This is a genomic window from Anoxybacillus sp. MB8 (assembly GCF_011006755.1).
In the GTDB taxonomy this organism is placed as follows: Bacteria; Bacillota; Bacilli; order Bacillales; family Anoxybacillaceae; genus Anoxybacillus; species Anoxybacillus gonensis.
Window position 1 is genome coordinate 57,672 of record NZ_RXXX01000003.1, and the last position, 57,671, is coordinate 115,342.

Genomic DNA, 57,671 nt, shown 5'->3' on the forward strand with positions numbered 1-57,671 from the left:
GCTCGTTTTGTGGCAAAACGCAAGAACAAGTGCGCAAGCTTGTTGCTGGCCCGGGTGTATACATATGCGATGAGTGTATTGAATTGTGTACAGAAATTGTGCAAGAAGAGCTTGGATCGGAAGAAGAAGTAGAGTTCAAAGACGTACCGAAGCCAAAGGAAATTCGTGAAATTTTAGATGAGTACGTCATCGGACAAGACGAAGCGAAAAAAGCGCTTTCTGTAGCGGTATATAACCATTACAAACGCATTAATTCAAACAGCAAAATTGATGAGGTCGAGCTAGCGAAAAGCAATATTTTAATGATCGGGCCGACAGGAAGCGGAAAAACATTACTTGCTCAAACGCTTGCTCGCATTTTAAACGTGCCGTTTGCAATTGCTGATGCGACATCGCTAACAGAAGCGGGATATGTCGGAGAAGACGTTGAAAACATTTTATTAAAGCTTATTCAAGCGGCAGATTACGACATTGAACGTGCAGAAAAAGGAATTATTTATATCGATGAAATCGATAAAATTGCGCGCAAATCAGAAAACCCTTCCATTACGCGCGACGTATCGGGAGAAGGTGTGCAACAAGCGCTATTGAAAATTTTAGAAGGAACAATTGCGAGCGTTCCTCCACAAGGCGGACGGAAACATCCTCATCAAGAGTTCATTCAAATTGATACAACGAACATTTTATTCATTTGTGGTGGGGCGTTTGACGGTTTAGAACCAATTATTAAACGTCGTCTTGGGAAAAAAGTGATCGGCTTTAGCTCAGATGTGCAGGCGGAAGTTGAAGAAAAAGATTTGCTGTCGAAAGTGTTGCCAGAAGACTTATTAAAATTCGGATTAATTCCAGAGTTCGTTGGACGTCTTCCGGTCATTACGAGCTTACAACCACTCGATGAAGATGCGCTTGTTGATATTTTAGTGAAGCCGAAAAATGCCCTTGTCAAGCAATATGAAAAAATGCTCGAACTTGACGATGTCGAACTTGAATTTGAAGAAGAAGCACTTCGAGAAATTGCAAAACGTGCGATTGAACGAAAAACAGGAGCGCGCGGTTTACGCTCTATTATTGAAGGGATTATGCTTGACGTCATGTTTGAATTACAGTCGCGTGAAGATGTGAAAAAATGCGTCATTACGGCAGAGACGGTACGCGGGGAAAAAGCACCGCTTCTCATTTTACACGACGGAACGATCGTCGAGTACGAACGAAAAACATCAGCGTAAATGGAAAAAGATCGATTTTCCGAATCGGAAAGTCGATCTTTTTTTGTTTATTTCCTTGTTTGCTCGGAGATACTATGCGTACAATACATATGCAGGAGGAACGCCATGAATTGGACAAACATTGCGCTACTTATTCAGTTGTTTTTCGGGATTATTATCGGCCTCTACTTTTTAAATTTATTAAAAAGTCAACGCACACAAAAAATTTCAATTGATAAAGAAGCACGAAAAGAGATGGAACAACTTCGCAAAATGCGCTCTATTTCATTAACAGAACCGCTTGCTGAAAAAGTGCGTCCAAAAACGTTTGATGATATTGTCGGCCAAGAAGATGGGATGAAAGCATTAAAAGCGGCATTATGTGGACCGAATCCACAACATGTCATTATTTACGGACCGCCTGGTGTTGGAAAAACAGCAGCTGCCCGCCTCGTATTAGAAGAAGCGAAAAAAAATCCACTATCTCCATTTCGAAAAGATGCTGTATTTATTGAATTAGATGCAACGACGGCTCGATTTGATGAGCGCGGTATTGCTGATCCGCTTATCGGTTCTGTACACGATCCGATTTATCAAGGAGCAGGAGCGATGGGACAAGCCGGTATTCCACAACCGAAACAAGGAGCGGTAACGAATGCTCATGGTGGGGTGTTATTTATTGATGAAATTGGCGAGTTGCATCCGATTCAAATGAATAAGCTGTTAAAAGTGTTAGAAGATCGTAAAGTGTTTTTTGAAAGCGCATATTATAGCGAAGAAAATCCGAATATTCCAAATCATATTCACGACATTTTTCAAAACGGGTTGCCCGCTGATTTTCGACTTGTTGGCGCCACGACACGAACGCCAAATGAAATCCCGCCAGCTATTCGCTCGCGCTGTATGGAAGTATTTTTTAGGGAGTTAGAGCAAGAAGAAATTGCCCAAATTGTGAAAAAGGCCGCAGAAAAAGTAAACCTTCCGATTGAGGAACAAGCAGTTAATGAGCTTGCGATGTATGCTCGGAATGGACGAGAAGCGGTCAATACGCTACAAATCGCAGCGGGAATCGTCATTTCAGAGAAACGATCTAAAATTTTACGACAAGATATCGAATGGGTCATTCAATCAAGCCAACTATCACCGCGATATGAGAAAAAAGTAGGACAAGAAGCAAAAGTCGGATTAGTAAACGGATTAGCGGTTTATGGTCCAAATAGTGGAGCACTATTAGAAATTGAAGTTGCGGTATTGCCGGCAAAAGAAAAGGGAACGATCAATATGACCGGCATTGTCGAAGAGGAGCAAATTGGCGGACAAGGAAAATCCATTCGCCGAAAAAGTATGGCTCGTGGCTCGATAGAAAACGTCATTACTGTTTTACGTACACTTGGTGTTCCTGCCGATCAATATGATATTCACGTCAACTTTCCGGGGGGCGTTCCGATCGATGGTCCTTCGGCTGGTGTTGCGATGGCGATCGGTATTTACTCCGCCATTTATCGTTTACCGATTAATCCAACGGTAGCGATGACTGGGGAAATCGGTGTACATGGAAACGTGAAGCCCGTTGGCGGCATTTTTCCGAAAGTGAAGGCAGCAAAGCAAGCTGGAGCGAAAACAGTCATTATTCCGCGTGGCAATATGCAGTCGATTTTAAGACAAGTGACAGACATTGAGATTGTTCCTGTTGATCATATTAGTGATGTTCTTTCCTTTTTATTTCACGAACATGTTCGTTCTGTTTCGATGCGTCATCATTTACCAAAAACAGAACGAATGTGAAAGCAATCGGCTTCAACGGAGCGTTGAAGTCGATTTTTTACGATGAAAGATTTTACAAACTCTATAATGTACTATACAATAGGGCAATAGAAGTATGATGGAGGTGCGGGGTTGTGGCGAGAAAGAAAAATAAAGTCATTCCACTCTTGCCGTTAAGAGGGTTACTTGTGTTTCCGACGACAGTGTTGCATTTAGACGTTGGGCGGGAAAAATCGGTACAAGCGCTAGAAAAAGCGATGGTTGAAGAAAATCTCGTGTTGTTAACGTCGCAAAAAGACGTACAAATTGATGATCCGGAACTTGAAGATTTATATGATATGGGGACGGTTGCGCGGGTGAAGCAATTATTGAAGTTGCCGAACGGGACATTTCGTGTGCTCGTTGAAGGAATATCGCGCGGAAAAGTATTAAAATGGGTAAGTGAAGATCCTTGCTATGTCGTGCAAATTGAACAGTTTACCGACAATGAAAAGGACGATATGGAACTTGAAGCATTGCGCCGCACAATGCTTGAGTATTTTGAGCAATACATAAAGCTTTCTAAAAAATTGTCCGCTGATATTTATACGTCTGTCATGGACATTCAACAAGCGGGGCGAATGGCGGACATTATCGCTTCTCATTTGCCGTTAAAACTTGAAGAAAAGCAACGGTTGCTTGAAGCGGTTGCTGTGAAAGAACGCGTTCATCAAATCATTCAAATTCTTCATAACGAAAAAGAAATTTTGCATTTAGAAAAACGAATTAGCCAACGCGTGAAACAATCGATGGAGCGGACGCAAAAAGAATATTACTTACGCGAGCAAATGAAGGCCATTCAAAAAGAGCTTGGTGAGAAAGAAGGAAAAGCTGGTGAAATTGAATCGTTGCGCGAGAAAATTGAACAAGTAGGTATGCCGGAACACGTGAAAGCAACTGCATTAAAAGAGCTTGAACGCTATGAAAAAGTGCCGGCCGCTTCTGCAGAAAGTGGAGTTATTCGCAACTATTTAGATTGGTTGCTTGCGTTACCATGGACGAAACAAACAGAAGATATTCACGATATTCATCGCGCTGAAAATATTTTAAACGAAGAACATTACGGGCTCGAAACGGTAAAAGAGCGCGTGTTGGAATATTTAGCTGTCCAACAATTGACGCATTCGTTACGAGGACCGATTCTTTGTTTAGTAGGACCGCCGGGGGTTGGAAAAACATCGCTTGCTCGTTCAATCGCGAAAACGTTAAATCGACGTTTCGTCCGCATTTCGCTTGGTGGTGTGCGCGACGAGTCGGAAATTCGCGGCCATCGCCGTACGTACGTCGGTGCTTTACCAGGTCGTATTATTCAAGGGATGAAAAAAGCTGGAACGATTAACCCTGTATTTTTACTTGATGAAATTGATAAAATGTCGAACGATTTTCGCGGTGATCCGTCTGCGGCGTTACTTGAAGTATTGGACCCGGAACAAAATCATTCATTTAGCGATCATTATATTGAAGAGCCGTATGACTTATCGAAAGTGATGTTTATTGCGACAGCGAATACGCTCGCAACGATTCCTCGTCCGCTGCTAGACCGAATGGAAGTCATTACAATTCCGAGCTATACGGAAATTGAAAAGCTTCATATTGCAAAAGAACATTTATTGCCAAAACAAATGGAAGCGCACGGTTTGCAAAAGCGTATGCTTCATATGCGCGATGAAGCGCTCATGCAAGTCATTCGCTATTATACGCGTGAAGCAGGTGTGCGGAATTTAGAACGCCAACTGGCTTCCATTTGTCGCAAAGCTGCCAAAACAATCGTATCTGAGGGGCGAAAGCGCGTTGTCATAACAGAAAAAAACGTTAGCGAATGGTTAGGAAAGCCGAAATATCATTACGGGCGAGCTGAAAGTGAAGATCAAGTTGGCGTGGCGACAGGGTTGGCGTATACAGCGGCTGGTGGAGATACGTTGGCAATTGAAGTATCGATTGCTCCTGGCAAAGGAAAGCTGACGCTGACGGGTCAACTAGGCGACGTCATGAAAGAATCTGCCCAAGCAGCGTTCACATACATTCGCTCGAAGGCGAAAGAATTCGGAATCGATCCAGAGTTTCATGAAAAGTTAGATATTCACATTCACGTGCCAGAAGGGGCGGTACCAAAGGATGGGCCTTCGGCAGGAATTACGATAGCGACGGCGCTCATTTCGGCGTTGACAGGAAAACGAGTGAGCCGTTTTGTCGGTATGACGGGTGAAATCACATTGCGCGGTCGTGTACTTGCGATTGGCGGGGTAAAGGAGAAAGTATTAAGCGCCCATCGCGCAGGGTTAAAGAAAGTCATTTTGCCGAAAGAAAATGAAAAAGATTTAGAAGACATCCCTGAAGTTGTAAAAAAACAAATGCAGTTTGTTCTCGTTTCACATATTGATGATGTGCTTGAACATGCTTTGGTAGGTGAAGGTCAATGAAAATTACAAACGTAGAAATGGTGATTAGTGCCGTCAAGCAAGAACAATACCCAGCAGGTCAACTCCCCGAGTTTGCGCTTGCTGGGCGCTCAAATGTCGGGAAATCATCATTTATTAACAAAATGATTAACCGAAAAAATTTTGCGCGCACATCATCTAAACCGGGAAAAACACAAACATTAAACTTTTATCGAATTAATGATGCGTTATACTTTGTCGACGTACCGGGATATGGATTTGCGAAAGTATCAAAAACCGAACGTGAAGCGTGGGGAAAAATGATTGAAACGTATTTTACGACGCGCGAACAATTGAAAGCAGCGTTGTTGATCGTTGATTTGCGTCATCCCCCGACGAAAGATGATGTGATGATGTATGAGTTTTTAAAGCATTACAACATTCCAACGCTCGTCATTGCGACGAAAGCGGATAAAATTCCGCGCGGAAAATGGCAACAACATGCGAAGGTCGCCAAAGAAACATTGCGCCTTATTCCAGATGACGAACTCATTATTTTTTCTGCAGAGACAGGTCAAGGGAAAGATGAAGCATGGGGTGCATTACAAAAATGGATGTAAATAAAAAATGTGGGTGAATGACCCACATTTTTGCATATTTACCCCTTTTTTACGAACAATAAGTACAATCCGAGCAAAATGAACGCCATCGGCCAAATGCGGATGAGTGAATCAAATGTCACGGACGTAAACACTTGTTGAAGCCGATGTGAAAATAAAAAAATAATGGATAGCGCAAACAATAAAATGGTAGGAAGCAATGCTTGCTTTGTTTTTACATATTGTAACAACAACCCGAGTGAGATAATGAGCGTCAACACGCTTACATCATCTGGCCACGCTGAAAGGCGTGAAGCGAGATGGAAATGAATGCCGATCCCAGTAAACGCCACACCGGACAAAATAGCGGAGTAGTCTTTTCCGATATACGCTTGGCCTAAAAAAGCGATGCCAATAATAAACAGCAATGTTGGCCACGTATGGAAAGACGGAAAAAGTGAAAATCGCTCTAGTAAAAAGTACGTTCCAAAACCGATCAAAATAATGCCGGAAAAAATACCACGTTTTTTCATTGAAAATCCCCCAATTCCGTGCGACACTTAAAACAGCATCTGTTCACTAGTTTACTAAATGAACAGCATTTAAGAAAGATCGAAAGTTGTCAAATTGTATTCACACTTTATAAGGAAAAAACAAAATAGACGTGCTATAATGAAATGAGATGACTTTAAAATTCGGGGTGATGGGAATGTATGTCGTCGTTGTCAGCGTAAACTATCGTACAGCCCCTGTCGAAATTCGTGAGAAGTTGACGTTTAATCAAACGGAACTTGCTGAAGCGATGAAAGCGCTACAAAAGCAAAAAAGTATGTTAGAAAACGTCATCGTTTCGACATGTAACCGCACGGAAATTTACGCGGTTGTCGATCAGCTGAACACAGGGCGTTATTATATAAAAACATTTTTAGCGGATTGGTTTGGGCTCGATAAAGAACAAATCGTTCCGTATTTGCACATTTATGAAGAGCGTGAAGCGATTGAGCATTTGTTCCGCGTCGCTTGCGGTCTTGATTCCATGATCTTAGGAGAAACGCAAATTCTTGGGCAAGTGCGCACAAGTTTTCTTTTAGCACAGCAAGAAAACACAATAGGCACGGTGTTTAAACAGCTATTTAAACAAGCGATTACGTTAGCGAAGCGCGCACATGCAGAAACAGAAATTGGTGCAAATGCGGTTTCTGTTAGCTATGCAGCTGTCGAGCTTGCGAAAAAAATTTTTGGCGATTTGAAAAATAAACATGTGCTCGTTTTAGGTGCTGGGAAAATGGGAGAATTGGCGTTGCAAAACTTGTACGGAAGCGGCGTCAAACGTGTGACAGTTGTGAATCGCACGTTTGAAAAGGCGCAACAACTTGCAGAACGATTTAATGGGGATGCTAAGCCGTTATCCCAATTGCAATGTGCGCTGTTAGAAGCGGATATTTTAATTAGTTCGACGGGCGCAAAGCAATACGTCATCACAAAAGAAACGATGGCAGTGATTGAAAAAATGCGCAAAGGTCGTCCATTTTTTATGATTGATATTGCTGTACCACGCGATTTAGACCCGGCGCTTGCTGAATTAGATAGCGTCTTTTTATACGACATTGACGACTTGCAAGATATTGTTGAAGCGAACTTGGCGGAGCGAAAAAAGGCAGCGGAGCAAATTGAGCGCATGATTGCTGAGGAAATGGACGAGTTTCAACAATGGCTGCATATGCTTGGTGTCGTTCCTATTATTGCAGCTTTGCGCGAGAAGGCGATGCTCATTCAAGAAGAAACGATGAAAAGTTTAGAACGAAAATTGCCACATTTATCAGAACGAGATAAAAAAGTATTAAACAAACATACAAAAAGCATCGTCAATCAATTGTTGCGCGATCCGATTTTGCGCGCAAAAGAATTGGCTGCAGAGGACAATGCAGAAGAAGCGCTTCAGTTGTTTATGAAAATTTTCAATATTGAACAACAAGTGAAGCAGCAACAAAAAGAGATGAGCTGTGTTCACGAGCGAGCAACAGAACCATCTTTTCAATCGTAAGGAAGATCATATATGTTTGACATGACGAGATGGTACGAACTCTCGCTTCTTTTACATGCATCGTCCGTTTTGTTTTATTTTATTGATTTTCTTCACCACAACCGGAAGGCAAACCGTATTGCTTTCGGGTTGCTTTCTATTGTTTGGGGGATGCAAACATTTTTCTTTTTTGCGAGAATGGTCGAAACAGGAAGATTTCCTGTTTTAACGCTTGCGGAGGGGCTGTCGTTTTATGCGTGGCTACTAATTACGTTATCGCTTGCGATTAACGGATGGCTACGCGTTGATTTCCTCGTCTTTTTTACAAACGTATTAGCGTTTTTTATTCTTTCATTGCATACGTTCGCACCGACGCCGTACACCGTTGGCATTGCTGAACAACTCATGTCAGAGCTATTGTTTATCCATATTACGATGGCCATTTTATCGTACGGAGCATTTTCGATTTCATTTATGTTTTCGCTTTTATATTTGCTTCAATATGAGCTATTAAAGAAAAAAAAATGGGGAAAACGGTTATGGCGACTCGGCGACTTAGCGAAGCTTGACGATCTTTCTTATGTGTTAAACGGCGTCGGTGTGCCAGTTTTATTATTAAGTTTAATTTTAGGTATTGTTTGGGCATACATGAAAGTAGATCATTTCGTTTTATATGACGCAAAAGTGCTCGGTTCGTTTACTGTATTTGCAACATACAGTTTTTATTTATATAAGCGAGCTGTCAAAGGGATACAAGGAAAAGAAATGGCGCTTTGGAATATCGGATCGTTTCTTATTTTGCTTATTAATTTCTTTTTGTTTGGCACGTTATCGCAATTTCACTTTTAACGACTGTTGGAGGAAAGCATGATGAGAAAAATCATTGTTGGTTCGCGCCGAAGCAAGTTAGCGTTAACCCAGACGAATTGGGTCATCGAGCAACTGAAACAGCTCGGTGCGCCATTTGAATTTGAAGTAAAAGAAATTGTCACAAAAGGCGATCAAATTTTACATGTGACGTTATCGAAAGTCGGAGGCAAAGGGCTGTTTGTAAAAGAAATTGAACAGGCGATGCTAGATGGCGAAATTGATTTTGCGGTTCACAGTATGAAAGATATGCCGGCCGTTCTACCTGACGGATTAATGATCGGATGTGTGCCGAAGCGTGAAGATCATCGCGATGTGCTTATTTCGAAAGGGCATATTCCGTTTGAACAATTGCCAAGTGGAGCGATTGTTGGAACGAGCAGTTTACGCCGCTCGGCACAACTGTTATCTGTCCGCCCAGACTTGAAGATTCAATGGATTCGCGGCAACATCGATACTCGTTTAGCAAAGCTACAAACAGATGAGTACGATGCGATTATATTAGCAGCTGCTGGTTTGCATCGCATGGGCTGGGCGAAAGAAGTAGTGACACAATATTTGCCGACTGACATATGTGTTCCAGCTGTTGGACAAGGGGCGTTGGCTATTGAATGTCGAGAAGATGATGCAGAGTTATTGCACTGGTTAAACAAGTTGACTGACGAGCAGACAGAACGCGCTGTTCGTGCAGAGCGCGCATTTTTACAGCGCATTGAAGGCGGTTGCCAAGTTCCTGTGGCTGGGTATGCGTACGTGGATGGGGAGATCGTCGTGCTTACAGCGCTTGTTGCGACGCCGAACGGAACAGAAGTGTTAAAAGAAGTTGTGCGAGGAACAGAACCAGAAGAAGTAGGCATGGAGGCGGCACAGCGATTAATCGAACGAGGAGCGAAACAGCTCATTGAACGTGTGTTAAAGGAGCTGGGGTAAATGCTTCGGGGGAAACGGGTGCTTGTGACGCGCGAGAAAGCGCAAGCAAAAGCGTTATCGCAAACGTTAGAACGATACGGTGCGATTCCTGTGGAACTGCCGTTAATTCGCATCGTACGAGCGGAACAGACGAATCAGGAATTGTTGCATAAGTGGCATACGTTTGATTGGATCGTATTTACGAGTCAAAACGGCGTCAAATACTTTTTCGAGCACATTGGCGAAATGAAGCCGTCAACGTGGCCAAAAGTGGCAGTGGTAGGAGAAAAAACAGCAAAAGCATTGCAAAAACGAAACGTCGTTGTTGATTTGATTCCAAATGAGTTTGTGGCTGAAAGTTTGGCCGAAGCGTTAAAGCCGTTGCTTTCAGCGCATGCGCGCGTTTTGCTTGTGAAAGGAAACTTAGCGCGCGATACGTTGCGCGAGCAATTAAGCAACATAGCGAACGTGACCGATTGGATTGTATACGAAACGACATACAACGAAGAAGCAAAACCACAACTCATTCATTTTCTTCAGCAACGAATGATTGATGCGATCACGTTTACAAGCTCATCGACGGTACATAGTTTTGCACAAGCGATCGCAGGGGAAAACGTTGACTTGTCTTTCGTCACAATCGCATGTATCGGTCCGATTACGAAACAAACTGCACTTCAGCTTGGACTTCCTGTTCACGTTTGTCCACATACATATACAATCGACGAGATGGTTGAACAACTTCATCAATATTTTACAAGGAGTGAATAATATGCAATTTGCACGTCATCGACGTTTGCGCCAAACGGCCAATTTGCGAGCTATGGTACGTGAAACACATCTCCATACGGAAGATTTCATTTATCCGATTTTTGTCATCGAAGGAGAAAAAATAAAAAATGAAGTGCCATCCATGCCTGGTGTGTATCAGCAGTCGCTCGATTATGCGCTTGAAGATGTGAGCGAAGCTGTTGACTTAGGCATTCGTTCCATTATCGTGTTTGGTGTACCAAATGAAAAAAATGACATCGCTTCGCAAGCATATTGTGAGCACGGCATCGTTCAACGTGCTATTCGTGCGATAAAGGATGCGTTTCCTGAACTTGTTGTTATTGCTGATACGTGCTTATGCCATTATACGAGCCATGGCCATTGTGGTATCGTAGAAAACGGGACGATTATTAATGACGATACGCTCGAATTGTTAGCGAAAACAGCAGTAAGTCAAGCGAAAGCCGGAGCGGACATCATCGCACCGTCCAATATGATGGATGGGTTTGTCACAGCGATTCGGCAAGCGTTAGATGAAGAAGGATTTACATATGTCCCGATCATGTCTTATGCGGTCAAATATGCTTCTGCATTTTACGGACCGTTTCGTGATGCCGCGCATAGCGCACCACAATTCGGGGATCGTAAAACGTACCAAATGGATGCTGCTAATCGTCTAGAAGCGTTTCGTGAAGCGCAAGCAGATGTGGACCAAGGAGCCGACTTTTTAATGGTGAAACCGGCACTGTCTTATTTAGACATTATTCGCGACTTGAAAAACCATTTCCATTTGCCGATCGTTGCTTACAACGTGAGCGGGGAATATGCGATGGTGAAAGCAGCGGAACAAAACGGTTGGATCGATGAAAAAGCAGTTGTACTTGAAATGTTAACGAGCATGAAGCGAGCCGGAGCGGACTTAATTTTAACGTATTTTGCGAAAGATGTTGCTCGTTGGTTAAAGGGGGAAAAGTGATGCGTAGCTATGAACGTTCCAAAGCGGCATATGCTGAAGCAGTGAAACTGATGCCTGGTGGGGTAAATAGCCCGGTGCGCGCATTTAAATCGGTGAAAATGGATCCGATTTTTATGGCGCGAGGAAAAGGATCAAAAATTTACGACATTGATGGAAACGAATATATTGATTACGTTTTATCGTGGGGACCGCTTATTTTAGGTCATGCAAACGATCAAGTTGTCGAGGCGTTAAAACGAGTAGCAGAAACGGGAACAAGTTTCGGGGCCCCAACGTTAATCGAAAATGAACTCGCTAAACTTGTGATGGAGCGCATGCCGTCCATTGAAATCATTCGCATGGTTAGCTCAGGAACGGAAGCGACGATGAGCGCTCTTCGCCTAGCGCGCGGTTATACAGGACGAAATAAAATTGTAAAGTTTGAAGGCTGTTATCATGGTCATGGAGATTCACTTTTAATTAAAGCAGGGTCAGGTGTTGCGACGCTCGGTTTGCCGGATAGCCCAGGGGTGCCGGAAACAGTTGCCCAACATACGATTACTGTACCGTACAACGACTTACAAAGTGTGCGATATGCGTTTGAAAAGTTCGGTAAAGATATTGCGGCAGTTATTGTCGAACCTGTTGCAGGAAACATGGGAGTCGTTCCGCCAGAGCCAGGCTTCTTACAAGGTTTACGGGATGTGACGAACGAATACGGTGCGCTTCTTATTTTTGATGAAGTGATGACATGTTTCCGTGTTGACTATTATAGCGGCCAAGGATATTACGGTGTCACCCCTGATTTAACATGTCTTGGAAAAGTCATCGGTGGTGGGCTACCAGTCGGTGCGTATGGTGGTCGGGCTGATATTATGGAGAAAATTGCGCCGAGCGGTCCGATTTATCAAGCGGGTACGTTATCAGGAAATCCGATGGCGATGACAGCAGGGTATGAAACGTTGCGTCAGTTGACGCCAGAAACGTATGAGCAGTTTAAGAAAAAAGCGAATCGCTTAGCGGAAGGATTAAGCGAAGCGGCAAAAGCATATAACATTCCACATACGATTAACCAAGCTGGTTCGATGATCGGCATGTTCTTTACAAATGAGCGTGTCATCAATTACGAAACAGCGAAAACATCCGATTTAGACTTATTTGCTCGTTATTATCAAGAAATGGCGAACGAAGGCATTTTCTTGCCACCGTCGCAGTTTGAAGGCATGTTTTTATCGACTGCACATACCGATGAAGATATCGAAAAGACAATTGAAGCGGCGCGCCGTGCGTTTGCGAAAATTAGCGATTGCCTATAAGGCATCGCTTTTTTTATGCATACTTCTTTTTTCCACTTCATAATCATAGTAATGTGAAATGACTTGGACGTTGAAGGAGAGATGAGCATGTTGCGTTTTTCAATTGAAGAAGCGATTGCCTTTCGGCGTGAACATCACGTTGATCAGTTATTATCGATTTCGCTACAACCAACCATTACGATTGAGGAACAAGAAGATTATGTGTATATTCGCGGGGTGTTGGAACTGTCAGGGGAGTATGCGAAACGGGAAGAAGATGGAGAGGACGATCTATCGGTTGAAGCCGTTCGCTACGTTGAGCATGTCCGTATAAACGATGAACAAGTTGGTGAATTTTTGCATCAATTTCCGATTGACGTCACCGTACCGAAAGAGCGAATTGACGACCTCGAACAAGTATATGTATTGATTGAATCATTTGATTATGATTTAAGGCAACATGAATTACGTCTTATTGCGGAAGTGGCCATTCATGGTATTCAAATGGACGATGATCGCCAAGATGATGAATGGGAGCCATACAATGTAGACGATTTCGAACCGTTTGAAGTGGTCGCAAGAGAAGAAGTATATCAACAGGAAGAAACGGAAGAGGATCAAGGAAGTATCGTCAACGTTCCACCGTTTTATATGTTTCATGAAGAAAGTAATCATGTTGAACAACAGCTATTAGATGATGAGCAACATGAAGATAAACGAGCTGAAGAACAAAAAGAGGAAAAACAATCGTTCCAACTTGAAATGAAAGGGAGAGATACGAACGAAAAACGAAATGAAAACGCCTTGTACTTAACAAAGCTATTCGGCAAAAATGAAGAACAGGCGTTTGCACGTTTGAAAATTTGTATTGTCCAACAAGGTGATTCGTTGGACAAGATTGCCGAGCGATACGATGTCTCTGTCCAACAGTTGTTGCGTACAAACCATTTAGAGAGCGGTGCGGATATACACGAAGGCCAGTTGTTATACATTCCAACGCCAAGCAAAGTGTAAAAGGGTTGCATGGCGATGAAAACGGTGCAAAAACAGAAGAATGTGGAAAAATGGAAAACAATAAAAGGAACATATGCGCTTAAACGAATGAAATCTTTAGCACATTGGCAGGCGATCGATCAAGCTCATCGCTTACGCATCCCGCTTGCCATTCCGATTTACGAAACGAAAAAGCGAGATGGGCAATGGTATTATATGATGCCTTGGTTAAAAGAAAAAACGGATCCAACATCGTCATTTTTTCACGATTTGGCGCGATGGCATAAACATTCGTTAAAAGAAATGCAAACGACAGAAACAGAAATCGAGCGGTATTACGAAGAACGCAAACTTTCCCTTGAGAACGCTAAAAAAACATTGACTCATTATATAGAAACATGTGAAAAACAATGGTATATGTCTCCGTTTCAATTACAATGCTGCACCCATTTTCTTGACGTCATGCGCGCCATTGCATTTTCTGAACATACGTTAAATGAGTGGCGCGAGCGAATGCGGGAGAAAAAGACGGTTCGCATTTGTTATATTCACGGTCGCCCGTCGTTTCAACATTATGTCGAACGAGACGACGGAACATCGTATTTTATTAGCTTTGAACAAGCGCGCTGGGCGCCTCCATTTCATGATTTACTTTTATTTTTCCGACAATATTTGCATACGTATCCGATGATATGTGATGACGCTGTACATTGGCTTTCACAATATGAACAAACATTAGCGCTTGAAGAAGATGAACGACTTTTATTTTTTCATTTACTTGTGGATCCACATCGGTTTGTTCATCTCATTCATCAGTACGAACAACAGCGACATCATCTACAAATGACAACTGCTTGGCAACGAGCGTATTGGCAAATGAAAAACATTGAATATGTCATCGGAAAGTGGGAAGAAAAGGAAACAAATCAAATCCAATCGTAATGTAAAGCGAATGAAAGAAAGATAAAAATAGCGAGTAAAATGACATCGATTGTTGTTGGAAATAAAACGGTACGGATCGCTTGAACAACAGTAATCGGAATGATGCATTGTTCAGCAATTAAGCGAAGTTTTCTAAGCCACGGTGGCCAAGCGTACGGATTGTAACGTTTACGCATATGCTCACATCCTTTTTACATGTTTCGCTCCTTCGAGGAGCTTTTCTTTTTTATCATATGTATAAAGGAGTGAAAATGTGGCAAACCTTATTGACGATTCGTATGATTTTTATATAGTATTATGTATGAATAGAAAAAAGCGAAGATAGGGAAGAGTACGGCGTAACCCGCCTTGCAGAGAGGGGAATCAATAGCTGCGAGATTTCCTAGGTTTGTGGTCGTCGGAAGGTCGCCCTAGAGCTGCTTCTTTGAATGACAGTAGAAGAAGCCGGTGCATCGCCGTTATCGATTTGAGAGCTTAAGCATTGCTTAAGAAAAAAGGTGGTACCGCGAAAGAGTCTCCTTTCGTCCTTTTCGGATGAAGGGAGTTTTTTATTTTAGTGAAGGAGGGATTTTTATGTTACCGCCAAAATATGACCACCGTGCTGTCGAGGCAAACCGTTATGAATGGTGGTTAAAAGGGAAGTTTTTTGAAGCAACAAGCGATGAAACGAAAAAGCCATTTACGATCGTCATTCCACCGCCAAATGTGACAGGAAAACTTCATTTAGGACATGCATGGGATACGACGTTGCAAGACATTATTACACGCATGAAGCGCATGCAAGGGTACGACGTGTTATGGCTTCCGGGCATGGACCATGCGGGAATTGCGACGCAAGCGAAAGTAGAAGAAAAGCTTCGTCATGAAGGAAAAACACGCTACGATTTAGGGCGTGAACGATTTGTAGAAGAAACATGGAAGTGGAAAGAAGAATATGCGGGACATATTCGTTCGCAATGGGCGAAGCTCGGTCTTGGGCTCGATTATACGCGCGAGCGCTTCACGCTTGATGAAGGGCTATCAAAAGCAGTGCGGGAAGTATTCGTTTCGTTATATAAAAAAGGGCTCATTTACCGCGGCGAATATATTATTAACTGGGATCCGGTGACGAAAACAGCGCTATCGGACATTGAAGTAGTATACAAAGATGTGCAAGGTGCGCTATACCATATGCGTTATCCGCTTGCGGACGGTTCTGGCTATATTGAAGTGGCAACGACGCGTCCGGAAACGATGCTTGGCGATACAGCAGTTGCAGTTCATCCGGAAGATGAGCGTTACAAACACCTTATCGGAAAAACAGTCATTTTACCGATCGTTGGTCGCGAAATTCCGATTGTTGGTGATGAATACGTCGATATGTCGTTCGGTTCAGGGGCGGTCAAAATTACACCAGCACACGATCCAAACGACTTTGAAATCGGCAACCGTCACAACTTGCCGCGCATTCTTGTGATGAACGAAGACGGTACAATGAACGACAACGCCCTTCAATATAAGGGACTTGATCGTTTCGAATGCCGTAAACAAATTGTGAAAGATTTACAAGAACAAGGCGTGCTATTTAAAATTGAAGAACATATGCATGCAGTCGGTCATAGTGAGCGTAGCGGTGCAGTCGTTGAACCGTATTTATCGACGCAATGGTTTGTGAAAATGAAGCCGCTTGCTGAAGCTGCCATCGAACTACAAAAAACCGAAGGAAAAGTAAATTTCGTTCCGGAACGATTCGAAAAAACATACTTACATTGGATGGAAAATATTCGTGACTGGTGCATTTCCCGTCAGCTTTGGTGGGGACATCGCATTCCAGCATGGTACCATAAAGAAACGGGCGAAGTGTATGTAGACCACGAGCCACCAGCAGATATCGAAAATTGGGAGCAAGATCCAGATGTATTAGATACGTGGTTCAGCTCTGCGCTTTGGCCGTTTTCGACGATGGGTTGGCCAGATGAAACATCGGCAGATTATCATCGCTATTACCCAACAGATGTGCTCGTGACAGGCTATGACATTATTTTCTTCTGGGTATCGCGCATGATTTTCCAAGCGTTAGAGTTTACTGGAAAACGTCCATTTAAAGATGTACTTATTCACGGATTAGTGCGTGATGCGCAAGGACGAAAAATGAGTAAATCGCTTGGCAATGGCGTCGATCCGATGGATGTGATCGATCAGTACGGTGCGGATTCGCTTCGCTATTTCTTAGCGACAGGAAGCGCGCCGGGGCAAGACTTGCGCTTTAGCACAGAAAAGGTCGAAGCGACATGGAACTTCGTCAATAAAATTTGGAATGCGTCTCGTTTTGCGCTTATGAACATGGAAGGATTCACGTATGATGACATCGATTTAAACGGTGAAAAAACGGTTGCCGATCATTGGATTTTAACGCGCTTAAACGAAACGATCGAGACGGTGACAAAACTTGCAGATAAATACGAGTTTGGCGAAGTCGGCCGCGTGTTATATAACTTTATTTGGGATGATTTATGCGATTGGTATATTGAGATGGCGAAATTACCGTTATACGGTGAAGATGAACAAGCGAAAAAGACGACGCGCTCAGTGCTCGCTTATGTGCTTGATCAAACAATGCGCCTCCTTCATCCGTTTATGCCGTTTGTGACGGAAGAAATTTGGCAACAGCTTCCGCATGAAGGAGAGTCGATTACAGTTGCTCCGTGGCCGCAAGTTCGTCCTGAACTAAGCAATCATGAAGCAGCTGAACAAATGCGTTTGCTTGTTGATATCATTCGCGCGGTGCGTAACATTCGCGCTGAAGTGAACACACCGTTAAGCAAGCCAATTACGTTGCACATTAAAGCGAAAGATGAGCAAATTGCAGCAACGCTTGAGAAAAATCGCTCATATATTGAGCGTTTCTGCAATCCAAGTGAACTTGTGATTGGCACAGCGATTCCAACTGTTGAAAAAGCGATGACAGCTGTTGTGACAGGCGCGGAACTCAGTTTGCCGCTTGAAGGATTAATTAATATTGAAGAAGAAGTGAAACGCCTCGAAAAAGAGTTACAAAAACTCGATCAAGAAGTCGAGCGTGTGCAAAAGAAATTAAGCAATGAAGGCTTTTTAGCGAAAGCGCCAGCGCACGTTATCGAAGAGGAGCGGAAAAAAGAGCGCGACTATATAGAAAAACGTGAAGCTGTTCGCGCCCGTCTTGCACAATTAAAGCAATAGTTTTATGATGAAGACGAATCCACTTTGGGTTCGTCTTTCATTTTGCACAGGAGGGATTTTTCATGGTTGGCACATATAAAGAAGCAATTGATTGGATTCATAGTCGTTTATCATTAGGCGTAAAACCGGGGTTGAAACGAATGGAATGGATGATGGAAAAACTCGGTCATCCACAACGCCGCATAAAAGCAATACATGTTGGTGGAACGAATGGAAAAGGTTCAACCGTTTGTTTTTTACGTCATATATTACAAGAAGCAGGGTATCGTGTCGGAACGTTTACATCGCCTTATGTTGAACAATTTAATGAACGCATTAGCATCAATGGGCAACCGATTTGTGACGTTGATTTAATGAAACTCGTCCAAGTCATTCAGCCTTTGGCAGAAGAGCTAGAACAGACGGAATTAGGTGGTCCGACCGAATTTGAAGTCATTACGGCTATGGCGCTCTATTATTTTGGAAAAATGAACGTACAAGACGTCGTCATTTTTGAAGTAGGACTTGGTGGCCGTTTAGATTCGACGAACGTCATTTATCCGCTCTTATCGGTGATTACAAATGTCGGTTACGATCATATACATATATTAGGGAATACACTTGAACAAATTGCGTTTGAAAAAGCGGGAATTATAAAAGCGGGGATCCCGGTCGTCACCGCCATCGACCAGCCTGAAGCTGTACGGGTTGTAGAGGAAAAAGCAGCATCTGTACGTTCGAAAGTATATGCGCTCGGTCGCGATTTTACCGTTTTCGCTCATGAACCAACGACGAATGGGGAACGGTTTTCATTACAAACACCGTTTACGACATATCATGATGTAACGACGGAGATGTTTGGCGGGCATCAAGTGAAAAACGCAGCACTTGCGCTAATGGCGGCTGATTATTTACGCACGTATTATTCGTTTTTGATTGAGCGAGAACATATGTATAACGGCATTCGGAAAGCCGAGTGGCTCGGACGATTTGAAAAGATGAACGATCGCCCACTTATTATTATTGATGGGGCGCATAACGAAGAAGGAATCGATAGCCTGGTGGCGACAATGAACGCTCATTATCCGAACCATCGTGTGCATGTCCTTTTTACAGCGTTAGGCGATAAACCAGTTGCAGCGATGATTCGAAAGCTACAATCGATTGCCGAAACAATGACGTTTACAACGTTTGACTTTCCACGCGCCCTTTCCGCCAAGCAACTTGCGGAACAGGCGACGCATCCGAACGTGCAATGGACAAATGATTGGAAACAATGGTTAAAAGAGAAACGGAAACAAGTCGCCAAATATGATATTATTTTAATTACAGGTTCACTTTATTTCATCTCAAACGTGCGAAATTTTATAAAAAATAAATACCACTAGGACGAAAATTGCTGGTATAATAGATAAAAAGTATGATTTTTGAAAGGGGGAGAGATAGGTGAAAAGGGCTGTTTCGGTGTTTTTAACGCTTCTTTTACTCGTTCCATTGTTTGTTCCTGCTACTGCTGTGCGTGCGAATGACAATATCACATACAACGTGCTTGAAATTGTCAGCCATGCTAGTCAATTATCCTCATCGCCATTAAAACAAGAATTAGGAAGTACATCGAATATACAAGTGACGACGATGACGATGAAACGTTTTGTTGCTTTGCGTGATGAATTAGACGGTAAATACGATGCCATTGTGATTTCGAGTGGCGATTATAACCCGACAAAACTAGGCATGACAACGAGCAGCAATAGAAGTGCATCGCATAATACGACGAATATTTTAAACGATGTGACAGATTTGAAAGCTGGACAAATCAAACAATTTTATATTGACAAAGGATTGCCTGTTTTTCTTCATGACAGCAGCGTAAAAAAGTATCCGACAAGTAAATTGTATAGTTACTCTCAATCCAATGCATGGAAGTCAAAAACAAACGTCATTTTCTTTACAACGAATACGAACATGAAAAACTATTTTGCGACAAATGGCACGAAACGTCCTCATTTTGTGCTCACAAATGCCCCGTCTTCGACACAGGTGTATACAAAAGGAGATACGTTGTCATTTGTATATCAAATTACGAATTATACACAATTTCAAAATAAATTATTGACTGTCAACTTGTATATCGACTCTGATTTTAACGACAAATATACGAGTGAAGAAATTGTTGCATCAAAGCAAGTGCAAGGAGCAACAGGAACGATTTCGTACACCCTTCCAGCTGGCTATTCTGGACCACGTTATTGGAAAGTAGAAATTGTTGATGAAACAAGCGCGTTAAAAGATTATGAAAAAGGGTTTGTGAAGTTTCAAGACGTTGTTGCAAATATTAAAGTATTACAAATTCGCAAAGGGAACGATGCAAGTTCTTTATTAAATACGAAAAATATGAATCCGAGTTTTTTAAGTCGTACAAATGAATATCATATTAATATTGACGTAACAACATTAGCAGATTTTCAAAAAAGCAAGGTGTACGAACCAAATTATTCACATGAAGTCATTAATGGAAAATATGATATGATTATTTTTGGTTTTGCAGATTGTTATAACGGATGTGGTTCTGTTATTTCTTTAAATCAAAATACCGTTCAATCCGTCAAAAACTTTATTCAATCTGGTCAAAGCGTCATGTTTACACATGATGTGATGTTTGGAGCAAATAACGTATGGGTAAATGAATTCGGTCCGATTGTGCAACAAATTCAACCGCAAACGGATTTAGGAAACGGGGCACCAAATGCATCGACAAGTACAAAACAAGTGAATAGCGGTTTAATGACAAACTATCCATTTGCATTAGGTGATAACATTACAATTGCAACAACGCACAACCAATATTATACACTTAATTTAGAAAATGAGAGTGTAATCCCTTGGTACAATATTGACGGATCTCCTCGTGATGTATATGATAGTTGGAACCATTATTATACGTACTCTAATGGAAACGTCACATATTCAGGAACAGGGCATGTAGGGACAACAGCAGCATTTCCAGAAGATGAACAAAAACTATTCGTCAATACGATGTACCGTGCGTTTTTCGGATCGAATCATGCACCACAATTAACGGTTATCACACCGAAAGAAAACGAAAAAATTCCGAGCAATCAGCCGATTGAACTATCGTATAAAGTAGAAGATTTAGATTTAGTCGACCGAACGTTTTCTACGAAAGTGTGGTTAAACGATCAAGAAGTGTATGCACAAAACAACGTACCAAACGGCACAACGATTATTCAATCGCTTCCGCACAATATGCCAAACGGTGGAACAGCGAAAATAAAAATTGAAGCAACAGACGCACGTGGAGCAAAAGTAACGAAAGAATTTCAAGTGATCATTGAAAGAGTATCGGCAAACATTGAAGTCAGTCGAACAATTTCAAAAACGCTCGCTCCAGTTCATGAGCCGGTGACGATACAATATACACTCACACCAAAACCGTTGTCATTATTAACGAATACGTTGTTAAAAGTAACGAACATGGCGTTTGAAGAAAAATTGCCGGCAGGTATTGAGGTCGTTTCTTTACCGAATGGATTTACAAAACAAGGGACAATCACAGAAGGATATACAATTAAAGGAATGTTGCCAGACATTTCGTTTGTAAAATCAGGAACAACGTATGTAGCTGAACCGCAAACGTTCGCCATTCAAGTAAAGCCAATGACAAAAGGAACGTTTTCACTATCGCAAGCAAAATTGACGTATAAAGATATTAATACGCAAGTCGTCAATTTGTCATTTAATGCTTTGTCGTTTGTTTCTGACTACAAAATTACAGATGTCACGCTACCAAGTACGATGTTTGTAAATCGTGGCGTGCCGAAAAATGCGCGTTTATTATTAAACGTTTTGCCACAAGAAGCAACGATCGCCTCAGTGGAGTGGAGCGAAAACAGTAACGGACAAATCATTTCAATCGATCAAAACGGCGCCATTACCGCAGTACAAGAAGGAACGGCGCAAGTAACAGCGCGGGTAAAAGATGTGTTCGGTAACGTAAAGACAGCAACGATGACAGTGATTGTACGCATCCCGGTTGATTCGATGACAATAAACGATTTTACTGTTCATGTTGGTGAAACGATTCCAATTCCAATAAACGTATCACCTGCAGATGCGAAAAAAGCCGTATCTTATTCACTAGGAAATAGTTTGTATGCTGAAATTAACGGTGCAAACGGCACAATTACCGGATTAAAAGAAGGAGTAACAACGCTAACTATTCAAGCGTTTAACAGAAATGACGAGCTCATTGAAAAGACGATTACTGTCACCGTTCAAGCGATCCCAGTAACTGCCGTTATTGTATCGCCAACAGTTGCGAATATAAATATCGGCGAAACAACTACGCTCACAGCAACAGTTGCACCAAATAATGCGACGTATAAGACGATTACATGGCAGTCATCGAATCCGAATATCGCTTCGGTTGATGAAAATGGCAAGGTTACAGGTGTGAGCACAGGACAAGTGACAATTACCGCGCAAGCGCATAACGGTGTCATTGGAACAGCCGTTATTCATGTTGGCTCACCGTTAACAGGTATTTCGCTTCCATCCACATTAGTTGTACAAAAAGGAAAAACGATCAATGTATTACCGTACATTGTACCAATTCCAGCAAATGCGACAACAAAAATTGTGGATCGTTCTTTTGCTATCGAGAATAGTTATTATGCTTTAGTAGATGATAGCGGAAATGTGACAGGAAAACGTCTCGGTGAAACACCGTTAACGGTAAAATTGACCGATGAAAACGGTAAAACGTGGACGGCATCAACGGTCATTCGCGTCGTTGAACATGCGACAGACCCAACGAAAGGCGGAAATAAAAACGGCTGGTTGTACTAACGAAGGATGTGAACACGTATGAAAAAAGTGATGACGCTATTTGTCATCATCAGCTTGTTAAGTGGGTGCTTTCCGTCGCAAGAAGAAAAACAACAAAAATTTATCCGGGCGATTGAGCAAGGAAACATTCAAGCGGTGCGCGACTATATGGAAAAAGAAAAAAATATTAATTTTAAAATAAAACATGAAACACCGCTTGATGTGGCGATGCGTACCGGTCAGCGCGATATTGCAGCACAACTATTAAAAGTCGGAGGAAAGTCGGCTGTTATGCCGCTTCCTCCCCTACATTTTGCACTTGCTTCATCTTTAGCCCAAGGAAATGAAGAAAATATAGAAATCGTAAAACAAATCGTAAATGAACAAACGGTTCGTGAAAAAGATAAACAACATAATACTCCCTTGCATATTGCGGCAGGGAGCGGGAATCTTGCTCTTGTACAGCTCGTTTGTCAATACGACGTTGACGTCAATGCGGTAAATAAATATGGTGAAACGCCTTTATTGCTTGCGGTGCAGGCGGGAAATGTAGATGTTGTTCGCTTTTTGTATGAACATGGCGCAAATGTAGAGATCGCAAATCAAGTTGGTGAAACCCCGCTATATAAAGCAGTTGAACGAAATTTTATTGATGTAGCCACATATTTATTAGAGAAAAAAGCAAAGGTGGATGCGAAAACAAATATCGGAAAAACGCCATTAATGGTTGCAGCCGAGTATGGTTATGATGAATTAATGACGCTCTTGCTTCGCTACGGAGCTGATGTGCATGTGAGAGACAACACTGGCAACACCGCACTTTCCCTCGCACAATATTGGAAACACGAAAACATTATAAAGCAGCTAAAGGAAAAAGGAGCCAAGTAGCTCCTTTTTTCATTGTACGCGTATTTCATCAACGATAACGGCGAGTTGTTTAACAAGCGGCAATCCGAGACCGCGGTTAATAAACACATCTTTATTATGTTTCACAACAAAACGAGCGTACTGCTTTTGTTCTTCTTCAGATGAAATAGGCATTTGGAACGAAAGATTTGTTCCGCTATCACTCGTTTCACCACGATACGTATTAACGATCAACCCGTTTTCATCTGTGTACGGAATCATGGAGTTGTTGCCACGAGCAAATAGCCCCCCTTCAATATTTATATATGATCCGACAGCATAAATTACTGCGTTGCTGTCTGTATAGAAAAATCCTTTTAAGTTTGGTGTTGTGAATGAAAAATGGTTTGTAAATTCATTGACACGAGCAATTTCTAGCTCGCCTTTTGTGAGTAACACAACTTCTTTCCCATTTAAGCCGCTAATTGTCGTATTGTAAATGGACGTATTTCCATTGACGTATACGGTAGAATCGAACGCCACTTGTCCTGTAATCGTTAAATTGCCGAGCACAATAATATTTCCTTTCATTTGTAAAGGTAAACTCCCTGCATTTTCTAAAGTCAAGTCACCGTTTACAATGAACCATTGCCCGTCATTTAAAGTTAACGACGTAATATCAAAATACGGGACGGTACTTGTATCAAGGAAAATGGATTTTCCACTGGCAATCGCGCCTTCTAATGCGGTTGGTAAATCGATAGGGTCATTAACGACAACAGTCGCAAATGACGATTTTATTTGTTCGACAAGCTCGGATAATGGTAAAGAAATAAGACTTTGATATTGCGCTTGTTTACTCGGATCAAATCCATCAATGCCGGCCGCTGATAGTAGTTTGTCTTTTAATGTCAAATCAAAATTTACGTCAATAAAGTCATCTTGCTCTTTTTGAACGCTCGGTCCTTGATATTGGAACGATAGTGAATGTGCTGTAAAATCATTCATGTTTTTTGTAAATGCAGTTGATATGGTGTAACAACTTCTCGCTCCATTTCCATGATCGCACGCATAGCGGTTGCCTTCAACAAACAATATACTTTTTTCACTCGTCGTTGGGAATGTTGTTTGTACGGAATAAAGCGTCGAGTTGTAAATATAGTTAGCAACGTTTGTGACATATATATCTTTTCCCGTGTATATATTGCCGTCAATATATGCTCCGCCATTTAACGTAACATTTTCACGCGAACCAAGGGCATATTTTAAAAAGCTCGGTGCGTTCGTAATAATGACTTCACGTGTGACCGTTTTGCTTCCATATGGGGCAGATATACGAAAAACGCGTGTAAATAATTTATTACGCACGATTCCTTTTGCATCGGTGATATCTTCAATTGTGACGCTATGGCGTTTTATGAGTTCACTCAAAAAACCAGCTTGTGCATTTCCTAAATCGAGATCCAGCTGCGTTGGGGTTGATAACGTTAACTGTTCGACTTTCGCTTTCAGCTCAGCAACCGTTTCTTCTACGTTTTTGACGGCATCGTGAAGCGATGTGACATCTTCTACGCGTACTTGAGTAAATTTTGCTTGATATATGCTGACGGATAAAATCGTAAATCCAATAATAAAAAAGACAGTGACTGTCAACATAACGAGCACAAGGCTATATCCTTTCTCGTTCACCTCTCTTCCCCCCTTAAAATCCGAATTGTGATTGCAATGTAAACGGTTCAATATATAACGGATCGCCCGGATGGCGATGATCATTGTCTTGAACAGATAAACGAATGGAAATGACACCGCTTTTACATACATTTTGTTGTTCTTGTACGCACGTATAAGTGAACGTTGATTGTTCTGGGACGATGCGTAAATTACTTGATGTGATTTGTTTATCATTTATTTGTAATGTTCCCGTTGCCTCATCTATTTTAATTTGTAACGTTTGTCCTTCTTGTTCTTTTTCTTCGACAAGACCTGTATTTGTATCAATTTCTTTTTTTACGTGATTGACAAACGTCAATGTATGTTCGTTTGATTCATTTTTGTTTAATCCGTCTGGCGCGAGGGCGTATAGTTCGTTAAAAATCGTTGTCATCAATATATCTGCTTCACTTCGCAATTGACTTTCAATGCCAATCCGTTTATACGCCTTCGTTCCGGCTGTAAATACGCCATATGCAGAAGCAGCAATAATCGATGTGATCGCTAAACCGACAAGTAGTTCAATAAGCGTTAGTCCTCGTTCATTAGCGAATACTTTCATTGGCGATCACCCCTTTTAATACGATCACTTCGTTATTTGAACGGACAGTGACATATAAACGAAGTAAATAGTCGCTTACATTTTCTTTTATATCTTTCTCGTTTTGAATCGTTTGTTTTAAAGGGTCAGGAAATTCGCTTGGCGGGTTTGTTTTTATGTTTGACCATATGGCTTGATCGTATGGAATTAACCAAGCTTGTACGTCTTCTTCGTCATATGTTATGTTGTTAACCGTCGGTGCAAAAACAGCTTGACATACGTCTTTATTAGGAAATAATGATGTATTGGAACATGACGAAGCATCGAAGCGTATAAACGGTGTTTGTTCTGTCATATGGTCATGAACATACGTATTGATCGTTTGGAAATCGAGACGTTCCATATAATGAATAACACCACGAGCGATATTAACGGCAACGGTTTTTGATTGGCTATACGCTGTGTATGTCATCGCATTATTGAAAAACATGAACATGCCGCTCACAACAAATGATAAAATAACAATGGATAATAGTACTTCAATTAACGTAAAACCATGTTTATCACAAAAAATATTCATTTTCTTTTTACACATTTTCCTTCCCCTTCTTTTAAAATACATAATTTTATTATACAATATGTCGTAGATTAATTGTTATATTATTTTTTGATGAATAGGAGGTGGAACGAATTGTTATATCTATTTTTTGCGTTTTTTTTCCTCACATTAATTCCTGTTTATATAAGGTTGTCTTTTGGATGGACAAAAAAAGGAGTTGCTTTTTTATTAATTTTTGCTTTTTTATTAAGTATTTTTGGGATGATCGTCGTAAAACAATTTCCGCTTTGGCAGGCGGCATTATTTCTTTTACTTTTAGTGATTGCTAGCACATATTTACTTGAACAAAAGCTCGGTCATTTATTTTATGCACGTATTCATGAGCACGATTTAATTGTAGTGAACGATGTAGAAGATGAGCAAAACGAAGAACCGATATTTATGATCAAAGAAGTGGTAGAAGAAAAGCAGGAAGAAGAACGTGACCCCCAACAAGAACAAACGGAAGAAATGGAATTCGAGTGGCTTGAAAGTAACGGGCCAGAAGAAGTTGAACAACATGTTTCCGTTGAGCCGCTTCGCAATAATGAATACGATCATATCATTGAATCGTTAGCTGAAATGGACGATGTCATTGAGCCGCTACATATAGTGGACAATGACGGTACAGATGTAAATAACGAACATCATGAGATGGACGATGAGCGATGGGTTAATTTGTTAGCTGAAGAAAACGATGAGCTGGTTGAAACAGAAGAAAATGAGTTGCTTAAGATGGACGAGCTTGTTGTTGTTGACGAGATGACAGATCGTTTTGTCGATGAGAAAAATGAAGTGGAGACAGTTATAGAAGATGATGGCATAGTAGATGAAAAGCAAAATGAGATGGAAATGATTCCAGTCATCGGAGGAGATGCTATTGGTGAAAAACAGCAAGATGAAGCGGAAAGCATACCGATTGTCGAAAAAGCCATCGTGTATGTGGACGAAGAACCGTCTGCATATAGTGAAACAATAGCGATAGAAAAAGGTGATGAAGCGATACGTATGCTTCCAAAACCGTTCATGAAAAATTTACTCGCTTCTTTATACACCATGCGTCCGTTGTTATCTGACGAGGAGTATGAACAGTTGATTTATAAACATTTACATCCTCGTTTACATGAACAAGATTATTATGCGTTTGCGAATGTGTTAATGGAGCATTACGTTGCTTCGAAACAATATGAAAAGTTATATGATGTGGCGAAACAATTGTATGGGCAATATGAGTCTTATCCAATCATTCAACAACAATTAGCACACATGATTCATTACGCTGAACAAAAAATGGGGTGGAAAAAATGAAAAGTAGTGCACAAGTTATGGGTCTTCCAGTCATTAGCATTCAAACCGGGGTTCAACTTGGACAAGTGAAGTCGCTTGTCATAAACCCAGAAAAAGGAACAGTCGAATTTTTAATTGTTGACCAAGAAAACTGCGAAATTAGTATGAAGTCGATTCCATTTCGTCATATCATCGGTGTTGGGGAATTTGCTGTAACGGTTGAAGAAGAAAGAGTTGTTCTCGATTTAAATGTCATTCCTATTGCGAATGAGCTTGTCAATAAAAAAATCGCGATTAAACAAGCGAAAGTGATGACGAGAAAAGGACAATTGCTTGGAGAAGCGACAGAATTTTATTTTGATGAAGAAACGGGAGAAATTACAGGTATTGAAGTACAAATTGGCAACGACTCCCGCGTCGTTCGTGCTGATCATGTCATTACATATGGAAAAGATTTATTGATCGTTCATGAAGATGCGCAACAAACGCTTGTTTCCGATGTTGATGCGTTATTGTCGCTAAAGGGAACACAAGTACAACCGCACATAGAACAAATTGCGCCAAAGTCATTTGAAAATGAGCTTGATGAATTACGTCAAAAACAAATCGACATGTTAACAGGAAAGCGAGTATTAAAAGATATTTTTGACACAAATGGTCAAGTGCTCATTTCAAAAGATACGATTTTAACGAAAGAAGACGTCATGCGCGTGCAAGAAGAAGGACCAGATGTTGTCATTGAATTATCTATGAATGTTGAGTAAGGAGGCGTATCCTGTGCGCCAAATGGGTTCATTTAAAATATTTTTTACTCTGCTTATTACCGTTTCATATTTACTTGCTAGTACAAAATTGGCAACGTGGGCGTACGAGTCGTTTGTTAGCGGAGACAAATTTGCTGAAGGAACGATGATCGGACCGATTGACGTATCTCATCGTTCATATGAAGAAGCGCGTGAACTCATGAGTCAAAAAGTGAACGAGTGGAAGCAATCAGCAAAGATGGGGCTTGTACTAGAAGGAAAGAAAGTAACGGTACAAACGAAACATTTTACGTTTCGTATTGAGGAGAGCATGAAACAGGCGGTGAGCGGGAAGCACGCCCCTCTCCTCGTTTCTATTGATGCCAAAGCATTGCAGGATGCCATTTCTTCTATTGGTGCATCAAGCGACTTGATTGATGTGGAAAAGGTAAAAACTCAATTGGAACAAGCAGCTGCCTCACTTACATCTACTCAACTATCGCTTGTTCAATACGTTCGGAAAGACATGCAAAAACAAACAATATTGTCGCAAGCTGTTATTCCTTTACACGAAGAGCTTCGTACAATTCCAGCAACAACAATGGTTATTGAGCCAAAGCAAATATTTTCTGTTTTGGACTTTTTCAAAAAACAAGAAATAAGTTTATCAAAAGAAGCCATGACGTTATTTGCGTCAGTTTTATATGAAGCGATTGTACCGACGAACTTTGAAATTGTTGAACGACATACGAGCACCGTATTACCAAACGGAGTCAAAGCAGGATTTGAAGCGGCTGTTGAACAAGACAAAAAAGATTTTGTTTTCTTCAATCCAAACGATCGGTCATACACTTTTGAATGGGTGATCGGAGGGAATGCCATGAGAGCGTCTTTGATCGGTGCCCCATTTATACATCAATATGTATTAAAAACAGATCCTATTGAGTACTATGATCCGAAAACAATTGTACAATATAGTGCATTGATGAAGCCGAACGAAAAGCGAATAAAAGAAGAAGGAAAAAAAGGAATGCTAATTCGCTTATATAAAGAAGTGTACGATCGCAACCGCATGTTAGTTGAAACGGTTCTCGTTTCGGAAGATTTTTACCCGCCAACTCATCGCGTCGAAGTGCGTGGATTACGTTCTGAGACCAGTGAGACACCAACAACAAATGAATCATCAACACGAAACGAAACACCTTCAACAGAATCAACAGACCAAGAAGATATATGGGGAAATGAAAATGAGCAAATCAAAGGAAATGAGGATGAGACCTCATGAAGAAGCAAGAACGAAAACGATTAGGTGATTTGTTAATTGAAGCAGGGCTCATTACGAAAGAACAGCTTGAAGAAACGTTAAAAGAAAAGGCGCCTGGACAAAAGTTAGGCGACGCGTTGTTGCAACGAGGGTACATTACCGAACAACAATTAATTGAAGTATTAGAGTTTCAACTCGGCATCCCACACGTTAGCTTATATCGGTATCCGATTGATCCAAAATTAACGAACCTTGTACCAAAAGAATTTGCGAAACGCAATATGCTCATTCCTTTAAAGCAAGAAGGAGATCGGCTATTTGTCGCTATGGCAGACCCGATGGATTTTTTTGCGATTGACGATTTGCGTCTATCGACCGGCTTTCATATTGAAGTGGCGATCGCATCAAAAGATGATATTTTACGGGCAATTAATAAATATTACGATATTGATGATTCGGTTGAAGAATTTTTAAACATTGCATCGGTACAAGAGTCCCGCGAACAAGAGAAGCTTGTCGAAGACGACTCACCGATTGTGCGGCTCGTTAATCAAATTTTACAAATGGCTGTAGAACAGCGAGCAAGCGATATTCATATCGACCCCCATGAGACGAAAGTCGTCATTCGTTACCGAATTGACGGGATTTTACGTACAGAACGAGCGTTGCCGAAACATATGCAAGGGATGTTAACAGCACGTATTAAAATTTTAGCAAATATGGATATTACAGAACATCGCGTTCCACAAGATGGGCGCATTAAAATGAATATTGATTTTCATCCGATTGATTTGCGCGTATCGACGTTGCCGACGGTTTACGGTGAAAAAATTGTTATGCGCGTGCTTGATTTAGGTGCGGCATTAAATGATTTAAATAAACTCGGATTTAATAAAGTAAACTTGCAACGGTTTATTCAACTTATTGAGCAGCCGACGGGCATCGTATTAATTACGGGACCGACGGGTTCAGGAAAATCATCGACACTTTATGCAGCTTTAAATCGGTTAAACGGTGAACATGTGAACATTATTACAATTGAAGATCCTGTCGAATATCAGCTTGAGGGGGTTAACCAAATTCAAGTGAATCCAAATGTCGGGATGACATTTGCAGAAGGATTGCGCTCTATTTTACGGCAAGACCCGAACATTATTATGGTCGGGGAGATTCGTGATCGCGAAACAGCGGAGGTAGCAATTCGTGCATCTTTAACGGGGCATCTTGTGTTAAGTACGTTGCATACAAACGATGCATTAAGCACGGTCGCTCGTTTAATTGATATGGGCGTTGAACCGTTTTTAGTTGCGACATCACTTTCAGGAGTGGTTTCACAACGTCTCGTGCGTCGTGTTTGCCGCGATTGTCAAGCAGAACACGAACCGACGAAGAGAGAAATAGATATTTTTGCTCGGCGAGGTTTGAAAATTGAGAAAGTGATGCGCGGTCGAGGCTGTCCGACGTGCAATATGACTGGATATAAAGGACGTATTGCGCTACATGAGTTAATGGTCATGTCTGATGACATGAGAAAAGTTATCTTAAATGGGGAACCGCTTTCGAAATTACGTGAATTAGCAATAAAAAATAAAATGATTTTTTTAATTGATGATGGTCTATTAAAAGTAAAGCAAGGGCTGACGACAACAGAAGAAGTGTTGCGTGTAAGTATTGGCTAAGGTGATGAAGATGAAACAAAAAGTAGATACGATGTTGCGTACTGCATTTGAATTAAAAGCATCTGATATTCATTTGACGGTCGGTATTCCCCCTATTTTTCGCATTAATGGGGATTTGAAGCGATATGGGCAATACGTATTGTCACCAACTGATACGGAACAAATGGCAAAAGCGATCGTTCCTGAAAAGATGTGGTCTTATTTTGAAGAAAACGGGGAGTTAGATTTGTCATATAGCCTCGCAGGCGTTTCGCGTTTTCGTGTTAACGTGTTTAAACAACGAGGCTGCATTTCGCTTGCGATCCGTATTGTGCCGACAAAAATTCCGACGCTTGACGAATTGCAACTACCAGATGTATTGAAAAAGATGGTAACGAAACCTCAAGGACTCATTCTTGTCACAGGACCAACGGGAAGCGGAAAATCGACGACGTTAGCCGCGATGATTGACTATATGAATAAAACGATGCGCAAACATATTATTACGCTTGAAGATCCTATTGAATATGTGCATAAACATGGGGGATGTGTCATCGATCAGCGCGAAGTTGGGACGGATACGAACAATTTCGCAAACGGTTTGCGGGCAGCACTTCGGCAAGATCCGGACGTCATTTTAGTCGGCGAAATGCGCGATTTAGAAACGATTCAAACAGCAATTACCGCCGCAGAAACAGGACATCTCGTATTCGGTACGCTCCATACGTCAAGTGCGCCTGCGACGATTGATCGAATCATTGACGTATTTCAACCAGAACAGCAAGCACAAATTCGTATTCAATTAGCGACCGTTTTAGTTGCGATCATTTCACAACGATTATTTCCACGCGCGCAAAAAAATGGGCGAATTGCGGCGACAGAAATTTTAATCAACAATGCAGCTGTTGCCAATTTAATTCGCAACGGGAAAATTCATCAAATTCCAAGCGTCATGCAAACAAACCGCGCACTTGGCATGCATACGCTTGAGGCGAGCATTAAAGAGCTTGTGCAGCAAGGATTGATCGCAAAAGAATCGGTCGAGCCGTACTTGCAGGAAGGATGATAAATATGGCGCAATTTCGCTATGAAGCACGCGACGTGCGCGGGGGGGTAAAAAAAGGAACGATCGTTGCTTCGTCGCGACGAGATGTCATGATGAGACTGCGCGAACAACGATTAAAAGTCATTGATGTGCGTGAAATCCCCCAGACGTCATTAACAAAAGAAATTACGTTTGGTAATCCCGTCAAACTACAACATTTCGTCATTTATTTGCGTCAATTTGCAACGCTTTTAAAGGCAGGGGTAACGATTGTTGACGCCACTCGTATTTTAGCCGAACAAACAGAAAGCAAAGCGTTAAAAAAAGCACTGATGCATATTGAAGAACAATTAAGAAGCGGTCAACTGTTATCTACAGCGATGACTAATCACCCAAACATTTTTCCTCCGCTTGTCATCAATATGATTCGGGCTGGAGAAGCGAGCGGAAGTATGGAAGAAACGCTTGAGAGGCTTGCGGATCATTTTGAAAAAGTGCATCGGACACGCCAAAAAATTGTTTCCGCTTTGGCATATCCTGTTGTTGTTGGAATCATTGCTGTCATCGTTGTCATCTTTTTGCTCGTTAGTGTCGTACCGACGTTTGTTTCGATGTTTGCGGATTTCGGGGCGGAGTTGCCAGCGATTACGAAGTTTGTGCTACGTGCAAGTGAAGTGATGCAAACGTACTGGTGGGGCGTTATTTTACTCATGTTTAGCCTATACGGATTACTTTTTTTATTAAAAAGACAAAAAGTGACGAAATATTATTTAGATGTCATGGTGTTGCGCATGCCGATTTTTGGGAGCATGATGCAAAAAGCAGTGCTTGCTCGCATGACGCGCACATTAAGTTCCCTCTTTTCAAGTGCTGTCCCTATTTTACAAGCGCTTGCGATCGTTGAAGCGGTCGTTGAAAATGAAGTTGTCGCTCGCGTTATTCGCACATCGCGTAATGCGCTTGAGCGCGGAGAATCGTTAACGGAACCGATGAAGCGACATTGGGTCTTTCCTCCGCTCGTGACGCAAATGATTGCGATTGGAGAACAAACAGGTTCATTAGATGCGATGCTTGCGAAAGTTGCTGACTTTTACGAAGCAGAAGTCGAAGCGGCGACGGATCGGTTAAAATCATTAATCGAGCCGTTGATGATTGTGATGCTTGCTAGCGTCGTTGGGACGATTGTCACATCTATTCTAGTTCCTATGTTCGATATATTTAATCATATTCAACAATAAAAAAATAGTACTTTTCAACTACATTGAAATATTGTAAAATTATTCACGAACATAAAAAATTGAGAAGGAGAGGATTTCAGTTGGTAAAAAAGTTTTTCCGTAATGAAAAAGGCTTAACATTAATTGAATTGCTGGCAGTGATCGTTATTTTGGGGATCATTGCTGCCATTGCGATTCCAAGTATTGGGGGATTAATCGAGAACTCTCGTAAAGATGCCCACATTGCCAATGCACAACAAATGGTAAATGCAGCACGGCTAGCGTATACAGCAGATAGCACAGTAACAGAGTATACTTTGAAATATTTAGAAGAAAAGAAGTACTTAGAATCTGTCAAAAAGCCTGGTGGCGGTCAGTATGATAAAACTGCCTCAAAAGTAGTTTTAGATGACGGTGTGTGGAAAGTGACGCTAGTATCAGATAACAAAAAACACATTGATAATGAAGATCCAGGTAAAGTTAAAAGGGATGATGTAACATTATAATCTTTACATTTGTCCTCGGTCTTCTTCTCGGCTCTTTTTATAATGTTGTTGGGTTAAGGGTGCCGAAAGGGGAGTCGATTGTTGCGCCGCGTTCGCATTGTCCATCTTGTAAGCGAACGTTGACAGCGTTAGAGTTAATTCCGGTCGTTTCGTATATGTTGCAAAAAGGGAAATGTCGCGCGTGTTGTGCGCGCATTTCCTTTGTTTATCCGTTCGTTGAGCTGTCCACGGCTATATTGTTTACGCTCGCTCCATTTCTTGTCGGTTGGTCAGCGGAAGTAGCCGTTAGTTGGACGCTCATTTCTTTATTCGTTATTATTTTCGTTTCTGATGTGCATTATATGATTATTCCAGACCGTGTTTTATTATTTTTTGCGCCACTTCTTTTCATTGAGCGCATATGGCTCGTGCCGCTTACTCCTTGGTGGGATAGTTTGCTCGGTAGTTTTGTTGGATTGATGATGTTGTTTCTTATTGCTCTTGTGAGTAAAGGTGGAATGGGCGGTGGAGATATTAAACTATTTGCAGTGATCGGTTTGGCGCTTGGGGTAAAATTAACGGTTTTAGCGTTCTTTTTATCGACGTTCGTTGGAACGATGTTTGGTCTGATTGGCATGGCAATAGGGCGTGTGAAGCGTGGCGAACCGATGCCATTTGGACCAGCCATTGTTGTTGGTACACTGATCGCCTATTTTTTTGGTGAAGCGATGATTGATATGTATGTAAAGGCTATGATGTAAGGAGAACAAACTATGCGGCTTTTTTCAATGAAAAATAAAGTGGGCAACATTGTCATAAAAGATCACGTCATTCGCTATGTAGAGTTAAAACAACAACAACCGCTCATATGGCATACATGCGAGGAATGGCCGCTTCCAGAAGGGATTGTGCGCGACGGGAAAATTGCTGATGAAGAGCAACTTGCTCACATTATGGAGCAATGTGTCGATATGTGGAACATAAAACGTCGTCGCGTCCGTTTTCTCGTGCCTGATCCGCTTATCGTCATTCGTAAAATTCCGTTACCGAAAGAAATGGAGCATGAGGACATACGCAGTTATTTATTTATGGAAATTGGTGCGACCATTCCACTTCCGTTTGAAGATGCGGTATTTGATTATGCGGTGCTTGAGAAAACGAAAGAAGCGCTCCACGTTTTATTATTTGCAGCTCCAGAAGCAAACGTAATGCAATATGCACAGCTATTTGAAGCAGTCAAATTAAAACCGATTGTGGCAGATATTTCTCCGCTTAGCTTATATCGCTTATTTTACACATTTGATTTAGCGAACGATGTCGATCACTTTTTATTCGTTCAATTTGATTTATCGTCGTTAAACGTCAGCGTATTTTATCAACATCGTCCAATATTCACGCGTCAGTTAGCGTTTGATGCCCAATGGACGTTTTGGGAAAAGACGAATGAAGGATGGATGTGGTTAAAAGAAGGTCAACCTGAACGTCAGCTAGAGGACGTATATAAAGAACTCGAGCGCGTCATGAACTTTTACCGTTTTTCATTACAACAAGGCAAGGCGCAAATTACCCGCATCGTCATTACTGGGGACCATCCGCTCGTTCATACATTTTCCCTTTTGTTACAAGAGCGTCTTGATGTCGCGGTTGAAACGTTGACGCTGCCGCTTTCGGTCGACCCTGCTTATTATTTACCAATTGGACTCGGACTAAAAGAGGGTAATGCATATGCTCGTAGAAATTAACTTACTGCCAAAACGTGAACAAAAATCCCGACTTATTCCACTTTTATCCATTGTGTTTGCTGTTTTATTGATCGTTGGCGCGGCAACGTTTTATGTCATTGTACAGCGCATGGAACAACAAATCGCGCAATTAAAAACGGAGCTCGATCAAACGAAAGCGTTACGAATCGCAGAAGAAGAAAAACAAAAAACAGCTGCGAACACATCTGTCGGAGTCCAGTTGCAAGAAGCGATTCAATGGGCGGAGCAATATCCGATTCATACGGTCGCGCTTTTACATGAATTGATTGAACGTTTGCCAGAGCGCGGGTTTTTAATGAACGTTTCTTATGCGCGAGATGGTGCCATTCAATTGACTGCTCAATTTGATACAACGCGTGAAAGTGCTGCATATTTACAAGCGTTAAAAGATGCCTCGTTTATCGCTGACGTAAAACTGACGAGTTTAACTGCATCAGAAGGAAAGGCGGAAGAAGAAGGAGCAATGCCGCGGTATATCGGACAGTTTACTGTTCAACTGAATATGGAGGAATGGAAAAAACAGCAACAAGGAGGGGAAAAATGAGAAAAGGACTTATCGTGACGGTCTCTCTCTTGTTGCTTACGCTACTATCATTTGCGCTATATATATATGTGTACAAACCGCTCGATGACCGAAAAGAACAACTGGAAACAGAATTGCAGACGGAAAAAAAGTTGCTGCAAACGTTGCAAAGCAAACAACCGTCGGACGATTTGCGTGTTAGTCTTGTCGAGTTACAAAAACGCGTTCCTGTTCAACCGTTTGTTGAGCAATTTTTATTAGACATTGAAAAAGCAGAGGTCGTATCAAATAGTGAAGTATTGTCGCTTACTTTTCAAGAAGGAGAAAACGTTGAAGGACCTCCAACGCCGATTCAAAAATTGACAGTCAATCTATCTGTTCGTTCTCCTTCCTATTTTGCACTCGAACAATTTATTGATGTGTTAGAACGATCAAAGCGCATCGTTTCCGTTGATTCATTATCGTTCACAGGATATGAAGAATGGACGACGGTCATGGATGAAGTGCCACAACTGTCTTATTCTTTAACTGTGTCAACGTTTTACGCACCAGAATTGCGCCAATGGATTGAGCAATTGCCACCGCTTGATTTACCGCAACCGAGCGAAAAGCGAAATCCGTTTCCTTCATTAACGGAACAATAAAGGGGTCGGTTGGATGCAAGATGAACGAGGAATGACGCTAATCGAACTGTTAGCTGTCATTGTCATTTTAAGTATTTTAGTCATGATTGCGACTGTGTCTGTCGTTGAGGTCATTAAAAAGTCACGTGATCGAGCGTTTGTTGCGACAGCGTATACGCTGTATGAAGCGGCGCGGCTTCACGTTGGTGCGCAAAAAGTAGAGTTTTTAACGCCAAATCAAAGTGAGGTATTGACGTACAAACAATTAGCGAATGACGGTGTCATCGAAGTGATCATTGATCCGTATACGTCAAAGCGTTTGCCGCCGAGCGATGATTCGTACGTCATCGTAACAAAACAAAGCGATGGTCACATTCGCTACGCTGTTTGTTTAAGAGGGGAAATGAAGCAAATTTGTAAACAAAACGGTGTGCCTGTCGATCAATTGTCGGTAGATGACATTCAAGATCGATAGTGCGAAATTTGACGAAAACCTTCCGCAACGAGACGACAAATGTCTCGTTTTTTTTTTCTTTTTTTATGTTACGATGGGCGAAGAATGACAGCGGGAGGGAAAAAATGGACAAGCCAGCGAAAAAAGCGATCGTTATTAAAGTGAACGGAAAAGAGCAACCGTACACGTCAGTGACAAATACATTGCCCCAATGGTCGAACGAGGAAAGCAATGAACAAAGTGAAAAACAAGATGAGCTCATACCATTTGAAATGAGTAAACGATATACAAGATCACCTTGGCGCTCCTTTGTATTAGCGATCGCTTTAGCGGTTGTTCTTGGGACAAGCTTCGGCTTACTTGTATTAACAATCATCCCGACAACAGAGAGCAAACCGACTTCAACAACGACGTTACAACAAGAACAAAATGAAGAAGTGCCAACCTCACAACGAACAGAGACGATTTTCGTCGTTCAAGGTGGGGTGTTTCAAGATGAAAAAGCAGCAAATGTATATGTACAAAAAATAAAGGCACAACAACGTCCGAGTGTAATAATTGGAAAACAACCTGTTTATGTATTTTTAGGCATGGCATTAACGAAAGAGGAGGCAAAGAAAATCGCGGGCTTATACGAATCGCTCGGAATTGACACATACGTAAAAGCATGGAACGTATCGGTGGACGAAAAAGAAAATGAGCCGTTTATGACGATCGTTTCCGCGATTAGTTTATTGTTGGATGGGCAACAACTTTCCAATGAACAATGGAATGAGTTACAGTCGTATTCGTTTCATGATGAACAGATGAAAAAAGCGTATGAAGCGCTTTTCGCTTTCCGGCAAACAAACGATCAAGCACAATTATGGGCCGCACAACAACATATATTAAATGTTTTACAATAAGAAGCGCACAGCTTCTTTTTTTCTTTGTCGAACCATTGTATATTGTGTATAAATTTGGTACGATACAAGTGTATCTTCCTTGAAACAAACGCTCATGACAGAAAGGTGATGACGATGCAACTTGTGTTAGCTTCTAGTTCTCCTCGTCGAAAACAACTTCTTCGTATGCTTGGACTTCCGTTTGACATCCTCGTCAGCGATGTCGATGAATTATTCGATGCCGAGTTATCCCCAAGTGAAATTGTACAGCAGCTCGCACATAAAAAAGCAAATGCGGTATGGCAACAAAAAAAAGACGCGTGCGTCATCGGGGCTGATACGATCGTTGTGTGTGAAGGAGAGGTGCTTGGGAAGCCGACGAGCGAACAAGACGCCTTTCGTATGTTAAAACGTTTATCCGGAACGACACATGAAGTATGGACAGGTGTCGCCATTTGTACAGAAAAAGAGTGCGTCACTTTTGCAGAAAAAACGGACGTTACGTTTTGGCCGCTTACAGATGAAGACATTTGGGCGTATATTGCGACAAAAGAACCGCTCGATAAAGCGGGCGCGTACGGCATTCAAGAACGGGGAGCGCTTTTTGTAAAAAAGATTGACGGCGACTATTTTTCCGTTGTTGGTTTGCCGATTGCAAGGCTTGCTCGCGAATTAAAAAAATTCGGATTTTATCCATTTCGTTAAAAAAAGGTTAAAATAGAGGGGGGAACGTATGCTTATTCGTCATGTTCCACCCGATGAACGCCCGCGTGAACGCTTGCTTTCTGAAGGACCGCAAAGTTTATCCAATCAAGAATTGTTAGCCATTTTGCTTCGCACGGGGACGAAACAATATTCCGTTCTTACGCTTGCGCAACATTTACTTACCCATTTTGAAGGACTTCGTCAGTTAAAAGATGCAACGATTGAAGAAATGACAAGCATTAAAGGGATCGGAAAAACAAAAGCGATCCAAATTATTGCAGCGCTTGAGCTTGGCCGACGCGTGCATCAAATTCAATACGATGATCGTTACGTCATTCGTTCTCCGGAAGATGGTGCACGTTACGTCATGGAAGATATGCGTTTTTTAAGCCAAGAACATTTCGTTGTGTTATATTTAAATACGAAAAATCAAGTGATGCATAAAAAGACAGTATTTATCGGCAGTCTAAATGCATCGATCGTCCATCCGCGCGAAGTGTATAAAGAAGCGATTAAACGTTCTGCTGCTTCCATCATTTGTATTCACAATCATCCGTCAGGAGATCCGACGCCGAGCCGCGAAGATATTGAAGTGACGCGCAGGCTCGCAGAATGCGGCCGCCTCGTTGGCATTGAGCTGCTTGACCATTTAATTATTGGTGATAAAACATATGTGAGTTTAAAAGAAAAAGGATATGTGTAAATCGTTCTCTTTTCATTGTAATTGCGTTATAATAAATGTCATGAGTTTTTGAAAGCATTTTGTTTCAGAAAGGAAGATACGAACATGTTTGGAATTGGATCAAGAGATCTCGGAATAGATTTAGGCACTGCCAATACGCTTGTATATGTCAAAGGAAAAGGAATCGTTTTGCGCGAGCCTTCTGTCGTTGCGCTACAAAAAGATACGAAACAAATTGTTGCGGTTGGGAATGAAGCGAAACAAATGATCGGACGTACGCCAGGAAACGTTGTGGCACTTCGCCCGATGAAAGATGGAGTGATCGCTGATTACGAAACGACAGCCATTATGATGAAGTACTACATTAAGCAAGCGACGAAAAATAGCGGACTGTTTGCTGGAAAGCCATACGTGATGGTGTGCGTGCCGTCAGGGATTACGGCGGTCGAGGAGCGTGCCGTCATTGACGCAACGAGACAAGCAGGGGCTCGCGACGCTTATACGATCGAAGAGCCGTTTGCGGCAGCGATCGGTGCGAATTTGCCTGTATGGGAACCGACAGGAAGCATGGTCGTCGACATCGGGGGTGGCACAACGGAAGTCGCTGTCATTTCTTTAGGTGGTATCGTTACGAGCCAGTCAATTCGTGTTGCTGGTGATGAAATGGATGAGGCAATTATCCAATATATTCGCAAAACGTACAATTTAATGATTGGGGAGCGCACAGCGGAAGCGATTAAAGTCGAAATTGGTTCGGCAGGCAATCCGGAAGGGATCGGAAGCATGGAAATTCGCGGTCGCGACTTATTAACAGGCTTGCCAAAAACGATTGAAATTCATGCGGAAGAAATCGCTGAAGCGTTGCGCGATACGGTATATGCCATTGTTGATTCCGTAAAAAATACGCTTGAAAAAACGCCGCCAGAACTTGCTGCAGATATTATGGATCGTGGAATTGTGTTAACGGGTGGAGGAGCGTTGTTGCGCAATTTAGATAAAGTCATTAGCCAAGAGACGAATATGCCAGTCATTATTGCTGAAAATCCGCTCGATTGCGTCGCGATTGGTACAGGAAAAGCGCTCGACCATATTCATTTATTTAAAAATAAAGCGCGAGACCATCGCTAATGTGTAAGAAGGTGTCGTCATGCCGAAATTTTTCTTAAATAAACGGCTAATTATATTGCTTGTTAGCATCATGGTACTCGTGGCTCTCATCGGTTTTTCGTTAAAAGAACGAAGTGAATTAACATGGATGGAAAAATTCGCAAAAGACACCGTTGTTTTTATGCAATCTATCGTGCACAAGCCCGCACAGCTCGTTGCGGGCTTCTTTGAAAATGTGAACGATTTGCGCCGTACATATGAAGAAAACAAACAGTTAAAAGCGCACTTAGAGCAATACGTTCTCTTGCAGTCCGAGGTGGAATCGCTCAAAAAAGAAAACGAACGTTTGCGTGAACTACTTGATAAAAAAGAAAGTTTACGTGATTTTGTCGCCATTCAAGCGACGGTGATCGGGCGCAATCCAGATCGTTGGGAAGAGACGTTAATTGTAAATAAAGGATCCCAACACGGTGTAAAAAAAGATATGGCTGTTATTACACCTCAAGGACTCATCGGCAAAGTGCGTAGCGTCTCACCATTTAGCGCAACGGTGCAACTGCTTAGCGCAAATGATCGACAAAATCGCATCTCTGCGTTTGTTCAAGGAGATGAAAACGTATTCGGTTTAATCGAAGGATACGATGAAGAACGGGAAGCATTGCTGCTGAAACGCCTTCCATATGATGCGAAAATAAACAAAGGACAGCGTGTATTTACATCAGGACTTGGCGGGATTTTTCCAAAAGGACTATTTATCGGAGAAGTGGAAGAAGTCGTTGCGGATGAGTACGGGCTTACACAAATTGCCTATATCAAGCCAGCAGCGAATTTTTATGACATTGATGATGTGATGATCGTGAAACGAAAAATTGAAATGTCGCAAGAGGAGGAAGGACAATGAGACGTTTTTTTCTTCCTTCCCTTGTGACCGTTATGTTTTTATTGGAAAGCATTATCGTACAACTTTTCCCCGATCCGTTATTCGATGTTTATTTGCTCGTTCCGCGCATTTTGCTTATTTTGATCGTGTTTATTACGATTTTTATTGGACAAACAGAAGGAATGACGTATGGATTTATTTTTGGTCTGTTATATGATGTCGCATATACAGAACTATTAGGCGCTTATGCGTTCGCCTTTTCGCTTATCGCTTATTTAATTGCGAAAGCGATGAACGTTTTTCATAAAAATGCATGGACAGCTTCCTTTTTTGCGATTGTTGCCATTGCATGTGTCGAATGGTACGCATATGCCATTCAACTCGTTATTAGCCGGACGACGATGCCTGTTCAAACGTTTTTGCAGTCGCGCTTTTTGCCAACGCTATTTATTCATACAATTGTTATTTTAATCATTGCTTATCCGTTAAAGCAAACGCTGCTTAAGTGGTGTGAGAAGCGGGACGAATCGTCGCCAGTATGAAGGAATACAAGAAAAATGCGGAGAACTATTCATTGAGGTGAAAGTCGTGGCTGGCAAGGAGAAAAGACCATATGTGTCAATGAAAGGGACGAAAGAAGGGCTGACGTTGCATCTTGATGATACGTGTGCCTATGACGAATTGTTAAAACAAGTGGATGAATTATTGACGACAACAACACGCGACGAAGAAGGGCCACTTGTTGCTGTGCACGTTCATGTTGGTAACAGATATTTGACGCGTGAACAAGAAGAACGATTGCGCGATGTGATTCGAGCAAAGAAACATTTAATTGTCCACTCGATTGTAAGCAATGTCATGACGAAGCAAGAAGCGTTGGAATGGAAAAAGAAAAATGAAATTGTATCGGTCGCGAAAATCATTCGTTCTGGACAAGTGCTACACGTCGACGGAGACTTACTTTTAATCGGTGATGTAAATCCTGGTGGGACGGTCATTGCAACAGGAAATATTTTTATATTAGGAGCATTGCGCGGCATTGCGCATGCTGGGTATGAAGGAAACCGTCAAGCCATTATCGCTGCATCAGTGATGAAACCGACACAGTTGCGCATTAGTGATGTGATGAACCGAGCACCAGACTATCGTAGCGATGAAGGAAATGAAATGGAGTGCGCTTATATTGATGAACATGATCAAATTGTTGTCGATCGACTCCAGCTATTGACGCATTTACGTCCGAATTTAACCCGGTTAGAAAGGAGTTTTTGACAGTGGGAGAAGCGATTGTTATTACTTCTGGAAAAGGCGGCGTTGGCAAAACGACAACGACGGCAAATCTCGGAACAGCGCTAGCGCTATTAGGAAAGCGTGTCTGTCTCGTTGACACCGATATCGGTTTGCGCAACCTTGATGTCATTATGGGGCTTGAAAATCGCATTATTTACGATCTTGTCGATGTCGTCGAAGGACGTTGCACGATTCAAAAAGCGCTTGTGAAAGATAAACGATTTGAAGATCGTTTATATTTATTGCCAGCTGCCCAAACGAGTGACAAATCGGCTGTCACACCAGAGCAAATGAAACAGCTCATTGACGATTTAAGACAAGATTATGATTACATTTTAATTGATTGTCCAGCAGGCATTGAACAAGGATATAAAAATGCTGTTGCTGGAGCTGATGAAGCGATCGTTGTGACGACGCCGGACATTTCAGCTGTGCGCGATGCTGATCGAATTATTGGTTTACTTGAAAAAGAAGAGCATATGAAACGACCGCGTTTAATTATTAATCGCATTCGTAGTCATATGTTAAAAAATCATGATATGTTAGATATTGATGAAATTGTGATGCACTTATCGATTGATTTACTTGGGATTATAGTCGATGACGAACATGTCATTAAAGCGTCAAATAACGGTGAACCGATCGTTCTTGATCCGAACAGCAAAGCGTCTTTAGCATATCGCAACATCGCCCGTCGCCTTCTCGGTGAATCCGTACCGCTTATGTCGCTCGATGATGAAGAACAAAAAGGTTTTTTCTCGAAAATAAAAAAGCTATTTAGCGCGCGTTAGCACTTCCGTTTGGAGGTGCTTTTTTTATTCATATCTTCTCCATTTCCCCATACATATAATACAAATCGGACGAGAGGGGTGTGGAGTGTGAGCGATCGAATTGAACATATTCGAAAGCGAATCGCCAAGCGAAAAAAGGAGCGTGAACGTTACGTTCAAACGATGATGACAAACTGGAGTGAAGAAGAAAAATATGGGAATCCAACAGTTGTGACGTACGATGTGGAGCGAGAACCGCCACTTTTTCGGAAAGATATATTTTTATTGAAAAGCTTTTTATCAGCTCTTTTGTTTTTTGGCGTTGCGATTTTATTTCAATACGACTCTCCGAACGTTGAAGGTGCGCGTACATTTGTGAAACAAGCGATGGAAAAAGATTTTCAATTTGCGACAGTTGCACAATGGTACGAAAAAACATTTGGGAAGCCATTAGCATTTTTTAACGTAAAAAAACAACAAGAGACAACAACAGCCGCGTATGCCTTTCCAGCTTCAGCGCGCGTTGTGGAAACGTTTGAACATAATGGACAAGGCATCGTCATTGAAACCGATCAAGCCATTAAAGCAGTCGAAGAAGGAATTGTCGTATTTGCAGGAGTGAAAGAACCGTACGGAAAAACAGTCATTATTCAACATGCGGATGGAAGTGAAACGTGGTACGGAAAGTTATCCGCTATTTCGGTGAAGTTGTATGATTTCATTGAGGCAGGAAAAGAAGTCGGGAGAGCGGAAATGAATAATCATAAAGGCTTGTTTTATTTTGCGGTGAAGCAAGGGGATCATTTTATTGATCCAGTTCAGGTGATTTCCTTTGAATAAATGGTTATCTATTTTTATAAACATTCATATTCATCCGCTTTTTTGGGTTGTTGCGCTTATTGCCATTATGACTGCACAATTTCAGACGCTTCTTTTATTGTTTTGGATTGTGCTTTGGCACGAACTAGGACACGTTGTCGCAGCGCATATGTTTTCATGGCGCGTCAAACGCATTTTACTTTTGCCGTTTGGCGGAGTGGCTGAAATGGATGAACACGGGAACCGACCGTTTCATGAAGAATTGATCGTCACATTAGCAGGGCCGTTTCAGCATATATTTATTTTTTTCATCGCGTATATCGCTCATGAAGCGAACATGTTATCTAATGAATGGTATTATCAACTAATTGAATATAATGTATCTATTTTACTTATTAACTTGTTGCCCATTTGGCCGCTTGATGGAGGGAAGCTCTTTTTTTTGTATCGTACGGCGCGTACATCGTTTCGACGGGCGCACGAACAAACGCTTTATGCTTCCGTCTTTTTTTTAGTCATCTGTTTCGTCGCTTTATTGATCAACGCTCCATTGCACATGAATTTATGGATCATCGCCTGCTTTTTAGCGCATGCCATTTGGATGGAATGGAAGCAACGTCCGTATGTGTGGATGCGTTTTTTGTTGGAACGATATTACGGAAAACGGGTCGAATATCGAGCGTTAAAGCGACTTGTCGTGGATGCGAACGATTCGTTATTTCACGTTCTTCTTTTATTTCATCGCGGGAAAAAACATGCGATTATCGTAAAGAAAAATCAAATGGAAATGGAGCTTGATGAAAACGAATTGTTGTACGCTTATTTTCATGAGAAACGAACGAATGAACCGATCGGCCATTTGCTTTATACGTATTGACAATTGTTTTCTTTTTATGCTATCATCTTCTATGTTGTGTAGCACCCGTGCTACAACCGCTCAGCTAAGGCTATTTAAGCGTTCGCTTGAACCGCCTCACAGCTGGCGAGTCTGAGTCTAATTTAGGAGGTGCAAATATGTACGCGATTATTGAAACTGGTGGAAAACAAATTAAAGTACAAGAAGGCCAAGCGATTTACATCGAAAAAATTGATGCAGCAGAAGGCGAAACAGTAACATTTGACAAAGTGCTATTTGTAGGTGGCGAAAACGTAAAAGTTGGCAATCCTACAGTCGCTGGCGCAACAGTAACGGCGAAAGTTGAAAAACATGGTCGTCAAAAGAAGATCATCGTTTTCAAATATAAGCCAAAGAAAAACTATCGTCGTAAGCAAGGTCATCGCCAACCATACACAAAAGTTGTGATCGAAAAAATTAACGCATAAGGCGTAAGCGATGATTCGTATCACGATTAATCGAACGGTGGAAGGGACGATTCGTTCCTTTACGATTAGCGGACACGCTCAGTTTGCGAAGCGTGGACAAGATATTGTATGTGCAGGTGTATCAGCCATTTCGTTTGGTGCGGTTAACGCAATTGTCGCCTTGACGAATGTGAAACCGATCATTCAACAAGGAAAAGACGGCTATCTTCATTGCGAACTTCCGACAATTGAAGATAAGAAAGCACAAGCCGACGTGCAACTTCTTCTTGAAGGGATGATCGTGTCGCTCCAAACGATTGAGCGTGATTACGGAAAATACGTCAAAATAACGACGAAAACGTTGTAGGAGGTGACACGGCATGTTACGTTTAGATCTTCAGTTTTTCGCATCGAAAAAAGGGGTAGGTTCAACAAAGAACGGTCGTGATTCGATCGCAAAACGTCTTGGCGCGAAACGTGCAGACGGTCAATTCGTTACAGGCGGTTCTATTCTTTACCGTCAACGCGGAACGAAAATTTACCCAGGATTAAACGTGGGACGCGGTGGCGACGACACACTTTACGCGAAAGTTGACGGCATCGTTCGTTTTGAGCGCATGGGTCGCGATCGTAAAAAAGTGAGCGTATATCCTGTTGTGAAAGAAGCATAAGGAAGTGGAAAACTCTAACCGACTTGGTTAGGGTTTTCTTTTTGTTGGCGTATGTTATAATTATAGTCAAACTGTTTATGGGAGAATGAATGATGGAGAAGCGGTGGACGATTGTAGAGGCATTGCGTCATTCCCGACACGATTGGCTCAATAAAATCCAATTAATTAAAGGAAATTTATCTTTACAGCGTATCGATCGCGTCAATGAAATAATTCAACAAATTATCATTGAAGCAGAAAATGAAGCGAAGCTCACGAATTTACAAACAGAACGGTTTGCTGAACTGCTCATGACGTACCATTGGCAAGCACGCCACATTCAACTAGAGTATGAAGTGTTAGGAGAGCCACGTTCATTACATGCATACGATCATATGCTCGCTACGTGGTGTCAACGATTTTTACATATGCTTGAGGAATGTTCTTCTCCACATGTTGAAAACTATGTAACGATTACGATTGACTTAACAGAAAACGATGTGCGGCTCTTTTTTGATTATCGTGGTATGCTTCATGAACTTGAGATGGTAAAACAATGGATTCAAAAGCATAGTCAATATGATGCGTTCACGCTTTGTGAACATGCGATTCATGAACATGAACTAACCATATGTGCAATGATTCATCTTGTTGAGTAAAAGATGAAAAGATCGGAGGAGAAAAACGATGTTTGTTGATCAAGTGAAAATATATGTGAAAGGTGGCGACGGTGGAAACGGAATGGTCGCGTTTCGACGCGAAAAATACGTACCGAAAGGCGGACCTGCTGGAGGAGACGGTGGAAAAGGTGGCGATGTCGTCTTTGTTGTTGATGAAGGGTTGCGCACGTTAATGGATTTTCGCTATCAACGCCATTTTAAAGCGCCGCGCGGCGAACATGGCATGTCAAAAAATCAACACGGGAAAAATGCAGAAGATTTAATTGTAAAAGTGCCACCAGGGACAGTTGTCATTGATGATGAAACGAAAGAAGTGATTGCTGATTTAACAGAGCATGGACAACGATTTGTCGTAGCAAAAGGCGGACGAGGTGGACGTGGAAATACTCGCTTTGCGACTGCATCAAATCCGGCTCCGGAAATTGCTGAAAATGGCGAGCCAGGGCAAGAACGATACGTGACGCTGGAATTAAAATTGCTCGCGGACGTTGGACTTGTCGGCTTTCCGAGCGTTGGCAAATCGACGTTATTATCCGTCGTTTCAGCGGCAAAGCCGAAAATTGCAGACTATCATTTTACAACGATCGTTCCGAATTTAGGTGTCGTTGAAACAGAAGACGGCCGCAGTTTTGTTATGGCTGATTTGCCGGGGCTTATTGAAGGAGCGCATCAAGGTGTCGGGCTTGGGCATCAATTTTTGCGCCATATTGAGCGGACGCGCGTCATCGTTCACGTCATTGACATGGCTGCCATAGAAGGCCGAGATCCGTATGAAGATTATTTAGTCATTAACGAAGAATTAAAACAGTACAATTTGCGTCTAACAGAGCGGCCACAAATTATTGTTGCGAATAAAATGGATATGCCAAACGCGGAACAACATTTGCGTGAATTTAAACAAAAGTTAAAGGACGATGTGCCGATTTTCCCGATTTCAGCAGTGACACGTCAAGGGTTGCGCGAACTATTATTTGCGATTGCTGATCTGCTTGAAACGACACCAGAATTTCCGCTTTATCCACAAGAGGAAGAAGCGATTCATCGCGTCGTTTACAAATTGGAAAAAGAGGAAGCACCGTTTCATATTACGCGTGATGATGATGGAACGTTTATTTTGTCAGGAGAAAAAATTGAAAAGCTGTTTAAAATGACCGATTTTTCAAGAGAAGAGTCGGTGCGTCGCTTTGCACGTCAATTGCGTTCGCTTGGCGTCGATGATGCGCTGCGCGCTCGCGGAGCAAAAGATGGGGATATTGTAAAGCTGTTGAATTACGAATTTGAATTTGTCGACTAATGCGAAAGGGGGAGCTTGTGCGGTGGATAAAAAATTTTATTTAGTGCGGGAAGATGTATTGCCTGAAGCAATGAAAAAAGTGTTGGCGGCAAAAGAATTAATTGAACGAAAAAAAGTCGATTCTGTTGCCGATGCTGTGCAACTTGTCGATGTCAGCCGAAGCGTTTTTTATAAATATCGTGACGCGGTTTTCCCGTTTCATACGATGGTTCGGGAACAAATTATTACGCTTTTTTTCCATTTAGAAGACCGCTCAGGCACCCTTTCGAAGCTATTAAGCGTCGTTGCCTCGGCAAATTGCAACGTTCTTACGATTCACCAAACGATTCCGCTTCAAGGGCGGGCGAATGTCACGTTGTCCGTTAGTACGAGCGAGATGGCGATAACGATCGATGAGTTACTTTCGCAATTAAAACAGTTGCCTTTTGTTGAAAAAGTAGAAATTCTCGGTTCAGGGGCGTAGAGAGGGGAAGGATTGTGAAAATAGGATATTTAGGACCAGAAGGGACGTTTACACATGCGGCTGTTGAAGCGATTTTCCCTCATATACGAAACGTTCCATATCATACGATTCCACAATGTATGGACGCTGTCCGCGATGGAGAAGTCGAGCTAGCCGTTGTCCCACTAGAAAATGCACTAGAAGGTTCTGTAAATTTGACGATCGATTATTTAATTCATGAATGCAATTTACCGATTGTTGGAGAAATTATTGCACCAATTGAGCAACATTTGCTCGTACATCCATCTCAATTGGACGATTGGATGCATGTTGAACGCATTTATTCTCATTCGCATGCGATTGCTCAATGCCATAAGTTTTTACATCGTCATTTAAAGCACGCCACGTATGAATACGTCACATCAACAAGCGCAGCAGCAAAATATGTGAGCGAGCATCCAGAAGAAAAGATCGCGGCGATCGGCAATCGTCTTGCAGCGAAACAATACGGCTTAGCGATTGCGAAAGAAAACATTCATGACTATGACTACAACCATACGCGCTTCATTGTTTTGCATCGCGAGCGCGATTTGTTGCCTGTTACAGATAAAGAAGATGGGTTTAAAACGACGTTAATGGTCATGTTGCCAAAAGATCAGGCAGGAGCGCTTCATCAAGTGTTATCAGCGTTCGCGTGGCGAAAGCTTAACTTGACAAAAATTGAATCCCGCCCAGCGAAAACAGGGTTAGGGAACTACTTTTTTATTATTGATATTGATCAAAAAATGGACGACGTTTTAATTCCAGGAGCGATTGCAGAATTGGAAGCGCTCGGCTGCACGGTGCAAATATTAGGTAGCTATCCATACTATACGGTAAAAAAAACATCCCTCGTGTAAAGGGATGTTTTTTTACTCAATCAAAAACCGTGCTTGTTTTAATGCAGCGCATGCTTCATCAAGTTTTTCTATGGAATCTGCTTCGAGTGTATGCAGATGGACGCCATCGGTCAGTTGAGACAAGTAGGCAGATTTCGTTTCGTTAATTTTTTGAATAAATTCATCAACTTCTAACCGATTGCTAACCATAATGGACGCTGTTAAATCTCCGTATACCGGATGCTCAATTTTCACGTCTTTTACTGTGACGCCATGATCGACGATTGTATATAGTTCGTCTTTCGTCTGTTCTGGCGTGTGGCAACAAGCGATGACGCGCGTATACATATGAGTAGAAGAAGGAGATAAATATAAGTACCCTTGGCTTGTTGCAATAATCGGTTCGTTTTTTGCTTTTAATAGCGAAATATCTTGAACGATCACTTGGCGGCTCACGTTCGTTTTATTAGCCAACTCCGTTCCTGTCATCGGGCGTTTCGTTTCTTTTAACCATTGCAAAATGAGCGTTCGACGTTCTTCCCCTAGTAGTTTTCTCTCTTTTTTCATCGTGACATCCTTTCTTTTTGAAGCTGTTCAAGTGCGGAAACAACGGCTTCGACCTCGCTTTTTGTCGTATGCATGCCAAATGATAGGCGAATGAATTGTTTTGCTTCGTCTTCTTCTTTGCCGATGGCGATCATCGTTTTTGATGGTGCTTGCTTGCCGATTTGACATGCGCTTCCGGTAGAAATCGCAATCCCGTGACGATTGCAATGCAACATCACATATTGTCCTTCAAAGCCGTGAACGAGACAGCCAACAATATTCGGTAGTTGATCTGTCGGATGTTCGAAAACAGTGATTGGCAATTGTTTTTTCACGATTTGTTCAACAAAATAACGACGCAATTCGGTTATGTTTTGTTGAACCGTTTCTCGTTTTTTTTCCGCTTCAAGCGCTGCGGTTGTGAACGAAGCGATGCCAGGGACGTTCACCGTTCCGGGACGAAATCCGCTTTCATGTGTTGTGTTTGGCAGCCACATATGCCAACGTACGCTCGGATTCACATACACAGCCCCGACCCCTTTTGGACCATAAATTTTATGGCTAGCAATCGATATGCTATCGAGGTGAAGTTGTTTCACATCTATCGGTATTTTACCAAAAGTTTGTACACAATCGCTATGAAAGACAATTTGTTTTTCTTTTAATAATTCACCGATTTGTTGCAACGGTTGAATCGTACCAATTTCAGAATTGGCATGTTGAACAGAGACGAGAATCGTTTCGTCCGTTAATGCCTGTTCAAGCGCTTCGATATCCACTTGTCCGAAGCGGTCGACTGGCACATACGTCACGGTAAATCCTTCTTGTTCGAGTTGTGCGCATACAGCGTGAACGGAAGCGTGCTCGACGCTTGATGTAATGATGTGTTTCCCTTTATGGCGATGGGCGTAAGCGAGCGAACGAATAGCGAGAACGTTCGCTTCTGTTCCTCCGCTTGTAAAATATATTCCTTTTTCCTCGCCACGAATGAGTTGAGCGAGTTGTTTGCGACAAATCGTAAGCAATTCGTTTGCAGCTGTTCCGACATCATGGAGGCTGCTTGCATTTCCAAAATATGTTCTCGCACTTTGTACATAAACTGCTAAAGCTTCTTCACTCATTGGTGTTGTTGCGGCGTAATCTAAATAAATCATCTCGTTCACCACTTCCAAAAACAAAAGTCTTGTCATCAGTTTAAATATATGTCAATATAGGTGTCAAGACAGTATGAAATGGAGGAACATCCATGCGTGAAGCGGATGTGATTATCATCGGGAGCGGCCTTGCAGCGTTAATGGTTGCCTACCATTTATGCGAGCATAAAAATGTGATTATTTTCACGAAGTTGAAAAAAGAAACGAGCAACTCTTGGCTTGCTCAAGGGGGCGTCGCGGCTGCCATTCATCCTGACGATCATTGGTTAACTCATTATACGGATACGATAATTGCCGGATGTGAGCATAATGACGAGGAAGCGGTACGCATTTTAGTTCAAGAAGGACGCGAGGTCATTCAACAGTTTATGAACCTCGGTTTTTCATTTGATGTTGATGAGCATGGCCAATTGCTTTTCGGGCAAGAAGGGGCGCACCGTATGAGACGCATTTTACATGCGGGGGGCGACGCGACAGGAAAAAACATGGTTTCATTTTTATTTGAAAAGCTTTCTAGCCGTGTGACGTTTATTGAAAACGATCCGGTCATTGATTTGCTCGTTTCCGATGGACGTTGCGTAGGTGTACAAACGAAAAATGGAACGTATACAGCGAACGCGATCGTGATTGCGACAGGCGGGATTGGACAGTTATATACGTTTACATCAAACGCAGAAACGGCAACGGGCGATGGCATTGCGATGGCATATCGGGCTGGTGCCGCTGTGTCGGATATGGAATTTGTCCAATTTCATCCAACGATGCTTTATGTGGACGGAAAAGCTGTCGGTCTCATTTCGGAAGCGGTTCGTGGAGAAGGAGCGATTTTATTGACCGATGACGGTCGGCGCGTCATGGACGGAGTGCATCCACAAAAAGATTTAGCGCCGCGCGACGTCGTGTCTCGGGCCATTGAGCGCGAAATGAAAAACGGTCATTTTGTTTTTTTAGATATCTCGATGATTCCGCATTTTTCATCCCGTTTTCCGACGATTACATCGCTTTGTGAGCGCTATCAAGTCGATTGGCGCAACGGTTTCCTTCCTGTTGTCCCAGGTGCTCACTTTTTAATGGGTGGCATCGTTGTGAATGTCGATGGTGAAACGACATTACCGGGACTGTATGCCGTTGGGGAAGCAGCATGTACAGGTGTGCACGGAGCGAACCGTTTAGCAAGCAACTCACTGCTTGAGGCGCTCGTCTTTAGTCGACGTGTTGCTTTCCATCTGTTGAACAAAACGGAGCAACGTTTGATGTTAAAGAAAAGCGAAAGAAAAGAAAATAACGTACATATTGCGTTACCGACAAAAGAGGACATTCAGCATATCATGACGCAATATGTCGGCATTGTGCGCGATTATGATCAACTGTTTTACGCGAAACAATGGTTTGAACAATATTCGATTGATGAGCTTGTCAACATGTCACCAGAGTATGATGACGAGGAGCGGACGATTATATACATGTTGATTGTTGGCTGGCTTGTGACGACTTCAGCTTTGCAAAGAAGAGAAAGCCGAGGGGCTCATTATCGAAGTGACGAGCCATTTGAAAGAACGTATTGGGAAAAGCGGCGCATCGTCCGCACGAAAGAAGAACATCTCATGAAGGAGGGATTCCGTTGAATGAGCTAAAGCTAAAAGAGTTGCTTAAGCAGTTTTTTTTAGAAGATATCGGAGAACGCGATATAACAAGCGAAATGATCTTTTCTCGTGAGGATGAAGGAAGAGCGATATTTGTTGCCAAAGAAGATGGAATTATCGCAGGGGTATCGATTATTGATATCGGATATAAGCTATTGCACCCATCGATCACATGTCAATTATATAAAAGAGACGGGGAAAGCGTAAAAAAAGGAGAGGTTATCGCCGTCGTTTCAGGTCCGACCATCCCGATTTTATCAGGTGAGCGCGTCATTTTAAATATACTCCAGCGCATGAGCGGGATTGCTACGTTGACAAATCGAGCTGTTCGAGCGTTAAACAGCAACCATACACGCATTTGTGATACGCGAAAAACGACGCCGGGCCTGCGGATGTTAGAGAAATATGCGGTAACGTGTGGCGGTGGATACAACCATCGTTTCGGTTTATATGATGGAGTGATGATTAAGGATAATCATATTGCGTTTTGTGGTTCCATTACAAAAGCAGTCGAACGCGTCCGCTCGCAGCTTGGTCATATGGTAAAAATTGAAGTGGAAACAGAGACGAAACAACAAGTGATGGAAGCGGTTGAGGCAGGGGCGGATGTCATTATGTTTGATAATCGTACGCCTGAAGAAATTCGTGAATTTGTTCAACTCGTCCCACCATCGATCATTACGGAAGCTTCCGGCGGAATTACTCTTGAAAATATTGCACAGTATCGGGATACAGGTGTGGACTATATTTCGTTAGGCATGTTGACGCATTCAGCGAAAGCGTTAGATATTAGTTTAAACGTGCAGTAGGAGGAATGAGCGATGAACGTATTACAACTCATGCAACAACAAGATGCGATGCCAGAGACGTATAAACAGTTGTCGGTCGAGGAAATGGAACAGCGCGTTGCTCGTGTCAAACGAGAGCTTGGTACGCGTTTATTTATTCCAGGACATCATTATCAAAAAGATGAAGTCATCCAATTTGCAGATGCGACAGGTGATTCATTGCAGCTTGCACAAGTAGCAGCGAAAAATAAAGAAGCTGAATATATTGTATTTTGCGGCGTGCATTTTATGGCGGAAACAGCTGATATTTTAACAAGCGATGAACAAGTCGTCATTTTGCCAGATATGCGTGCCGGATGTTCGATGGCAGATATGGCGGAAATTGAACAAGTGGAGCGAGCATGGCCAATATTACAACAAATGTTTGGAGATACGATTTTACCGTTAACGTATGTTAACTCGACCGCTGCGATTAAAGCGTTTGTCGGCTTACACGGCGGGGCGACGGTGACATCATCAAACGCGAAAAAAATGGTCGCTTGGGCGTTTACACAAAAGGAACGCATTTTCTTTTTGCCTGATCAACATTTAGGAAGAAATACAGCTTACGATCTTGGCGTTCCACTTGAACAAATGGCTGTATGGGATCCAGCGACAAATACACTTCAATACGACGGTGACGTTCAGCAAATTAAAGTGATTTTATGGAAAGGACATTGTTCTGTCCATGAAAATTTTACAGTAAAACATATTGAACATATTCGAAAAACAAAGCCGGATATGAAAATTATTGTTCATCCAGAATGTAGCTGGGAAGTTGTTCAACAAGCAGATGATGCAGGTTCGACAAAATATATTATTGAAACGATCGCTCAAGCACCGTCAGGAAGTAAATGGGCAATCGGAACAGAAATGAATTTAGTTAATCGGATTATTCAGCAACATCCAGATAAAGAAATTGTGTCGTTAAACCCGTATATGTGTCCATGTTTAACGATGAATCGCATTGATTTACCACATTTGCTTTGGGCGCTTGAATCATTGCTTGAAGGGAAAGTTGTCAATCGCATTACTGTTCCGAAAGATGTAGCTGAAGGAGCGATGTTAGCGCTTGAGCGCATGTTAGCGCGAGCATAAACGGATCGGCATTTTTTTGCCGGTCTTTTTTATTTTTATCATAAAAAAAGCTTTCCGTTCATAAGTTATGTTGAAGCCTAGTAGCGACAAGCTGAACATGACATACACGTCACGTCTGAGTATAGGAGGGGGAAACACGTGAAAATCCATATCGTTCAAAAAGGAGATACCCTTTGGAAAATTGCGCAAAAATATGGAGTTGATTTTGAAGAGTTAAAAAAAATGAATGCTCATTTAAGTGATCCAAACTACATTATGCCAGGTATGAAAATTAAAGTACCGACGCCAGTAGCTCCTGTAAAACCTGTCAAAAAAGAAACGCAAAATATTTCTGTTGATGTGGACATTCACGTAAACAAAAAGGAGCAACCGTTGCAACAGCCGGTGAACGTTGAGCCAATTGCAAAAGAAATTCCAATGGCAAAAGAACAAGAGAAAAAAGAACAACCGAAACAAGATATGCCGCTTTTACCGCCAAAACCACCAAATATTATGCCAAATATGATGGAACCTGAAGAAGAGATACCAATGCCGCCGTTTCCAGACATTCCACCGATTCCAACGACACAGGCACCAATTATGGAAGAACAACCGCAACAACCGATGCAGCCACAGCCTGTTCCAATGCCTATGCCGATGCCAATGCCGTGCATACCTGTTTCACCGATTATGCCGGGATACGGTTTTTACCCATGGTTTCCACCGATGTATCCTGTTATGCCATGGACGTATCCACAAGGGGCTATGAATAACGATGATTGCGGATGCGGTGAGCAGTTACAACCGACACCATACATGCCACAAATGTCAGCAGGTGAATATGCTCAACAGTCGCAACCGATGATGCCGCAAATGCCAACAGGTGCAGGGGAGTATTCACAACAACCGCAACAAGCACCGTATCCACAACAAATGTATGGTGAAAACGTGCCGATGATGCCACAACCAATGTATATGCCACAGCCAGCTATGCCGTATAGTCCGTACGGATGGCAACAAGGGTGGCAGGGGCAACCGTATGGGATGAATCCGTATTTTTCGGTTCCTTATCGTGAGGAAGAAGAGGGGCAATAATGTCGCCTCTTTTTCTTTTTGCTTTTTGTGTGATAAAATGAACATGATGATGTAAAAAGAAAGGGATGTACATATATGGAACAAAAAATTGAAAAATTAATTACATGGCTTCGTGAACGAGTACAAGAAGCTGGAATGAATGGAGCGATCGTCGGTATTAGTGGCGGCATTGATTCTGCGGTCGTTGCCCATTTAATTAAGCGGGCATTTCCTAACAACTCGTTAGGACTAATTATGCCATGTAAAAGCAATCCGAAAGATAAAGAAGATGCATTAAAAGTTGTTCAAAGCTGTGGGATTGATTACCATGTCATTGACTTAACAGAAACGCATCGCGTACTATTTGGCGAAATTGAAAAGCAATTAAAAGAAAAAGGGCAATGGAACGAGCAAGCTGCTCGCCTTGGCGATGCAAATACACGTGCTCGTTTGCGCATGACGACGTTGTATGCTGTGGCGAATAATTACGGTTATCTCGTTGTCGGAACAGATAATGCGGCAGAATGGCATACAGGATATTTTACTAAATACGGTGATGGTGGCGTCGATTTAGTGCCGCTCGTTCATTTCACGAAAGGCGAAGTGCGCGAAATGGCACGCATTCTCGGTGTACCTGAAGAAATTATTACAAAAGCGCCAAGTGCTGGTCTTTGGGAAGGACAAACAGACGAAAATGAAATGGGTACAACGTATGATATGATTGATAAATATTTGAAAGGTGAGCCGATTCCAGAACGCGACCGCGAAATTATTGAGCGGCTTCATGAACGTTCACACCATAAACGGCAGTTAGCGATCGCTCCGCCAAAATTTTAACAGCAATAAAACCCCTTTTTTGCATCAAGCTAATGATGTAGGCGCATCGTCTACAAAAGCAAAAAGGGGGTTTTTCCTTTGCGGAAACGAATGATCGCTCTCGGTGCAGTCATTGCGCTCAGTGGATTGGCAGCTTGTAATAACCAAGCGTTTGATACACGTTATACCGATCGTACACGTCCGATCGGATATTACTCAAATGAAAATGATATGACCGGTTTTCAATACGGTCGTTACGGAACAGAACGTTTAAACGGAAACGTTCGTCCAGTGCGGGATAACGACGGACCGATTACAGAAATGCTTGATCGCGGCATGGATCGAACGACGCGAACACCGCAAGTCGATCGCAATTTTAGCCGTGCTGATCGCAACTATCATGGACATTTAAATGCGATGGATGAACGAACACGCCCATCGTATTACCGCAACTATAACGGGGCGTTAGCTGAGAAAATTGCGAAACGTGCAGCGAACGTTGCGAACGTAAAAGATGCACGCGCCGTTGTCTCAGGAGATCGTGTCGTCGTTGCTATATCGACGACAGAGAAAAATACAACGCGCATAGAGCGTCTCGTTCGGCAGGCCATCGCTCCGTATACAGCGGG

Annotated in this window: 58 protein-coding genes and 2 other annotated features (2 of these 60 cut by a window edge); of the genes, 51 read left to right on the top strand and 7 right to left on the bottom strand. The window is 42.1% G+C overall.

All coding sequences use genetic code 11. From position 1 onward, the window contains the following. The 4 genes from clpX to yihA all read left to right on the top strand — a co-directional run. Nucleotides 1–1,226, top strand: the 3' portion of a protein-coding gene (gene clpX, locus EKC99_RS01990; protein WP_163150241.1) for an ATP-dependent protease ATP-binding subunit ClpX. The gene continues 37 nt to the left of window position 1, outside the view; only the last 1,226 of its 1,263 coding nucleotides appear in the window; the start codon falls outside the window, past its left edge; the stop codon is at nt 1,224–1,226. Nucleotides 1,227–1,331: 105 nt separating this feature from the next. Further along, nucleotides 1,332–2,990, top strand: coding sequence for an ATP-dependent protease LonB (lonB, locus tag EKC99_RS01995; RefSeq protein WP_042534110.1), 1,659 nt, complete (start codon nt 1,332–1,334; stop codon nt 2,988–2,990). Between the two features lie 113 nt (nt 2,991–3,103). After that, entirely contained in the window at nt 3,104–5,428 is a 2,325-nt protein-coding gene (gene lon / locus EKC99_RS02000) for an endopeptidase La (RefSeq protein ID WP_163150243.1), read from the top strand. Then, nucleotides 5,425–6,006 carry a ribosome biogenesis GTP-binding protein YihA/YsxC gene (yihA, locus tag EKC99_RS02005; protein WP_163150245.1) on the top strand — a complete coding sequence of 194 codons (582 nt, stop codon included), beginning with the start codon at nt 5,425–5,427 and terminating at the stop codon, nt 6,004–6,006. Before lon ends, yihA begins: the two co-directional genes overlap by 4 nt. Before the next feature lie 38 nt (nt 6,007–6,044). On the opposite strand, the gene EKC99_RS02010 is transcribed toward yihA, so the two are convergent. Beyond that, a complete protein-coding gene (locus EKC99_RS02010) occupies nt 6,045–6,518 on the bottom strand; it encodes a LiaI-LiaF-like domain-containing protein (protein ID WP_021093848.1) in 474 nt (157 codons plus the stop codon). Nucleotides 6,519–6,694: 176 nt separating this feature from the next. Here EKC99_RS02010 and hemA point away from each other — a divergent pair, with 176 nt between their 5' ends. The 8 genes from hemA to EKC99_RS02050 all read left to right on the top strand — a co-directional run bounded on the left by hemA (nt 6,695) and on the right by EKC99_RS02050 (nt 14,740). Beyond that, nucleotides 6,695–8,029, top strand: coding sequence for a glutamyl-tRNA reductase (gene hemA / locus EKC99_RS02015; protein ID WP_035062871.1), 1,335 nt, complete (start codon nt 6,695–6,697; stop codon nt 8,027–8,029). A gap of 12 nt (nt 8,030–8,041) precedes the next feature. Next, nucleotides 8,042–8,857 carry a cytochrome C assembly family protein gene (locus EKC99_RS02020; RefSeq protein WP_009361764.1) on the top strand — a complete coding sequence of 272 codons (816 nt, stop codon included), beginning with the start codon at nt 8,042–8,044 and terminating at the stop codon, nt 8,855–8,857. Between the two features lie 21 nt (nt 8,858–8,878). Continuing rightward, nucleotides 8,879–9,805, top strand: coding sequence for a hydroxymethylbilane synthase (hemC, locus tag EKC99_RS02025; protein WP_035062873.1), 927 nt, complete (start codon nt 8,879–8,881; stop codon nt 9,803–9,805). Then, nucleotides 9,806–10,555 carry a uroporphyrinogen-III synthase gene (locus EKC99_RS02030; protein WP_021093851.1) on the top strand — a complete coding sequence of 250 codons (750 nt, stop codon included), beginning with the start codon at nt 9,806–9,808 and terminating at the stop codon, nt 10,553–10,555. A 1-nt stretch (nt 10,556) separates the two neighbouring features. Further along, the gene (gene hemB / locus EKC99_RS02035) at nt 10,557–11,531 is read left to right on the top strand and encodes a porphobilinogen synthase (RefSeq protein ID WP_021093852.1); all 975 of its coding nucleotides are present in this window, start codon (nt 10,557–10,559) and stop codon (nt 11,529–11,531) included. Continuing rightward, on the top strand, nt 11,531–12,826 hold the full coding sequence (hemL, locus tag EKC99_RS02040; RefSeq protein ID WP_163150246.1) for a glutamate-1-semialdehyde 2,1-aminomutase: 1,296 nt from the start codon (nt 11,531–11,533) through the stop codon (nt 12,824–12,826). Before hemB ends, hemL begins: the two co-directional genes overlap by 1 nt. A gap of 87 nt (nt 12,827–12,913) precedes the next feature. Continuing rightward, nucleotides 12,914–13,819, top strand: a complete 906-nt coding sequence (locus EKC99_RS02045; protein ID WP_163150247.1) for a LysM peptidoglycan-binding domain-containing protein — start codon at nt 12,914–12,916, stop codon at nt 13,817–13,819. A gap of 15 nt (nt 13,820–13,834) precedes the next feature. After that, on the top strand, nt 13,835–14,740 hold the full coding sequence (locus tag EKC99_RS02050) for a protein kinase family protein (RefSeq protein ID WP_240468783.1): 906 nt from the start codon (nt 13,835–13,837) through the stop codon (nt 14,738–14,740). On the opposite strand, the gene EKC99_RS02055 is transcribed toward EKC99_RS02050, so the two are convergent. Further along, nucleotides 14,725–14,916, bottom strand: a complete 192-nt coding sequence (locus EKC99_RS02055) for a hypothetical protein (protein ID WP_163150249.1) — start codon at nt 14,914–14,916, stop codon at nt 14,725–14,727. The two genes, EKC99_RS02050 and EKC99_RS02055, sit on opposite strands and share 16 nt — an antisense overlap. A gap of 133 nt (nt 14,917–15,049) precedes the next feature. Then, nucleotides 15,050–15,272: a binding site (T-box leader), on the top strand. Nucleotides 15,273–15,313: 41 nt separating this feature from the next. Between EKC99_RS02055 and EKC99_RS02060 the strand changes: the two genes are divergently transcribed. The 4 genes from EKC99_RS02060 (at nt 15,314) to EKC99_RS02075 (ending at nt 23,653) form a co-directional block, all read left to right on the top strand. Further along, nucleotides 15,314–17,938 (top strand): valine--tRNA ligase, encoded by a 2,625-nt coding sequence (locus EKC99_RS02060; protein WP_163150250.1) that lies wholly within the window; start codon nt 15,314–15,316, stop codon nt 17,936–17,938. Between the two features lie 62 nt (nt 17,939–18,000). Continuing rightward, nucleotides 18,001–19,305, top strand: a complete 1,305-nt coding sequence (locus EKC99_RS02065) for a bifunctional folylpolyglutamate synthase/dihydrofolate synthase (RefSeq protein ID WP_163150252.1) — start codon at nt 18,001–18,003, stop codon at nt 19,303–19,305. Between the two features lie 58 nt (nt 19,306–19,363). Further along, on the top strand, nt 19,364–22,786 hold the full coding sequence (locus EKC99_RS02070; RefSeq protein WP_163150254.1) for an Ig-like domain-containing protein: 3,423 nt from the start codon (nt 19,364–19,366) through the stop codon (nt 22,784–22,786). Nucleotides 22,787–22,804: 18 nt separating this feature from the next. After that, nucleotides 22,805–23,653, top strand: coding sequence for an ankyrin repeat domain-containing protein (locus tag EKC99_RS02075; protein ID WP_163150255.1), 849 nt, complete (start codon nt 22,805–22,807; stop codon nt 23,651–23,653). 9 nt (nt 23,654–23,662) lie between these two features. Here EKC99_RS02075 and EKC99_RS02080 read toward each other — a convergent pair whose 3' ends face one another. From EKC99_RS02080 to EKC99_RS02090, 3 genes are read right to left on the bottom strand one after another with little or no spacing between them, the layout of a single operon-like run. Beyond that, nucleotides 23,663–25,300 (bottom strand): hypothetical protein, encoded by a 1,638-nt coding sequence (locus EKC99_RS02080; RefSeq protein WP_055439996.1) that lies wholly within the window; start codon nt 25,298–25,300, stop codon nt 23,663–23,665. 13 nt (nt 25,301–25,313) lie between these two features. Further along, entirely contained in the window at nt 25,314–25,883 is a 570-nt protein-coding gene (locus tag EKC99_RS02085) for a PulJ/GspJ family protein (RefSeq protein WP_055439995.1), read from the bottom strand. Then, nucleotides 25,867–26,457 carry a prepilin-type N-terminal cleavage/methylation domain-containing protein gene (locus EKC99_RS02090; RefSeq protein ID WP_163150257.1) on the bottom strand — a complete coding sequence of 197 codons (591 nt, stop codon included), beginning with the start codon at nt 26,455–26,457 and terminating at the stop codon, nt 25,867–25,869. Before EKC99_RS02090 ends, EKC99_RS02085 begins: the two co-directional genes overlap by 17 nt. A gap of 96 nt (nt 26,458–26,553) precedes the next feature. On the opposite strand from EKC99_RS02090, the gene EKC99_RS02095 reads away from it, so the two are divergent. The 29 genes from EKC99_RS02095 to pheA all read left to right on the top strand — a co-directional run bounded on the left by EKC99_RS02095 (nt 26,554) and on the right by pheA (nt 49,926). Beyond that, nucleotides 26,554–27,768, top strand: coding sequence for a hypothetical protein (locus EKC99_RS02095; protein ID WP_163150259.1), 1,215 nt, complete (start codon nt 26,554–26,556; stop codon nt 27,766–27,768). Further along, a complete protein-coding gene (locus tag EKC99_RS02100; protein WP_163150261.1) occupies nt 27,765–28,511 on the top strand; it encodes a PRC-barrel domain-containing protein in 747 nt (248 codons plus the stop codon). Before EKC99_RS02095 ends, EKC99_RS02100 begins: the two co-directional genes overlap by 4 nt. A 22-nt stretch (nt 28,512–28,533) precedes the next feature. Then, nucleotides 28,534–29,775 carry a VanW family protein gene (locus EKC99_RS02105; RefSeq protein WP_240468785.1) on the top strand — a complete coding sequence of 414 codons (1,242 nt, stop codon included), beginning with the start codon at nt 28,534–28,536 and terminating at the stop codon, nt 29,773–29,775. Further along, nucleotides 29,772–31,433: a GspE/PulE family protein gene (locus EKC99_RS02110; protein ID WP_163150265.1), complete on the top strand. Its 1,662-nt coding sequence runs from the start codon at nt 29,772–29,774 to the stop codon at nt 31,431–31,433. Before EKC99_RS02105 ends, EKC99_RS02110 begins: the two co-directional genes overlap by 4 nt. A gap of 10 nt (nt 31,434–31,443) precedes the next feature. Next, on the top strand, nt 31,444–32,478 hold the full coding sequence (locus tag EKC99_RS02115; RefSeq protein WP_163150267.1) for a type IV pilus twitching motility protein PilT: 1,035 nt from the start codon (nt 31,444–31,446) through the stop codon (nt 32,476–32,478). A 5-nt stretch (nt 32,479–32,483) separates the two neighbouring features. After that, a complete protein-coding gene (locus tag EKC99_RS02120) occupies nt 32,484–33,695 on the top strand; it encodes a type II secretion system F family protein (protein WP_163150269.1) in 1,212 nt (403 codons plus the stop codon). An 80-nt stretch (nt 33,696–33,775) separates the two neighbouring features. Then, entirely contained in the window at nt 33,776–34,180 is a 405-nt protein-coding gene (locus EKC99_RS02125; protein ID WP_163150271.1) for a prepilin-type N-terminal cleavage/methylation domain-containing protein, read from the top strand. Continuing rightward, nucleotides 34,174–34,920 (top strand): prepilin peptidase, encoded by a 747-nt coding sequence (locus EKC99_RS02130; protein WP_163150309.1) that lies wholly within the window; start codon nt 34,174–34,176, stop codon nt 34,918–34,920. The genes EKC99_RS02125 and EKC99_RS02130 overlap by 7 nt, the downstream gene beginning before the upstream one ends. Nucleotides 34,921–34,932: 12 nt before the next feature. Next, complete coding sequence (pilM, locus tag EKC99_RS02135) at nt 34,933–35,901, top strand: type IV pilus biogenesis protein PilM (RefSeq protein WP_163150273.1); 969 nt, start codon at nt 34,933–34,935, stop codon at nt 35,899–35,901. Continuing rightward, nucleotides 35,885–36,466 (top strand): PilN domain-containing protein, encoded by a 582-nt coding sequence (locus EKC99_RS02140; RefSeq protein ID WP_042534145.1) that lies wholly within the window; start codon nt 35,885–35,887, stop codon nt 36,464–36,466. Before pilM ends, EKC99_RS02140 begins: the two co-directional genes overlap by 17 nt. Further along, nucleotides 36,463–37,089: a type 4a pilus biogenesis protein PilO gene (gene pilO / locus EKC99_RS02145; RefSeq protein ID WP_163150276.1), complete on the top strand. Its 627-nt coding sequence runs from the start codon at nt 36,463–36,465 to the stop codon at nt 37,087–37,089. The genes EKC99_RS02140 and pilO overlap by 4 nt, the downstream gene beginning before the upstream one ends. Nucleotides 37,090–37,102: 13 nt before the next feature. Beyond that, complete coding sequence (locus tag EKC99_RS02150) at nt 37,103–37,543, top strand: type II secretion system protein (protein WP_163150277.1); 441 nt, start codon at nt 37,103–37,105, stop codon at nt 37,541–37,543. Between the two features lie 104 nt (nt 37,544–37,647). Further along, nucleotides 37,648–38,427 (top strand): SPOR domain-containing protein, encoded by a 780-nt coding sequence (locus EKC99_RS02155; protein ID WP_163150279.1) that lies wholly within the window; start codon nt 37,648–37,650, stop codon nt 38,425–38,427. A 114-nt stretch (nt 38,428–38,541) separates the two neighbouring features. Further along, nucleotides 38,542–39,111: a Maf family protein gene (locus EKC99_RS02160; RefSeq protein ID WP_042534153.1), complete on the top strand. Its 570-nt coding sequence runs from the start codon at nt 38,542–38,544 to the stop codon at nt 39,109–39,111. 28 nt (nt 39,112–39,139) lie between these two features. Then, on the top strand, nt 39,140–39,814 hold the full coding sequence (gene radC, locus EKC99_RS02165; protein ID WP_035049165.1) for a RadC family protein: 675 nt from the start codon (nt 39,140–39,142) through the stop codon (nt 39,812–39,814). Nucleotides 39,815–39,898: 84 nt separating this feature from the next. Continuing rightward, the gene (locus EKC99_RS02170) at nt 39,899–40,921 is read left to right on the top strand and encodes a rod shape-determining protein (RefSeq protein WP_006320433.1); all 1,023 of its coding nucleotides are present in this window, start codon (nt 39,899–39,901) and stop codon (nt 40,919–40,921) included. Nucleotides 40,922–40,940: 19 nt separating this feature from the next. Then, on the top strand, nt 40,941–41,801 hold the full coding sequence (gene mreC, locus EKC99_RS02175) for a rod shape-determining protein MreC (protein ID WP_042534155.1): 861 nt from the start codon (nt 40,941–40,943) through the stop codon (nt 41,799–41,801). Continuing rightward, complete coding sequence (mreD, locus tag EKC99_RS02180; RefSeq protein ID WP_042534157.1) at nt 41,798–42,322, top strand: rod shape-determining protein MreD; 525 nt, start codon at nt 41,798–41,800, stop codon at nt 42,320–42,322. The genes mreC and mreD overlap by 4 nt, the downstream gene beginning before the upstream one ends. A 79-nt stretch (nt 42,323–42,401) precedes the next feature. After that, the gene (minC, locus tag EKC99_RS02185; protein ID WP_239639237.1) at nt 42,402–43,052 is read left to right on the top strand and encodes a septum site-determining protein MinC; all 651 of its coding nucleotides are present in this window, start codon (nt 42,402–42,404) and stop codon (nt 43,050–43,052) included. A gap of 2 nt (nt 43,053–43,054) precedes the next feature. Next, nucleotides 43,055–43,861, top strand: coding sequence for a septum site-determining protein MinD (gene minD / locus EKC99_RS02190; RefSeq protein WP_009361731.1), 807 nt, complete (start codon nt 43,055–43,057; stop codon nt 43,859–43,861). An 87-nt stretch (nt 43,862–43,948) separates the two neighbouring features. Further along, nucleotides 43,949–44,680, top strand: coding sequence for a M23 family metallopeptidase (locus EKC99_RS02195; RefSeq protein WP_042534159.1), 732 nt, complete (start codon nt 43,949–43,951; stop codon nt 44,678–44,680). Further along, on the top strand, nt 44,673–45,536 hold the full coding sequence (locus EKC99_RS02200; RefSeq protein ID WP_042534161.1) for a M50 family metallopeptidase: 864 nt from the start codon (nt 44,673–44,675) through the stop codon (nt 45,534–45,536). Before EKC99_RS02195 ends, EKC99_RS02200 begins: the two co-directional genes overlap by 8 nt. Nucleotides 45,537–45,580: 44 nt before the next feature. Then, nucleotides 45,581–45,659: a sequence feature (ribosomal protein L21 leader region), on the top strand. A 14-nt stretch (nt 45,660–45,673) separates the two neighbouring features. Continuing rightward, complete coding sequence (gene rplU / locus EKC99_RS02205; RefSeq protein WP_003396311.1) at nt 45,674–45,982, top strand: 50S ribosomal protein L21; 309 nt, start codon at nt 45,674–45,676, stop codon at nt 45,980–45,982. Between the two features lie 10 nt (nt 45,983–45,992). Next, nucleotides 45,993–46,328: a ribosomal-processing cysteine protease Prp gene (locus tag EKC99_RS02210; RefSeq protein ID WP_042534164.1), complete on the top strand. Its 336-nt coding sequence runs from the start codon at nt 45,993–45,995 to the stop codon at nt 46,326–46,328. Between the two features lie 13 nt (nt 46,329–46,341). Beyond that, entirely contained in the window at nt 46,342–46,632 is a 291-nt protein-coding gene (rpmA, locus tag EKC99_RS02215; RefSeq protein WP_003396301.1) for a 50S ribosomal protein L27, read from the top strand. A gap of 89 nt (nt 46,633–46,721) precedes the next feature. Next, nucleotides 46,722–47,270, top strand: coding sequence for a Spo0B C-terminal domain-containing protein (locus EKC99_RS02220; RefSeq protein ID WP_084220256.1), 549 nt, complete (start codon nt 46,722–46,724; stop codon nt 47,268–47,270). A gap of 28 nt (nt 47,271–47,298) precedes the next feature. Continuing rightward, complete coding sequence (gene obgE, locus EKC99_RS02225; protein WP_042534168.1) at nt 47,299–48,585, top strand: GTPase ObgE; 1,287 nt, start codon at nt 47,299–47,301, stop codon at nt 48,583–48,585. A gap of 22 nt (nt 48,586–48,607) precedes the next feature. Beyond that, nucleotides 48,608–49,048 carry an ACT domain-containing protein gene (locus EKC99_RS02230; protein WP_042534170.1) on the top strand — a complete coding sequence of 147 codons (441 nt, stop codon included), beginning with the start codon at nt 48,608–48,610 and terminating at the stop codon, nt 49,046–49,048. A gap of 14 nt (nt 49,049–49,062) precedes the next feature. Further along, a complete protein-coding gene (pheA, locus tag EKC99_RS02235; protein ID WP_042534172.1) occupies nt 49,063–49,926 on the top strand; it encodes a prephenate dehydratase in 864 nt (287 codons plus the stop codon). Between the two features lie 12 nt (nt 49,927–49,938). Here pheA and EKC99_RS02240 read toward each other — a convergent pair whose 3' ends face one another. Continuing rightward, entirely contained in the window at nt 49,939–50,472 is a 534-nt protein-coding gene (locus EKC99_RS02240) for a transcription repressor NadR (protein ID WP_021093886.1), read from the bottom strand. After that, complete coding sequence (locus tag EKC99_RS02245) at nt 50,469–51,605, bottom strand: IscS subfamily cysteine desulfurase (RefSeq protein ID WP_163150281.1); 1,137 nt, start codon at nt 51,603–51,605, stop codon at nt 50,469–50,471. The genes EKC99_RS02240 and EKC99_RS02245 overlap by 4 nt, the downstream gene beginning before the upstream one ends. A 92-nt stretch (nt 51,606–51,697) precedes the next feature. Between EKC99_RS02245 and nadB the strand changes: the two genes are divergently transcribed. The 6 genes from nadB to EKC99_RS02275 form a co-directional block, all read left to right on the top strand. Next, nucleotides 51,698–53,230 (top strand): L-aspartate oxidase, encoded by a 1,533-nt coding sequence (gene nadB / locus EKC99_RS02250; RefSeq protein ID WP_163150283.1) that lies wholly within the window; start codon nt 51,698–51,700, stop codon nt 53,228–53,230. Continuing rightward, nucleotides 53,227–54,057, top strand: a complete 831-nt coding sequence (gene nadC, locus EKC99_RS02255) for a carboxylating nicotinate-nucleotide diphosphorylase (protein ID WP_042534178.1) — start codon at nt 53,227–53,229, stop codon at nt 54,055–54,057. Before nadB ends, nadC begins: the two co-directional genes overlap by 4 nt. A 12-nt stretch (nt 54,058–54,069) precedes the next feature. Next, complete coding sequence (gene nadA, locus EKC99_RS02260) at nt 54,070–55,173, top strand: quinolinate synthase NadA (protein WP_042534180.1); 1,104 nt, start codon at nt 54,070–54,072, stop codon at nt 55,171–55,173. A 138-nt stretch (nt 55,174–55,311) separates the two neighbouring features. Further along, a complete protein-coding gene (locus EKC99_RS16025; RefSeq protein ID WP_163150285.1) occupies nt 55,312–56,247 on the top strand; it encodes a LysM peptidoglycan-binding domain-containing protein in 936 nt (311 codons plus the stop codon). Nucleotides 56,248–56,322: 75 nt separating this feature from the next. Next, nucleotides 56,323–57,063, top strand: a complete 741-nt coding sequence (nadE, locus tag EKC99_RS02270; protein WP_163150287.1) for an NAD(+) synthase — start codon at nt 56,323–56,325, stop codon at nt 57,061–57,063. A 78-nt stretch (nt 57,064–57,141) separates the two neighbouring features. Further along, nucleotides 57,142–57,671: the 5' portion of a YhcN/YlaJ family sporulation lipoprotein gene (locus EKC99_RS02275; protein ID WP_009361715.1), read on the top strand. The gene runs 166 nt beyond the window's last position; the window shows 530 of its 696 coding nt (coding positions 1–530); it begins with the start codon at nt 57,142–57,144; its stop codon lies beyond the right edge, outside the window.

What these genes read in the sequence shown, in the direction of transcription:
- rpmA (WP_003396301.1), top strand. Translation starts at nt 46,342, where the DNA reads ATGTTACGTTTAGATCTTCAGTTTTTCGCATCGAAAAAAGGGGTAGGT.
- hemC (WP_035062873.1), top strand. Translation starts at nt 8,879, where the DNA reads ATGAGAAAAATCATTGTTGGTTCGCGCCGAAGCAAGTTAGCGTTAACC.
- EKC99_RS02045 (WP_163150247.1), top strand. Translation starts at nt 12,914, where the DNA reads ATGTTGCGTTTTTCAATTGAAGAAGCGATTGCCTTTCGGCGTGAACAT.
- EKC99_RS02170 (WP_006320433.1), top strand. Translation starts at nt 39,899, where the DNA reads ATGTTTGGAATTGGATCAAGAGATCTCGGAATAGATTTAGGCACTGCC.
- lonB (WP_042534110.1), top strand. Translation starts at nt 1,332, where the DNA reads ATGAATTGGACAAACATTGCGCTACTTATTCAGTTGTTTTTCGGGATT.
- yihA (WP_163150245.1), top strand. Translation starts at nt 5,425, where the DNA reads ATGAAAATTACAAACGTAGAAATGGTGATTAGTGCCGTCAAGCAAGAA.
- radC (WP_035049165.1), top strand. Translation starts at nt 39,140, where the DNA reads ATGCTTATTCGTCATGTTCCACCCGATGAACGCCCGCGTGAACGCTTG.
- nadB (WP_163150283.1), top strand. Translation starts at nt 51,698, where the DNA reads ATGCGTGAAGCGGATGTGATTATCATCGGGAGCGGCCTTGCAGCGTTA.
- EKC99_RS02160 (WP_042534153.1), top strand. Translation starts at nt 38,542, where the DNA reads ATGCAACTTGTGTTAGCTTCTAGTTCTCCTCGTCGAAAACAACTTCTT.
- EKC99_RS02055 (WP_163150249.1), bottom strand. Translation starts at nt 14,916, where the DNA reads ATGCGTAAACGTTACAATCCGTACGCTTGGCCACCGTGGCTTAGAAAA.
- pilM (WP_163150273.1), top strand. Translation starts at nt 34,933, where the DNA reads ATGCGGCTTTTTTCAATGAAAAATAAAGTGGGCAACATTGTCATAAAA.
- EKC99_RS02085 (WP_055439995.1), bottom strand. Translation starts at nt 25,883, where the DNA reads ATGAAAGTATTCGCTAATGAACGAGGACTAACGCTTATTGAACTACTT.
- EKC99_RS02150 (WP_163150277.1), top strand. Translation starts at nt 37,103, where the DNA reads ATGCAAGATGAACGAGGAATGACGCTAATCGAACTGTTAGCTGTCATT.
- nadE (WP_163150287.1), top strand. Translation starts at nt 56,323, where the DNA reads ATGGAACAAAAAATTGAAAAATTAATTACATGGCTTCGTGAACGAGTA.
- hemL (WP_163150246.1), top strand. Translation starts at nt 11,531, where the DNA reads ATGCGTAGCTATGAACGTTCCAAAGCGGCATATGCTGAAGCAGTGAAA.
- EKC99_RS02010 (WP_021093848.1), bottom strand. Translation starts at nt 6,518, where the DNA reads ATGAAAAAACGTGGTATTTTTTCCGGCATTATTTTGATCGGTTTTGGA.
- EKC99_RS02105 (WP_240468785.1), top strand. Translation starts at nt 28,534, where the DNA reads ATGGGTTCATTTAAAATATTTTTTACTCTGCTTATTACCGTTTCATAT.
- hemA (WP_035062871.1), top strand. Translation starts at nt 6,695, where the DNA reads ATGTATGTCGTCGTTGTCAGCGTAAACTATCGTACAGCCCCTGTCGAA.
- rplU (WP_003396311.1), top strand. Translation starts at nt 45,674, where the DNA reads ATGTACGCGATTATTGAAACTGGTGGAAAACAAATTAAAGTACAAGAA.
- mreC (WP_042534155.1), top strand. Translation starts at nt 40,941, where the DNA reads ATGCCGAAATTTTTCTTAAATAAACGGCTAATTATATTGCTTGTTAGC.
- EKC99_RS02210 (WP_042534164.1), top strand. Translation starts at nt 45,993, where the DNA reads ATGATTCGTATCACGATTAATCGAACGGTGGAAGGGACGATTCGTTCC.
- EKC99_RS02245 (WP_163150281.1), bottom strand. Translation starts at nt 51,605, where the DNA reads ATGATTTATTTAGATTACGCCGCAACAACACCAATGAGTGAAGAAGCT.
- EKC99_RS02020 (WP_009361764.1), top strand. Translation starts at nt 8,042, where the DNA reads ATGTTTGACATGACGAGATGGTACGAACTCTCGCTTCTTTTACATGCA.
- EKC99_RS02075 (WP_163150255.1), top strand. Translation starts at nt 22,805, where the DNA reads ATGAAAAAAGTGATGACGCTATTTGTCATCATCAGCTTGTTAAGTGGG.
- EKC99_RS02155 (WP_163150279.1), top strand. Translation starts at nt 37,648, where the DNA reads ATGGACAAGCCAGCGAAAAAAGCGATCGTTATTAAAGTGAACGGAAAA.
- EKC99_RS02240 (WP_021093886.1), bottom strand. Translation starts at nt 50,472, where the DNA reads ATGAAAAAAGAGAGAAAACTACTAGGGGAAGAACGTCGAACGCTCATT.
- pilO (WP_163150276.1), top strand. Translation starts at nt 36,463, where the DNA reads ATGAGAAAAGGACTTATCGTGACGGTCTCTCTCTTGTTGCTTACGCTA.
- EKC99_RS02100 (WP_163150261.1), top strand. Translation starts at nt 27,765, where the DNA reads ATGAAAAGTAGTGCACAAGTTATGGGTCTTCCAGTCATTAGCATTCAA.
- EKC99_RS02050 (WP_240468783.1), top strand. Translation starts at nt 13,835, where the DNA reads ATGAAAACGGTGCAAAAACAGAAGAATGTGGAAAAATGGAAAACAATA.
- nadA (WP_042534180.1), top strand. Translation starts at nt 54,070, where the DNA reads ATGAACGTATTACAACTCATGCAACAACAAGATGCGATGCCAGAGACG.
- EKC99_RS02140 (WP_042534145.1), top strand. Translation starts at nt 35,885, where the DNA reads ATGCTCGTAGAAATTAACTTACTGCCAAAACGTGAACAAAAATCCCGA.
- EKC99_RS02060 (WP_163150250.1), top strand. Translation starts at nt 15,314, where the DNA reads ATGTTACCGCCAAAATATGACCACCGTGCTGTCGAGGCAAACCGTTAT.
- EKC99_RS02120 (WP_163150269.1), top strand. Translation starts at nt 32,484, where the DNA reads ATGGCGCAATTTCGCTATGAAGCACGCGACGTGCGCGGGGGGGTAAAA.
- EKC99_RS02220 (WP_084220256.1), top strand. Translation starts at nt 46,722, where the DNA reads ATGATGGAGAAGCGGTGGACGATTGTAGAGGCATTGCGTCATTCCCGA.
- EKC99_RS02030 (WP_021093851.1), top strand. Translation starts at nt 9,806, where the DNA reads ATGCTTCGGGGGAAACGGGTGCTTGTGACGCGCGAGAAAGCGCAAGCA.
- hemB (WP_021093852.1), top strand. Translation starts at nt 10,557, where the DNA reads ATGCAATTTGCACGTCATCGACGTTTGCGCCAAACGGCCAATTTGCGA.
- EKC99_RS02110 (WP_163150265.1), top strand. Translation starts at nt 29,772, where the DNA reads ATGAAGAAGCAAGAACGAAAACGATTAGGTGATTTGTTAATTGAAGCA.
- EKC99_RS02090 (WP_163150257.1), bottom strand. Translation starts at nt 26,457, where the DNA reads ATGTGTAAAAAGAAAATGAATATTTTTTGTGATAAACATGGTTTTACG.
- mreD (WP_042534157.1), top strand. Translation starts at nt 41,798, where the DNA reads ATGAGACGTTTTTTTCTTCCTTCCCTTGTGACCGTTATGTTTTTATTG.
- EKC99_RS02115 (WP_163150267.1), top strand. Translation starts at nt 31,444, where the DNA reads ATGAAACAAAAAGTAGATACGATGTTGCGTACTGCATTTGAATTAAAA.
- EKC99_RS02065 (WP_163150252.1), top strand. Translation starts at nt 18,001, where the DNA reads ATGGTTGGCACATATAAAGAAGCAATTGATTGGATTCATAGTCGTTTA.
- obgE (WP_042534168.1), top strand. Translation starts at nt 47,299, where the DNA reads ATGTTTGTTGATCAAGTGAAAATATATGTGAAAGGTGGCGACGGTGGA.
- minC (WP_239639237.1), top strand. Translation starts at nt 42,402, where the DNA reads ATGAAAGGGACGAAAGAAGGGCTGACGTTGCATCTTGATGATACGTGT.